This window comes from Maribacter sp. 4U21 (genome assembly GCF_002742365.1).
GTDB lineage: Bacteria > Bacteroidota > Bacteroidia > Flavobacteriales > Flavobacteriaceae > Maribacter.
Window position 1 is genome coordinate 1 of sequence record NZ_MDGN01000046.1, and the last position, 57,671, is coordinate 57,671.

The 57,671-nt window shown below is 39.7% G+C and carries 50 protein-coding genes, 1 tRNA gene and 2 pseudogenes (1 of these 53 running past the window's edge); 26 read left to right on the forward strand and 27 right to left on the reverse strand.

Annotated features, from left to right (window positions below):
• The 4 genes and pseudogenes from BFP77_RS09440 to BFP77_RS17465 form a co-directional block, all read left to right on the forward strand.
• Nucleotides 1-165 (forward strand): integrase core domain-containing protein (locus tag BFP77_RS09440; RefSeq protein WP_143751890.1); only part of this gene is annotated, 165 nt, incomplete at its 5' end.
• An 88-nt stretch (nt 166-253) separates the two neighbouring features.
• Nucleotides 254-871: a hypothetical protein gene (locus BFP77_RS09445; protein WP_099573790.1), complete on the forward strand. Its 618-nt coding sequence runs from the start codon at nt 254-256 to the stop codon at nt 869-871.
• Nucleotides 861-1,331: a GreA/GreB family elongation factor gene (locus tag BFP77_RS09450; RefSeq protein WP_257212925.1), complete on the forward strand. Its 471-nt coding sequence runs from the start codon at nt 861-863 to the stop codon at nt 1,329-1,331. Before BFP77_RS09445 ends, BFP77_RS09450 begins: the two co-directional genes overlap by 11 nt.
• Before the next feature lie 87 nt (nt 1,332-1,418).
• A pseudogene (locus tag BFP77_RS17465) lies at nt 1,419-1,790 on the forward strand (SnoaL-like domain-containing protein).
• Between the two features lie 12 nt (nt 1,791-1,802).
• Here the strand turns inward: BFP77_RS17465 and arfB are convergent.
• From arfB to BFP77_RS09490, 7 genes are all read right to left on the reverse strand, one after another.
• Nucleotides 1,803-2,207, reverse strand: a complete 405-nt coding sequence (gene arfB / locus BFP77_RS09460) for an alternative ribosome rescue aminoacyl-tRNA hydrolase ArfB (RefSeq protein WP_099573791.1) — start codon at nt 2,205-2,207, stop codon at nt 1,803-1,805.
• Between the two features lie 273 nt (nt 2,208-2,480).
• A complete protein-coding gene (locus BFP77_RS09465) occupies nt 2,481-3,470 on the reverse strand; it encodes an ABC transporter ATP-binding protein (protein WP_099573792.1) in 990 nt (329 codons plus the stop codon).
• Nucleotides 3,471-3,555: 85 nt separating this feature from the next.
• Entirely contained in the window at nt 3,556-5,712 is a 2,157-nt protein-coding gene (locus BFP77_RS09470) for a prolyl oligopeptidase family serine peptidase (protein ID WP_099573793.1), read from the reverse strand.
• Nucleotides 5,713-5,805: 93 nt separating this feature from the next.
• Complete coding sequence (locus BFP77_RS09475; RefSeq protein ID WP_099573794.1) at nt 5,806-6,795, reverse strand: aspartate-semialdehyde dehydrogenase; 990 nt, start codon at nt 6,793-6,795, stop codon at nt 5,806-5,808.
• A gap of 277 nt (nt 6,796-7,072) precedes the next feature.
• On the reverse strand, nt 7,073-7,480 hold the full coding sequence (gene mscL, locus BFP77_RS09480; protein WP_099573795.1) for a large conductance mechanosensitive channel protein MscL: 408 nt from the start codon (nt 7,478-7,480) through the stop codon (nt 7,073-7,075).
• Between the two features lie 87 nt (nt 7,481-7,567).
• Nucleotides 7,568-8,674: an alanine racemase gene (gene alr / locus BFP77_RS09485; RefSeq protein WP_099573796.1), complete on the reverse strand. Its 1,107-nt coding sequence runs from the start codon at nt 8,672-8,674 to the stop codon at nt 7,568-7,570.
• Complete coding sequence (locus BFP77_RS09490; RefSeq protein ID WP_099573797.1) at nt 8,667-9,311, reverse strand: thymidine kinase; 645 nt, start codon at nt 9,309-9,311, stop codon at nt 8,667-8,669. The genes alr and BFP77_RS09490 overlap by 8 nt, the downstream gene beginning before the upstream one ends.
• Nucleotides 9,312-9,668: 357 nt before the next feature.
• On the opposite strand from BFP77_RS09490, the gene BFP77_RS09495 reads away from it, so the two are divergent.
• From BFP77_RS09495 to BFP77_RS09515, 5 genes are all read left to right on the forward strand, one after another.
• The gene (locus BFP77_RS09495) at nt 9,669-10,358 is read left to right on the forward strand and encodes a hypothetical protein (RefSeq protein ID WP_099573798.1); all 690 of its coding nucleotides are present in this window, start codon (nt 9,669-9,671) and stop codon (nt 10,356-10,358) included.
• Nucleotides 10,359-10,447: 89 nt separating this feature from the next.
• Complete coding sequence (locus BFP77_RS09500) at nt 10,448-10,804, forward strand: DoxX family protein (protein WP_099573837.1); 357 nt, start codon at nt 10,448-10,450, stop codon at nt 10,802-10,804.
• A 9-nt stretch (nt 10,805-10,813) separates the two neighbouring features.
• Complete coding sequence (rsmI, locus tag BFP77_RS09505) at nt 10,814-11,485, forward strand: 16S rRNA (cytidine(1402)-2'-O)-methyltransferase (RefSeq protein ID WP_099573799.1); 672 nt, start codon at nt 10,814-10,816, stop codon at nt 11,483-11,485.
• 17 nt (nt 11,486-11,502) lie between these two features.
• Nucleotides 11,503-12,633 (forward strand): DUF819 family protein, encoded by a 1,131-nt coding sequence (locus tag BFP77_RS09510; RefSeq protein ID WP_099573800.1) that lies wholly within the window; start codon nt 11,503-11,505, stop codon nt 12,631-12,633.
• Between the two features lie 9 nt (nt 12,634-12,642).
• Nucleotides 12,643-13,224: a uracil-DNA glycosylase family protein gene (locus tag BFP77_RS09515; protein WP_099573801.1), complete on the forward strand. Its 582-nt coding sequence runs from the start codon at nt 12,643-12,645 to the stop codon at nt 13,222-13,224.
• A 676-nt stretch (nt 13,225-13,900) separates the two neighbouring features.
• Here BFP77_RS09515 and BFP77_RS09520 read toward each other — a convergent pair.
• Nucleotides 13,901-14,503 (reverse strand): carboxymuconolactone decarboxylase family protein, encoded by a 603-nt coding sequence (locus BFP77_RS09520; RefSeq protein ID WP_099573802.1) that lies wholly within the window; start codon nt 14,501-14,503, stop codon nt 13,901-13,903.
• A 103-nt stretch (nt 14,504-14,606) separates the two neighbouring features.
• On the opposite strand from BFP77_RS09520, the gene BFP77_RS09525 reads away from it, so the two are divergent.
• From BFP77_RS09525 to BFP77_RS09545, 5 genes are all read left to right on the forward strand, one after another.
• Complete coding sequence (locus tag BFP77_RS09525) at nt 14,607-15,035, forward strand: OsmC family protein (protein WP_099573803.1); 429 nt, start codon at nt 14,607-14,609, stop codon at nt 15,033-15,035.
• A gap of 38 nt (nt 15,036-15,073) precedes the next feature.
• Nucleotides 15,074-15,424, forward strand: coding sequence for a four helix bundle protein (locus BFP77_RS09530; RefSeq protein WP_099573804.1), 351 nt, complete (start codon nt 15,074-15,076; stop codon nt 15,422-15,424).
• 62 nt (nt 15,425-15,486) lie between these two features.
• Entirely contained in the window at nt 15,487-17,175 is a 1,689-nt protein-coding gene (recJ, locus tag BFP77_RS09535) for a single-stranded-DNA-specific exonuclease RecJ (protein ID WP_099573805.1), read from the forward strand.
• A complete protein-coding gene (locus BFP77_RS09540; RefSeq protein ID WP_099573806.1) occupies nt 17,172-17,558 on the forward strand; it encodes a VOC family protein in 387 nt (128 codons plus the stop codon). The genes recJ and BFP77_RS09540 overlap by 4 nt, the downstream gene beginning before the upstream one ends.
• Nucleotides 17,559-17,561: 3 nt before the next feature.
• On the forward strand, nt 17,562-18,833 hold the full coding sequence (locus tag BFP77_RS09545; RefSeq protein ID WP_099573807.1) for an MFS transporter: 1,272 nt from the start codon (nt 17,562-17,564) through the stop codon (nt 18,831-18,833).
• A gap of 231 nt (nt 18,834-19,064) precedes the next feature.
• Here BFP77_RS09545 and BFP77_RS09550 read toward each other — a convergent pair whose 3' ends face one another.
• Entirely contained in the window at nt 19,065-19,841 is a 777-nt protein-coding gene (locus BFP77_RS09550) for a UDP-2,3-diacylglucosamine diphosphatase (protein WP_099573808.1), read from the reverse strand.
• A gap of 146 nt (nt 19,842-19,987) precedes the next feature.
• On the opposite strand from BFP77_RS09550, the gene BFP77_RS09555 reads away from it, so the two are divergent.
• Nucleotides 19,988-20,437: a ferritin-like domain-containing protein gene (locus BFP77_RS09555; protein ID WP_099573809.1), complete on the forward strand. Its 450-nt coding sequence runs from the start codon at nt 19,988-19,990 to the stop codon at nt 20,435-20,437.
• A gap of 179 nt (nt 20,438-20,616) precedes the next feature.
• Here the strand turns inward: BFP77_RS09555 and BFP77_RS09560 are convergent, their stop codons facing one another.
• The 5 genes from BFP77_RS09560 to BFP77_RS09580 all read right to left on the reverse strand — a co-directional run bounded on the left by BFP77_RS09560 (nt 20,617) and on the right by BFP77_RS09580 (nt 24,408).
• Nucleotides 20,617-21,069 carry a 6-pyruvoyl trahydropterin synthase family protein gene (locus tag BFP77_RS09560; protein WP_099573810.1) on the reverse strand — a complete coding sequence of 151 codons (453 nt, stop codon included), beginning with the start codon at nt 21,067-21,069 and terminating at the stop codon, nt 20,617-20,619.
• Nucleotides 21,070-21,224: 155 nt separating this feature from the next.
• On the reverse strand, nt 21,225-21,563 hold the full coding sequence (locus BFP77_RS09565; RefSeq protein WP_099573811.1) for a DUF3592 domain-containing protein: 339 nt from the start codon (nt 21,561-21,563) through the stop codon (nt 21,225-21,227).
• A 166-nt stretch (nt 21,564-21,729) separates the two neighbouring features.
• Nucleotides 21,730-22,497, reverse strand: coding sequence for an enoyl-CoA hydratase/isomerase family protein (locus tag BFP77_RS09570; RefSeq protein WP_099573812.1), 768 nt, complete (start codon nt 22,495-22,497; stop codon nt 21,730-21,732).
• A 69-nt stretch (nt 22,498-22,566) separates the two neighbouring features.
• Nucleotides 22,567-23,901 (reverse strand): MATE family efflux transporter, encoded by a 1,335-nt coding sequence (locus BFP77_RS09575; RefSeq protein ID WP_099573813.1) that lies wholly within the window; start codon nt 23,899-23,901, stop codon nt 22,567-22,569.
• A 9-nt stretch (nt 23,902-23,910) separates the two neighbouring features.
• The gene (locus BFP77_RS09580) at nt 23,911-24,408 is read right to left on the reverse strand and encodes a GNAT family N-acetyltransferase (RefSeq protein ID WP_099573814.1); all 498 of its coding nucleotides are present in this window, start codon (nt 24,406-24,408) and stop codon (nt 23,911-23,913) included.
• Between the two features lie 52 nt (nt 24,409-24,460).
• On the opposite strand from BFP77_RS09580, the gene BFP77_RS09585 reads away from it, so the two are divergent.
• From BFP77_RS09585 to BFP77_RS09595, 3 genes are all read left to right on the forward strand, one after another.
• Entirely contained in the window at nt 24,461-25,258 is a 798-nt protein-coding gene (locus tag BFP77_RS09585; protein WP_099573815.1) for a universal stress protein, read from the forward strand.
• A 51-nt stretch (nt 25,259-25,309) separates the two neighbouring features.
• Nucleotides 25,310-25,386, forward strand: a tRNA-Ala gene (locus tag BFP77_RS09590).
• Between the two features lie 366 nt (nt 25,387-25,752).
• Entirely contained in the window at nt 25,753-26,127 is a 375-nt protein-coding gene (locus BFP77_RS09595) for a hypothetical protein (protein ID WP_099573816.1), read from the forward strand.
• 67 nt (nt 26,128-26,194) lie between these two features.
• On the opposite strand, the gene BFP77_RS09600 is transcribed toward BFP77_RS09595, so the two are convergent.
• From BFP77_RS09600 to BFP77_RS09610, 3 genes are read right to left on the reverse strand one after another with little or no spacing between them, the layout of a single operon-like run.
• Nucleotides 26,195-26,638 carry a GNAT family N-acetyltransferase gene (locus tag BFP77_RS09600; protein ID WP_099573817.1) on the reverse strand — a complete coding sequence of 148 codons (444 nt, stop codon included), beginning with the start codon at nt 26,636-26,638 and terminating at the stop codon, nt 26,195-26,197.
• Nucleotides 26,638-27,564, reverse strand: a complete 927-nt coding sequence (locus BFP77_RS09605) for a cation diffusion facilitator family transporter (RefSeq protein WP_373604823.1) — start codon at nt 27,562-27,564, stop codon at nt 26,638-26,640. The genes BFP77_RS09600 and BFP77_RS09605 overlap by 1 nt, the downstream gene beginning before the upstream one ends.
• Before the next feature lie 45 nt (nt 27,565-27,609).
• Nucleotides 27,610-28,041, reverse strand: coding sequence for an RpiB/LacA/LacB family sugar-phosphate isomerase (locus BFP77_RS09610; RefSeq protein ID WP_099573819.1), 432 nt, complete (start codon nt 28,039-28,041; stop codon nt 27,610-27,612).
• A 633-nt stretch (nt 28,042-28,674) separates the two neighbouring features.
• Here BFP77_RS09610 and rnr point away from each other — a divergent pair.
• The 3 genes from rnr (at nt 28,675) to BFP77_RS09630 (ending at nt 32,306) form a co-directional block, all read left to right on the forward strand.
• A complete protein-coding gene (rnr, locus tag BFP77_RS09620; protein WP_099573821.1) occupies nt 28,675-30,864 on the forward strand; it encodes a ribonuclease R in 2,190 nt (729 codons plus the stop codon).
• Between the two features lie 74 nt (nt 30,865-30,938).
• The gene (locus BFP77_RS09625; RefSeq protein ID WP_099573822.1) at nt 30,939-31,616 is read left to right on the forward strand and encodes a head GIN domain-containing protein; all 678 of its coding nucleotides are present in this window, start codon (nt 30,939-30,941) and stop codon (nt 31,614-31,616) included.
• A gap of 6 nt (nt 31,617-31,622) precedes the next feature.
• Nucleotides 31,623-32,306: a LysE family translocator gene (locus tag BFP77_RS09630; protein WP_099573823.1), complete on the forward strand. Its 684-nt coding sequence runs from the start codon at nt 31,623-31,625 to the stop codon at nt 32,304-32,306.
• Between the two features lie 47 nt (nt 32,307-32,353).
• On the opposite strand, the gene BFP77_RS09635 is transcribed toward BFP77_RS09630, so the two are convergent.
• The 5 genes from BFP77_RS09635 to BFP77_RS09655 all read right to left on the reverse strand — a co-directional run bounded on the left by BFP77_RS09635 (nt 32,354) and on the right by BFP77_RS09655 (nt 39,793).
• Nucleotides 32,354-32,863: an OmpH family outer membrane protein gene (locus BFP77_RS09635; RefSeq protein WP_099573824.1), complete on the reverse strand. Its 510-nt coding sequence runs from the start codon at nt 32,861-32,863 to the stop codon at nt 32,354-32,356.
• 241 nt (nt 32,864-33,104) lie between these two features.
• Nucleotides 33,105-33,929: a class I SAM-dependent methyltransferase gene (locus tag BFP77_RS09640; RefSeq protein WP_099573825.1), complete on the reverse strand. Its 825-nt coding sequence runs from the start codon at nt 33,927-33,929 to the stop codon at nt 33,105-33,107.
• A 106-nt stretch (nt 33,930-34,035) separates the two neighbouring features.
• Nucleotides 34,036-35,904: a tRNA uridine-5-carboxymethylaminomethyl(34) synthesis enzyme MnmG gene (gene mnmG / locus BFP77_RS09645; protein ID WP_099573826.1), complete on the reverse strand. Its 1,869-nt coding sequence runs from the start codon at nt 35,902-35,904 to the stop codon at nt 34,036-34,038.
• Between the two features lie 3 nt (nt 35,905-35,907).
• A complete protein-coding gene (gene ybeY, locus BFP77_RS09650) occupies nt 35,908-36,330 on the reverse strand; it encodes an rRNA maturation RNase YbeY (protein WP_099573827.1) in 423 nt (140 codons plus the stop codon).
• Nucleotides 36,323-39,793, reverse strand: a complete 3,471-nt coding sequence (locus BFP77_RS09655) for a hypothetical protein (protein ID WP_099573828.1) — start codon at nt 39,791-39,793, stop codon at nt 36,323-36,325. Before BFP77_RS09655 ends, ybeY begins: the two co-directional genes overlap by 8 nt.
• A gap of 202 nt (nt 39,794-39,995) precedes the next feature.
• Between BFP77_RS09655 and gltX the strand changes: the two genes are divergently transcribed.
• Nucleotides 39,996-41,507: a glutamate--tRNA ligase gene (gltX, locus tag BFP77_RS09660; protein WP_099573829.1), complete on the forward strand. Its 1,512-nt coding sequence runs from the start codon at nt 39,996-39,998 to the stop codon at nt 41,505-41,507.
• A gap of 25 nt (nt 41,508-41,532) precedes the next feature.
• Here the strand turns inward: gltX and BFP77_RS09665 are convergent, their stop codons facing one another.
• Complete coding sequence (locus tag BFP77_RS09665; protein ID WP_099573830.1) at nt 41,533-41,940, reverse strand: ACT domain-containing protein; 408 nt, start codon at nt 41,938-41,940, stop codon at nt 41,533-41,535.
• 155 nt (nt 41,941-42,095) lie between these two features.
• Between BFP77_RS09665 and BFP77_RS09670 the strand changes: the two genes are divergently transcribed.
• Nucleotides 42,096-43,028 (forward strand): SPFH domain-containing protein, encoded by a 933-nt coding sequence (locus tag BFP77_RS09670; RefSeq protein WP_099573831.1) that lies wholly within the window; start codon nt 42,096-42,098, stop codon nt 43,026-43,028.
• Between the two features lie 79 nt (nt 43,029-43,107).
• Here the strand turns inward: BFP77_RS09670 and BFP77_RS09675 are convergent, their stop codons facing one another.
• From BFP77_RS09675 to BFP77_RS09685, 4 genes are all read right to left on the reverse strand, one after another.
• Nucleotides 43,108-43,302, reverse strand: coding sequence for a hypothetical protein (locus BFP77_RS09675; RefSeq protein ID WP_099573832.1), 195 nt, complete (start codon nt 43,300-43,302; stop codon nt 43,108-43,110).
• A 178-nt stretch (nt 43,303-43,480) separates the two neighbouring features.
• Nucleotides 43,481-43,618 (reverse strand): hypothetical protein, encoded by a 138-nt coding sequence (locus BFP77_RS16975; protein WP_180272334.1) that lies wholly within the window; start codon nt 43,616-43,618, stop codon nt 43,481-43,483.
• A 30-nt stretch (nt 43,619-43,648) separates the two neighbouring features.
• Nucleotides 43,649-44,383, reverse strand: coding sequence for a POTRA domain-containing protein (locus tag BFP77_RS09680; RefSeq protein ID WP_099573833.1), 735 nt, complete (start codon nt 44,381-44,383; stop codon nt 43,649-43,651).
• A gap of 192 nt (nt 44,384-44,575) precedes the next feature.
• Nucleotides 44,576-46,261 carry a glutamine--tRNA ligase/YqeY domain fusion protein gene (locus tag BFP77_RS09685; RefSeq protein ID WP_099573834.1) on the reverse strand — a complete coding sequence of 562 codons (1,686 nt, stop codon included), beginning with the start codon at nt 46,259-46,261 and terminating at the stop codon, nt 44,576-44,578.
• Between the two features lie 224 nt (nt 46,262-46,485).
• Here BFP77_RS09685 and BFP77_RS09690 point away from each other — a divergent pair, with 224 nt between their 5' ends.
• From BFP77_RS09690 to BFP77_RS09700, 3 genes and pseudogenes are all read left to right on the forward strand, one after another.
• Nucleotides 46,486-48,732: a gliding motility-associated C-terminal domain-containing protein gene (locus tag BFP77_RS09690; RefSeq protein WP_257212926.1), complete on the forward strand. Its 2,247-nt coding sequence runs from the start codon at nt 46,486-46,488 to the stop codon at nt 48,730-48,732.
• 7 nt (nt 48,733-48,739) lie between these two features.
• Nucleotides 48,740-51,025 carry a PorP/SprF family type IX secretion system membrane protein gene (locus BFP77_RS09695; RefSeq protein ID WP_099573835.1) on the forward strand — a complete coding sequence of 762 codons (2,286 nt, stop codon included), beginning with the start codon at nt 48,740-48,742 and terminating at the stop codon, nt 51,023-51,025.
• A 605-nt stretch (nt 51,026-51,630) separates the two neighbouring features.
• A pseudogene (locus tag BFP77_RS09700) lies at nt 51,631-57,671 on the forward strand (hypothetical protein) (its annotated part continues 1,040 nt past the right edge of the window); the annotation flags it as partial.

Consider the following 57,671-nt stretch of genomic DNA (forward strand, 5'->3'; position numbering starts at 1 on the left):
GCCAATTGGTTCTTTTCTTTGGAAGATGCACAGGAAAAGTTCGATATTTGGAGGGAGGACTATAATGGCTTTAGACCGCACAGCTCGTTGGGGGACATGTCCCCCAACGAGTTCATCGGAATTAATGAAAACAGCCCGGATTCTCTAGTTATGACCGGCACCTAAATATGGGAGGAGGTCACTTTAATGAAGTTTTAGAAAACTAAGCAGTTCTAATTGGGGGAAGCTTACAGAGAACATAGTTGAATAGTGTATGAAGAAAGATTATATCATGTGGACACGGGTCGTTACCGTTAGTCTTCTTTTTTTAAGCTGCGGAGTAACGCAGAGCAAATACCAAAAGGAGTATAATAGGGTCTGGAAAGAGATGATTCAGTCCCAGGCATGGAAAGATTCTTTCAAAGATTCTTCAGGGAATGAAAATGCCGTGCTTTACGCGAGTACCGAGGATAATATTATAGCCCCCGAAGAAACAGAGGTCGCTAATAATGAAGCCTTGTTTGAAAAGCGTTACCAGTCCCTTGTCTCTAGAGCATATTTTAAGATTATTACCGAAGCAGAAAAAGCGGATGCACGCATCGCCGCCCAATATAAGTTGGTCACAGAAAACGTTGCCGAAAAAGAATCATTGAGTAAGTCATTCAAAATTAAAAAGGAGGCTATTTCAAAAAGGTTTAAAGCCCACAGGGCCATGCTAGAAGGTCTAAAGTCATGGAACATTTTCAGTGAGAACAGAACAGGAGACCTTTCTTATTTTAAGGCAGAGAACAGGTCGGATATTAAAAGATTGATGACCAATGGTGAGGACAGCGAAAAAATGGTTAATTTCTTGGTCTATAAACTGGCAGACCTCTATCACGTTGAAGAATAAAATACCACTTCTAGAACTAAAACAACAAGCTTTTAATCATTGTCATAGTTTTGTTAAGGGTCGCTTAGAGAGGTTGCAGCATCAGATGAAGGAAATTGAGACAGCGCTTACTTCCGAGACAAAGAGTAGTGCCGGGGACAAGCACGAGACTGGCCGGGCCATGTTGCAGTTAGAGCGTGAGAAGTTGGGAACACAGCTGGTCGAGGCAGAACAAATGCACGGAACATTACAAAAAGTGGCTACCACTACAGAACATAATCGTGCGGGTTTGGGCGCTGTTGTTGTCACGGATAAACAGTCGTACTACATTGCTATTTCTGCCGGAGCGCTCACGTACAAAGAGGTATCACTATTTTGTATTTCTCCAGGCACTCCCATTGGTAAGCTACTGTTGGGCAAACAAACGGGAGACACGATTCAGTTCAATCAAAGTACATCCACGATACTCAATATCAGGTAACTACTATTTTATTTTAATATTTTTTTGGTCTAAAAAGCGATGGACATTTCCTATATTGAATGGTATTAATCAATATAACAGATAATCATGACAACACAAGATGTAGCCAACAAATTAGTTCGTCTGTGCCGTGAAGGCAAATATGACGAGGCGTATGATATGTATGCAGATGATGCCGTAAGCATTGAAATGCATAATTGGTCCATGGGTGAGCAAGTGACAAAAGGCAAGGCTAATATTTCTGAAGGATTTAAACAATGGTCCGATAATATTTAGGAAATGCATGGAGGCGATGTTGGCGAACCAACAGTTGCTGCGAATCATTTTGTAGTGCCCATGAGTAGTGATGTTACCTTTAAGCAGGGCGGTCGCGTAAAAATGGATGAACTATGTGTTTACGAGGTGGCCAATGGTAAAATACAACGCGCTCAGTTTTTCTACGATACGGAGAACATGTAAAAAGGTGCGTAATTAATCTAATTTTGGTTTGGAGCGGTTAACTTTTTTAAGTGCCGCTCTCTTTTTTGCCTGTAGTCGCTTTTCAATAGCACCTTTGGAGGGTTTGGTACGCTTTCTCTCTTTAGGCACTAGCAATGCTCTTTTTAAAAGTTCAAAAAAGCGTTTAATAACTAAATCCTTGTTTTTGTGTTGGCTACGAGATTCGTCGCACTGTAGCGTAAGTACGTTCTCTTTAGAAAGTTTTGATTTGAGTTTAAAAAAAAGACGATTCTTCTCCGCTTCCGATAGCCCTTTAGAATGGGCAATATCAAAAACCAATTCAACTTTAGAAGAGATTTTATTGGCATGCTGGCCGCCAGGGCCACTACTGCGAATAGCCTTAAATTGAAGTTCTTGTAAGATGCTACTATTGTCCAATACGGTTTGTCTTGTAGCAAAAGTAGGAAATCACTAGGCGACCTTACCTGTGATGATGTCTATTATCCTATCTATTTTATAAAAACAGGAAGAAGTAACAATACAAATACGATAAGGGTAAGTGCCAAATGTAAACGTTTCATAACTAATGATTTTAAAATTTCAAATGGTATAACGTACTAGACCTAAAAATAGTTTGTGGGAAATCACTTATTTCGACGAAAGCTCGATTATTTTTGCTCAATGTCATATAAAATATTAATAATCATAAAATTACAGAACAGAAGGTTGTTGTATACGTTGATTGATTGTTTCAATGGAAACATTAAGAAATACCTTTTTTTCGGCAGGTAAATCGCTTTCAGCATTAAAAAAAACGTTCTCACCATTATCCATTAGGCCTTGTACCAGATAATAGTTGCCCATTGGATAGGATGTAATTACCGTTGTCGGAATACCTGAGACTTCTGAAACGCGGAACTCGTGCGCATAGACAATTATTTTTCTCTTGGTATTTCCATAGGATTTAAGCACGTCTATAGCAATGCTCGTAGCTTCTCCAAAAAGGGACGCGATATAAAGGTCTTTAGGATTTTTATACAGCTCCATTGGTTTTCCTTTGGCAATTATGGTCTTGTCGCGCAAAACGAAAACACGATCGGTAAAAGGAAGAACATCATTAAAATCGTGGGTGGCAACGATACAGGTAATTCCGTTTTCTTTTAAATACCTAAAAATATTCCTTCTTAAACTGTTTTTCAAAAAATTGTCTATATGTCCAAAGGGCTCGTCTAGCAGCAGTATATCAGGCTTCTGTGCCAGTACCCTCGCCAAGGCCACCCTTTGTTGTTGTCCGCCACTTAATGTATTTACCTTTTTATGTGCAAATTCAGTGAGTTCTATCATTTCCAGAAGTTCCACCGTGCGCGCTTTTAGTTCTTTGGGGTAGAATACAGAGAGGTATTGGCTAATATTTTCAGCAACCGTGGTAAAGGGCATCAAATCAAAGTCCTGTGATAGGTATTTCATGAAGGACGCTCCGGGAACCAAATGAAAGGCCGGACCAAGGACTGGTTTGTCTTCCCAAAAGACAGCTCCCTGCTCTAAATCCATTAGACCATAAATAATTTTCAATAAGGTGCTTTTCCCGCAGCCGCTTTCACCGATAATGGCAACATGTTCCCTACGTTGTATTCTAAGATGGATATCCTCCAGAACGGGCAATTCATCATAGGTGTAAGAGACGTTTTCTATTCGCAGCATGGGGATATACTCTGTATTGGTTTTAAACGGAAAAATCCATTACTATTACGAACGGATTTTCTTGTAATTTATTGATGTATTCCTATTAATCCTTAAATTCCTTTAATACCGCCTGATTGGGGAGTTCGCTATAGCCCATATTATAAAGTGTAAATCCAAATATATCGGCGTACTGTTCTATGGTTTTACTCACAGGTGTTCCCGCACCATGACCGGCATTGGTCTCTATACGGATAAGGGTTGGGGCCTCCCCGGCCTGTTTTTCTTGTAGTTCCGCAGCAAATTTGAAACTATGGGCAGGGACCACACGATCGTCATGATCTCCTGTGGTGACCAAGGTCGCAGGGTAAGACACACCTTCCTTTACATTGTGTACCGGCGAATATCCTTTGAGGTAGTTGAACATTTCCTCGGTCTCCTCTGCAGTACCATAATCATAGGCCCATCCAGCGCCTGCTGTGAAGGTATGATAGCGAAGCATATCCATAACCCCAACGGCCGGTAAGGCAACTTGCATCAAGTCTGGTCTTTGCGTCATTGTGGCACCTACTAAAAGTCCACCGTTGGAACCTCCTCTAATAGCTAAATATTCGCTAGAAGTATAGTTCTTTTCGATAAGGTATTCCGCAGCAGCTATAAAATCATCGAACACGTTCTGCTTTTTGGTTTTAATGCCCGCGTCATGCCATTTTTTACCGTATTCTCCACCACCTCTAAGATTGGGGACGGCATAGACACCACCTTGCTCCATCCAAACCGCATTTACAATACTGAACGAAGGTGTTAGACTTATATTAAAACCACCATAACCATATAGGATGGTAGGATTTTTACCATTCAACACCAATCCTTTTTTATGCGTAATGATCATGGGTACTTTAGTCCCATCCTTTGAGTTATAAAAGACCTGTGTAGATTCATAATCGGCGGGATTAAAATCTATTTCGGGCTTCCAATATTGTTCGTATTCACCAGTTTCTACATTGTATTTATAGGACGAACCTGGTGTATTGTAATTAGTGAAGGAGAAATAAAATTCATTGTCTTCTTTTTTGCCTCCAAAACCACTGGCGCTACCGACCCCTGGAAGCTGTACTTCTCTAATTAATTTTCCATCATAGTCGTACTGGAGCACTTTTGAAATGGCATCGACCATATATTCTGCGAAGAAATAACCGCCGCCCGTATTAGGGCTTAGTACGTTTTCTGTTTCGGGAATAAAATCTACCCAATTCTCGTGACTTGGATTTGCGGCGTCCACGGTCACAATTTTTTGATTAGGAGCATTTCTGTTGGTGACTACATACAGTTTAGGACCTACATTATCTATGATGTAATTGTCGGAATCGGTGTCCTCTACCATTGGAATTAAAAGTCCATTAGGATCTTCCAAATCCTGTATAAAAAGTTTGTTTCCCGATGTTGAAACGGAAGCGGATATAATGAGAAATCTATCATCCTCGGTAACACTGGCACCAACATAGCGGTGCTTTTCCAAAGGCTTGCCTCCGTAAACAAGTTCATCATCTTTCTGTGAAGTTCCCAGTTTATGATAATATACTTTGTGCTGGTCCGTTTTGGCAGATAATTCGCTTCCTTTTGGCTTATCATAACTGGAATAATAAAAACCATCCTTGCCACGCCAAGAAATTCCGCTGAACTTAATATCAACCAACGTGTCTTCGACAATTTCCCTAGTTTCCGTGTCTATTACGATAGCCTTACGCCAATCACTACCACCTTCGGAAATAAGATAGGTGGCGAGAGAGCCGTCTTTTGTAAAACGTAACCCTGCCAAAGAGGTAGTACCATCTTCGGAAAATGTATTAGGATTCAGGAATATTTCTGGTTCCTCGTCACCTTTTTGTCTGTAGACTACGTATTGGTTTTGTAGACCGTCGTTCTTGTAGAAATACGTATAATCTCCTTCTTTGAAGGGAGAACCCAATTTTTCATAATTCCATAATTTAGACAATCGGTCTTTTAAATCATCTCTGAACGGAATATTATCTAGGTAACCAAAGGTTGTGCTGTTCTGTTCCTTTACCCAAGCCTCGGTCTCCGCACTGCGGTCATCTTCAAGCCAGCGATAGGGGTCCTGAACATCGGTTCCGAAATACGTATCTATGGTATCAACTTTTTTAGTAGTGGGGTAGTTCACAGCGATGGGTTCTCTTTTAGCTTCGTTAGAACAGGCGGCAAGCAATGCGGCTGTCAAAAAACAGGTGATTAAATTTTTCATCTCTTTTAGAAATTAGTCGCATTAAAAATAGCATAAAAAAACCTTCAGGACAGGGATGTTCTGAAGGTTTTAACACTGTTTTACAAATTGTAATCATACCAATTCATGCGCTACCAAATACTCTGCTATTTGCACAGCGTTCGTAGCAGCTCCCTTTCTAAGATTGTCCGCAACGATCCACATATTTAGCGTGTTGCGTTGTGTCTCGTCCCTACGGATACGACCCACAAAAACCTCGTCCTTATCGTGGGCATATATGGGCATGGGGTAGGTATTGGTATCCGGATTATCCTGAACCGTAACGCCAGGGGTTTCGTTCAACAATTGACGAACGTCGTTGAGTTGAAAATCATTCAAGAATTCTATATTAACGGATTCAGAGTGACCGCCAGAAGTAGGAATACGTACTGCGGTGGCAGAGATGGAAAAGCTTCTATCATCCAATATTTTTTGAGGTTCCCGTGCCAGTTTCATTTCCTCTTTGGTATACCCGTTTTTCATAAACACATCGCAATGGGGTAGCGCGTTGCGACCAATGGGATAAGGATAGGCCATTTCTCCCTGAACACCAGCTATCTCGTTCTCTAATTGTTGTACCGCTTTTACGCCGGTTCCCGAAACGGACTGGTAGGTAGAAATTACCACGCGCTTCATTTTATACTTCTCGTGAAGCGGTGCCAATGCCATGACCAATTGTATGGTAGAACAGTTGGGGTTGGCAATAATCTTGTCCGTTTTGGTGAGTTCAGCAGCATTTATTTCAGGTACTACCAGTTTTTTAGTGGGGTCCATACGCCATGCAGAGGAGTTATCGATGACCGTGGTACCAGCTTCTGCAAATTTTGGAGCCCATACTAGAGAAGTATCGCCACCGGCAGAAAAAATTGCGATATTGGGTCTAGCGGCTACCGCATCCGACAAACCGATAATGATATATTCTTTATCCTTATAAGTTAATTTTTTGCCCACAGAACGTTCCGAAGCAACCAATAATAACTCCGTTATCGGAAAATTTCGTTCCGCCAATACTTTCAACATTACCTCGCCCACCATTCCTGTGGCGCCTACTACTGCTACTTTCATCTGAACTTATTAAATTAAAGGGCAAAAATAGGTATTCATGGGAGTTGTACAAGTGAAATAAAATAGAATAATTAAAATATAACAAGAAGTTATATTTAAAACAAATTCAATGGAACGAAGGCTCGACCAGATAGATCAAATAACATTTATGGCACGTACTTTCCATGGGTTAGGGGTCAAAAAAGAACCGTCATCATCGTTTGCGAAACGATAATGACGGTTTAAAGTTAGCTACAGTGCAGCGGCTTGCCCCGAAAACATTTCAGGATATACCTATTTACTTTTTAAGAGCGTCTCTGATCTCCATGAGCAGTTCTTCTTGAGTTGGTCCCGCTGGTTCAGCTGGTGCCTCCTCAACCGGAGTTTTTGTTTTGTTGTAAGCTTTTACAATCATGAACAATACAAAACCTACAATGATTAGATTAATAATCGCATTGACCCATTTGCCATACATAATTGCATTTTCTGGTTTTGAAACGGTACCATCAGCAGCAACGATTGCCTCGTCTAATACAACTTTCATATCAGCAAAATCAACGCCTCCTGCAAAGTGACCGATAATGGGCATCATGATATTGGATACGAAACCGCTAACGACCAAGCCTACCGCCCCTGCAAGTATAACGGCAACGGCCAAATCAATGACATTTCCTGTCATTATGAAATTTTTGAATTCTTTTAACATGATTTAGTGTTTTAAAAATGGTTATTCTTAAGTGGGTGCAATGTATGAAAAAAAACGGATTCTTAAAAAAACGTTAATTCTTTGTAGTTAGTCCAATACTACTCGCTTCACACGCGGAGATATAGCTGTTAACAGCTCGTAAGAGATAGTATTTGCTTTTTCCGCAAAGTTTTGCGCGGATAATTGAGGTCCAAAGACTATGACTTCATCACCTTCCTTACAATCGATATCCGTAATATCTATCATAATCATATCCATACAAACATTACCTACGATAAAGGCTTTTTTACCTTTTACTAGAACATATGTTTTTCCGTTCCCGTATTGGCGGCCAATACCATCTGCATGTCCCAAGGGTAGTGTGGCTATGGTCCTGTATTCTTTTGATGTATAGGCTCTATTGTATCCAACACTTTCATTTGGCTCTATTCTATGAATTTGTGAAATGACCGTCTTAAGTGTTGCTACCGGTTTTAATTCCGAGTCTATTTTTAATTCGTTTCCATAACCGTAAAGGCCAATACCGCTCCGAACCATTTCAAATTGTGCCTCGGTATAATTAATAATGCCAGAGGTATTCAATAGATGCCGAAAAGGCTCATACCCTAGTTTATTATTGAGTTCTAGAGCAATACTCTTAAAATTTTCAATCTGTTTAATTGTAAATGACTTCTCGTTCAGATCTTCTGATGCTGCTAGATGCGAAAAAACGGATACCACGCTTACTTCTGCACGCCTATGGAGTTGTTGTACAATAAAATCCACATCATTTTCCCAAAAACCCAACCGGTTTAACCCCGTATTGAATTTTAGATGTACCGGGTAATCTTTCTGGTTTTCCTCTTTGGCGATTTCTAAGAATTCTTTTAAGACTTTTGGCGAATAAATACTTGGTTCCAAGCAACGCGCTATAACTGTTTTAAAGTTAATAGGTTGAGGATGCAGCACCAATATGGGTTTGGTTATACCAGCATCGCGCAAGGTTACGCCTTCATTTACATAAGCTACGGCAAAATAATCAACCTCTAAATCTTGTAGTTTCAGCGCAATTCTTTCAACGGCACTACCATAACCAAAAGCCTTTACTACGGCCAAGAATTTAGTTTCCCGCATTAATCTGGAACGTAAATAGACGTAGTTATGAGCTAAAGCATTTAGGTCTATTTCTAGAACGGTCTCTCCGTAATTAGACATTGGAATCTTTTTTAGAAGCTTTCACCTCTTCTGAGGCTACGTTCATATCCTTTACCTTTTCCTTAAGCATAGCTTTATAGAACGCCCCCCTACTCAAGGGCTCGTACTCTTCTGTTTCGCCGAGCATTACTAATTTGTTGTTATTGGACTTTCTAAAGCTGTAGTTAGCTAAATTTCCTGTTCTGGTACAAATAGCATGTACTTTGGTCACATATTCTGCAGTTGCCATCAGCGCGGGCATGGGGCCAAAAGGGTTTCCTTTAAAATCCATATCCAGCCCGGCGACAATCACGCGGATGCCTTTATTCGCCAAATCGTTACAGACTGTGACAATCTCATCGTCAAAGAATTGGGCTTCGTCTATTCCAATGACATCACAGGTATCGGCCAGTATTCGAATATTGGCTGCGGCAGGAACCGGTGTAGAACGTATTTCGTTAGCATCGTGGGACACCACCATCTCATCATCATATCGGGTGTCTACCATGGGTTTAAAAATCTCTACGTTGAGTTTGGCGAACTTTGCCCGTTTTAAACGCCTAATCAATTCCTCGGTCTTACCAGAAAACATGGATCCGGCGATAACTTCTATCCAACCGAACTGTTCCTTATGGTTAACCGTATTTTCGAGAAACATTTTGTAATTTTAGAGACTAAATTAGAAAATTACCGTTGAATTTTCCACCGTTTATTTTGATGCGGAACAAGGCAGAAATTCAAAGGACCGTATAGTTGTCGTTCTAAATTTAAACGAAGTTATGTGCAAAAAGAGACATAAAAAAACAAACAGTGAATTTTTAAAAAGTCTCTTGAACTAAAATAAGCTGTTTTTTCGTTCTAGATTATGGAATGCTAAAGTTATTTGAAAAAGGGGGTATAATTATTCGGGAATAGACTAATTTGTATGCTGCAAAGTTCCCCTGAATACGATATCATAAAAAAAGATAAAAGTGGTTACTGATACTAACCGCCAGTAGCAGATAAAAAGTGTTAGATGAAAAGAAAGTTAAAACAGGAATTGGTAAAAATGTCAACGGACATTATCACCTCTCGGGATATAAACGAAATCACGGAACTCTATGAGGCGGCCAAAAAATTATACGAAAAAATAGCCGTACTCAAATTTATTGAGGAAGAGCTTAACGATATACAGGTTGATGTTTCCAAAAGTGTTATTGCGGAAAAATTTGAACAAATAGCCGGCGCCGTTCTCAATGCCAACGCCTCAGTACCGGAAAATAATCCACATGAAGAAGATATCATGACTCCCGGGATGGATACGATTAAGGATATGGTTTCAGAAATGCCAAGTTCGGATAACTTGGAGGAAGTGCTTAGTGAGTTCATGGGAAAGCCAGATTTAATCAAGAACGATAAAGAGTTGTTTATGCCTTCTAAGGAAACTCTTGAAGCTACCCAAGAAACGCCTAAGTCCTTGAACGACCGACTTGGAAATAAAGATTTAAAAGTTGACCTTAACAACAGATTAGCTTTCGTGAAACATCTTTTTAATGATAGGACGGAAGATTACAATAGGGTGTTATCTCAGTTAAATACAATTGATACAGAAGAGCGTTCTGTTGCGTTCATAAAGAATATGGTAAAACCGGACTATAATAATTGGGAAGGAAAAGAAGAGTACGAATTACGTTTTATGGAATTGATAGAACGAAGATTCGCTTAATACGTAGTCAAGATTTAGAATAGAGCCCGACAAAATTGTTGGGTTTTTTTGTTTCACCAATGCAAAAGACAACAATCAATACAAAGTATATGAAAACAACAAAAATCCTGTACTATTCGGCTACTGCGGTCCTAACGGCTATTATGTGCTTCTCGGTGTTCAATTATTTCTTCAATCATGAAATGATCGTGGGATTTTTTGAGAACATGGGGTACCCTACCTATCTGATTTATCCATTGGCTATCGCTAAAATATTGGGTTTAATCGCTATCTGGGGTAATTTTTCCAAATGGCTTAAAGAATGGGCCTATGCAGGATTTTTTTATAATGTGGTCTTAGCTTTTTTTGCCCATTATATGGTGAGTGATGGTCAGCACATGTTTGCGGTCATCGCTTTTTGCGCAGTTATAATTTCATATTTTACAGGAAAGCAAGTAAGGCCTTAACTTTGTGCTATGGGAAAATTATACTTAGTTCCAACGCCTATTGGTAATCTTGAGGATATGACCCTTAGGGCCATTCGTATTTTAAAAGAAGTAGACCTCATACTTGCTGAAGATACCCGGACCAGCGGAAAGCTATTACAACATTTTGAGATTGGCACCCCAATGCATAGTCATCATATGCACAATGAACATAGAAGTATAGCTAATCTTATTACTAAATTAAAAGGAGGAGCCAACTTGGCGCTTATTTCCGACGCGGGAACACCTGCGATTTCCGACCCAGGTTTTTTATTGACCCGAGCTTGTTTGGAAAATGACATTGCCGTAGAATGTTTGCCAGGAGCAACCGCTTTTGTACCCGCCCTGGTCAATAGTGGGCTGCCAAACGACAAATTTGTTTTTGAAGGATTCTTGCCCGTAAAAAAGGGAAGGCAAACCCGGTTGAAGCTGTTGGCGGAAGAAACGAGAACCGTTATTTTTTACGAATCACCTCATAAGTTGGTGAAAACCTTGACCAATTTTGTGGAGTATTTTGGAGCGGACAGACCTATTTCCGTCTCTAGAGAGCTCACTAAATTATACGAAGAGACGGTTCGGGGAACGGCTGAAGAAGTATTAAAGCACTACACTGAAAAACCACCGAAAGGAGAAATCGTTATTGTTGTCGGGGGCAAGAAATAGTTTCTTACATTGAACCCATGTTAGCACCTTGGATTATCTCTACATTTACGGTCATAGCCGTTTATTATCTAGACCGATGGGAGAACAAGCATGTTAAATCCTTGTTTGATTGGGTGCCTGCAATTCTTTTGGCCTATATTATTCCTGCTATCGTCTCGTATATTTTGAATGCCGACTATTCTCTGGAAAGTATCCATAATTTTAGTAAAGACTATTTCATTCCCTTGGCCATTATTGCGGTCATGAGTAGTTTGTCCCTAGGTCAGCTAAAGGCAATTGGTCTAAAACCTATAGTAGTATTTGCCTCCGGTTCATTATTTATTGCCGTGTTTCCCGTGCTGTTAATGTGGGCGTTTTCCGATACGGAACTTATTTCAAAAACCATGGTGTTGGAAGACTATTGGATGGGAATACCCCCTATTGTTGGTAGTTGGATTGGTGGTAGCACCAGTCAATTGGTTTTAAAGGAACTTGTAGAATGCCCTGAGAATATTTTCCTTACGGTTTTGGTAATGGATAATATTCTGGTGAACGTTTGGACCATTCTCATGTTTCAAAGTATCAAGAAAAGTGACCAACTCAATTCATGGTTCAAGATATCCGACATCGCCATTCCTGAAAATATTCGTGCAGAAAAAGGCGCAAAATTGAATCCGTGGTTAAGCACCTGCATACTTCTTGGATTTGTAATATTGTCCAATTTTTTGCTGGAAAGTTTTGTAGTCAAAGTAGTATTGCTTTCGTTCGTAGGTTTGGCACTAAGTAATTTTATATCGCGATGGAATTTTAAATTCGCTTTAAGAGCAGGAGGTATTTTAATTATTATAGTGATGGCCGTTTTGGGATTAAAACTGCAGTTGGCCACTTTGGGCTTTAATGTTCCGTTTCTTGGTTTCTTAACCGTTTGGCTTGTTGGTCATTTTATATTTATGTTACTAATTGCCAAATTACTGAACGTGAATATGGCCTGGGTACCCATTGCCAGTATGGCCAATGTGGGAGGTATTGCAACGGCCCCGGCAGTAACGGCCGCCTATAATATTAAATGGATGCCACATGCTATTGTACTGGCTATCTTAAGTATGGCTACTGGCACATTTTGGGGTATGTTAACGATTTGGTTATTAAGGAATTTTGTGACTTCTTAGAAAAGGTAAATGAAAGAATTACTCTCAGAAATTAGAGCTTGCGAAGTCTGCAAGGAACACTTACCCTTAGGACCCCGACCAATTATTTCTGGAAGCAAAACATCAAAAATCATATTGGTGAGCCAAGCCCCAGGAAGAAAGGCACATGACCATAATAAGGCTTGGGACGATCCTAGCGGAAGAAAATTACGGGAATGGTTGGGCGTTACAGCAGAACAATTTTATAATCCAGATAACTTTGCGGTGCTACCAATGGGTTTTTGTTTTCCAGGTAAGGCCAAAACAGGAGATTTACCTCCGAGAAAGGAATGTGCTCCGCTTTGGCACAATTTGGTTTGGGAGCAATTCAAAAATGTACAGTTAATACTTTTGATCGGGAAGTATGCTCAGGGCGAATATTTAAAGGAAACCGCTAAAAGAAATTTGACCGAAAACGTACGGTCCTTTCAAGAGTTTCTACCTAAATATTTTCTGCTGCCCCACCCTTCCCCTGTGAACCGTTTTTGGATACGTAAAAACCCCTGGTTTGAAGATGAGGTTGTGGAAGAATTAAGGAAATTGATAGGTGAAATTCTAAGTGAAGTGAAGTAAACGGTTTGACAACCCTAGCAGTACTGTGATAATCTTCTTTTTAGAAGTGTAGGGCTAAAGAGCTAAATTAATTTAAGAATCCCCATTAGCCTTTCAGGAAAGAAAAGTAGCAATATAATAAAGGGTATTACGATAGGGAAGATTACCCAAAAAACCCATAAACATATTGATTTGTAAAGACACTTACCTGTCTAATTTGGTAGTATGTTAATATCAAAGTTCATTTTAAGAGGTATCCTATGCAGGTTCCAATAAATCCGTATAAATACTGCCTTAGACTATTTGAAATTGTCTTATCCATTAATAACAGTGCTAAAACGCAAATGATGATTAAAGCGAATGCTATTAACTCTTTATAATTTTGTGTTACAAGTTCTTTCATTTTTTAAAATTTTCCATTGTTTGAATTTTTCAAATCATAGATAAAATCTATGACAAAGATAATAATAATTGTCAAATGCTATTTTTAATAGGTTTGCTATAGATTTTAATTATAAAACACTAGAGACACTTTTCTGTTTGTTTTATATTCTTGTTCTCAGGTCTATATCATATACATTCAAAATTAGTGAGTCAATTCTAATCCATTAGGGGAATAATTTCCAGTATGGCATTTTAAAAGAAAAACCCCGCCAATCGGCAGGGTTTTATTTTTTTATCTAAAAAATCCAGTTATCTAATAACGAGAACCATCATGTTTCCCTTTCTCCCAACCGTGTTTGCCTAAATATTGGTTGGCACTATCCACGGCACCTTCTTCAATATCCGTTCCTTGAGAATCGTTCCAACGGTTAAGGTAACCAAAGAGCGATATTACCCCGAGCATTTCTACAATTTCACCTTCGTCCCAATGTGTATAGAGTCGGGCTTTAATCTCCGCATCAACGGCGTTGGGTACTTGCGATGCCTGTAAAGAAAAATCCAGAGCGGCACGTTCCGCTTCGGAAAAAGCGGGGTGAGTACGGTACTCCCAAATATTATCCAGTTGCTCCTGTTCTGCACCATAACGCTCAGCAGCACGTATGGCATGCGCCTGACAATAGCGGCAACCCGTAGCATTACTGCTTACCCAGGCGATCATCCGTTTTAAGGCCGAAGTTACACGACCTTCATTGGCCATTACTGCCATATTAAGGTTTATAAATGCCTTGGAGATGGCCGGTCTATGTTGCATTGTAAGGATAGAATTTGGGCAGAAACCAAGCGTTTCGTTAAAAAATTTGGCCAATTCTGCAGTTTCGGGGCTGTGACTAGGGTCAAGCGGTTTTACTAAGGGCATATAAAGATTTTATTATACGAAAACCTCTTGTTCCGTTGCGCAGCATCGAGAAGTTTTCTAGTTAGATAATTGTATTATTGTAATCTACAAGAAACAAAAAATTATGGGTACAACAAATCATATCAGCACCAAATGGTTAGGAAATATGGCTTTTGAGAGCAATAATCCTTCCGGACATCATGTAAAGATAGATATCGCCACAGAAGATGGTGGGGATAGTAGTGGGCTGCGACCAAAAGCACTTATGCTTTCTTCTTTAGCGGGTTGTTCAGGATTGGATATTGCAGGACTCATCAAGAAAATGAAGCTAGAGGTCGATGAATTTCATATCGAAACCATTGCGAACCTTACCGATGAGCATCCGAAGTATTATGATAAAGTAGAAATCGAGTACCATTTTCATGGAAGTAACCTAAAAGAGGACAAATTACAACGTGCAGTAGATTTATCCGTAGAGAAATATTGTGGGGTCATGGAAATGTTCAGACGGTTCGCCGAGTTGGAGATTAAAACGGTGTTTCATAACAAGTAAAAAAGTTCAAGCGCAAGTATCAAGTTCAAATTCAAAATATGACGGATAAAAAATTTGATTTAGAAGATAGACTTGTTGATTTTGCGGGAGCTATTGTTATATTTTGTAAAGATTTGCCTTCTGATATGACGGGGCAGTATTATGGAAATCAATTATTAAGGTCTGGTGGTAGTTCTGCCTTAAATTTTGGTGAGGCTCAAGGAACGAATACTAAAAGAGATTACATTAATAAAGCAAGCATTTGTCTTAAAGAACTAAAAGAATCAAGAGTAAACCTGAAAATCTTACATAAAGTTGAATACGGTATTACTAGTAAAAGGGATAACTTACTTGATGAAGTAGAACAACTTATTCGAATTATTGCAACAATAATTAAAAATAAAAAATAAAGTGTTGAGTCGGCTTTTGCATAAATGGACTTGCACTTGATACTTGAACTTGCACTTACAGAATGCGCTGGACCATTAAACCAAAACCAGATTCCGAAGCTATTGACCAATTGGCCAAAGAGCTGCGTGTGGATACCTTGGTAGCGCAGCTACTGTTACAAAGAGGAATTAGCACCTACGAGAAAGCCAAAAACTTTTTTAGACCTCAATTAGAAGATTTACATGACCCGTTCTTGATGAAGGACATGGATGTCGCAGTGGAAAGAATAGCCATCGCCATTGCCAATAACGAGAACATTTTGGTTTTTGGGGATTATGATGTAGATGGAACAACGGCTGTTGCTTTGGTGTCTTCCTATTTGTTAAGTTACTATCCCAATGTGGCAACGTATATTCCCGACCGTTATGATGAGGGCTATGGTGTTTCCTATAAGGGTATCGATTTTGCCGAGGATAATGGTTTCTCACTTATTATAGCCTTGGATTGTGGTGTAAAGGCCATTGAAAAGGTGGCTTATGCAAAAGAAAAGGAAATTGATTTTATTATTTGTGATCACCACAGGCCTGGTAAAAATTTACCGGATGCGGTGGCCATTTTGGACCCGAAAAGAGAAGATTGCAGCTATCCGTATGACGAATTATGCGGTTGTGGCGTGGGTTTTAAATTAATTGAGGCTTTGGGTTCGCGTAGGGGAGAAACCATTTACGACATTACCCAATATCTTGATCTAGTGGCAACTGCAATAGGGGCGGATATCGTACCAATAACTGGGGAAAATAGAATTTTGGCCTATTACGGTCTAAAGGTCATCAACGAACAACCTCGTATAGGTTTTAAGGCCATTATAGACCAAATAAACAAGGCCACGCTAACCATTACAGATGTGGTCTTCATCATTGCTCCAAGAATTAATGCGGCCGGAAGAATGAAACATGGCCAACATGCCGTTAATCTGCTCGTAGAAACCGATTTGAACAAAGCTTCGAAGTTTGCTGCCGAGATTGAAAAATTTAATACGGATAGGAGAGGGTTGGACCAAGAAATTACCCAAGAAGCATTGGTCCAAATTCAAAGAAACGAGGAGCAAGAGGGATTCACTTCCGTAGTGTATAAAGATACTTGGCATAAGGGTGTAATCGGAATAGTGGCATCGCGCTTAACGGAAACGTATTACAGGCCTACCTTGGTATTTACCAAAAGTGGTGATAAATTGGCCGCATCTGCACGTTCCGTTAAAGGCTTTGATGTTTATAATGCTTTGGAAGGCTGTTCGGATTATATAGAACAGTTTGGAGGGCATAAATATGCAGCAGGCCTAACTTTGGCAGCGAACCAATATCAAAATTTTAAACATCAATTTGAGAAAGTGGTGAAAGAGACTATTGACCCGCAGTTACTGACTCCGGAAATCTCGGTAGACGCCGTAATAACATTAAAGGACATTACCCCAAAATTATTACGTATTCTTAACCAGTTCGCCCCTTTTGGACCGGGGAATATGAGTCCGGTTTTTATGGCGGAAAATTTGGTGGATACAGGTTACGCAAAGGGCGTAGGACAAGATGAAGCGCATTTAAAACTTTCGGTTACCCAGCACGGTAGTCATAAAATTGGGGGTATAGGCTTTAATCTTGGCGATAAGCTAAACCTGGTAACTAGCAGAAAACCTTTCAGCGCGGTATTCTCAATTGATGAGAATGAATGGCAGGGAAATGTGAGCCTTCAATTAAAGCTAAGGGATATTAAATGAAGATAGAACACTTGGCCATTTGGGTAACGGATTTGGAGAAGACACGTAGTTTCTACGAACGATATTTCGGGGCCACTGCGGGAGATAGATACCACAACCCTACAAAGAACTTCTCTTCGTATTTCATAAGTTTTAAAGAGGGTGCTAGATTAGAATTGATGCAGAAACCGGAAATACCTGGGCTTGCTAATCCTGCCCAGGAACATCTAGGAATAAGTCACTTTGCAATTGCTGTAGGTTCTAAGGAAAAAGTAGATTCTTTGACTGAAAAATTGAGAACGGATGGTTATAAAGTAGCCGGAGAACCTAGAACAACGGGAGATGGTTATTATGAAAGCGTTGTCCTGGACCCAGAGCAAAATAGAATTGAAATTACGATCTAGCAGATGAGCAAAGAAATAGACCCGTATGCCGCTTTACGTTTCAAGGAATTCAATATATTTTTAGGAGTTCGTTTTGCAATGGTTTTTGCTTGGTCTATGCAGTTTATTGTTATAGAATGGCAAGTGTATTCCATGACCAAAGACCCCTTGTCATTGGGTATCATAGGGTTAATGGAGGTTATCCCTGCGGTGAGTATGGCCTTGTTTGCAGGTCATATCGTAGACCAAAAGGAAAAACGAAATCTTTTGATCAAATGCATTCTTGGTTTTTCTGTAGTTAGTTTTGGTCTTTTTATGCTGAGTTTACCAAGCATGGAATCTGAAATGGAGGCAAAGAACATTTTGTACGGCATCTATTTTTTGGTATTAATAGGTGGTTTGGTCAGGGCTTTTTTAGGTCCCACGATTTTTTCCTTGATCGCTTTAATAGTTCCCAAAAGAATTTACCCAAATGCCGCAACGTGGAGTAGTTCTACATGGCAATTTGCCTCTGTACTGGGTCCGGCATTAGCCGGGTTTTCTATAAGCCTCATAGGGGTACATTGGTCCATGTGTGTCATCTTTGGATTTTCTATTCTGGCCTTATTACTTCTATTAAAGATTCCTAAAAAACCCATATTGAATCCAAAAATAGGAGAACCGGTTTTCCAAAGTTTAAAGGAGGGCTTACAGTTTGTCTTTAGAACAAAAGCAGTCTTTGGAGCCCTTACCTTGGATATGATTGCCGTTCTTTTTGGTGGTGCGGTGGCATTATTACCCGTTTTTGCCCAAGATATCCTTCAAGTGGGTTCAGAAGGATTCGGTATTTTAAGGGCGGCACCGGCAGTTGGGGCATCTATTACCATGTTAGGTTCCACTAGATTTCCACTACATCGAAATGCGGGTAAAAAACTACTCTGGGCAGTAGCTGGTTTTGGAGTATGTATTATTGTTTTTGGCTTATCCCCGTATTTTTGGGTATCTGTTATTGCACTGTTCCTAAGCGGAGCGGTAGATGGGGTGTCCATGATTATACGCCAGACCATACTTCAACTAAAAACACCGGACAATATGCGTGGTAGGGTAGCTTCAGTAAATTCTATGTTCGTTGGTTCTTCCAATGAATTGGGAGCTTTTGAAAGTGGAGTAACCGCAAAACTTATGGGAACGGTAACGGCCGTAGTATTCGGAGGCGCCATGACACTTTTAACCGTAGGGGTCACCGCTTTCGTATCTCCATCCTTTAGAAGATTGGATTTGCAGAAAGATATTGACGAGCACGAGAAGGAAATTTAATCATACGAATCAAAAAAGCCCCTCTTGGGAGAAGGGCTATTTTGTAATGTAGGTAAATTAAGATTTGGGTCATTAAGATCGGTTTCTGTAGGTACTGTGAAGATTTGGGGTCAACACTAAAACTTAATAACACTGTAAAGATATATGCATCCTAGCTACTTTCTAAATTATTGTTGTGAAACCTTCAAAATATGTTGTAAGAAAAAGATTACAAATGGTTTAGACGATGAACTACTCGGTTTCACGCTCATATGCTCTAAGCGATAAGCTATCACCATCAAATACAGCATAGGTATAGTAATTGATCCAATCTCCTAAGTTGGTGTACTTGGACTTTTCGTTTAAATCGATTTCTAAAGGAAGATGTCGGTGTCCAAAAATGAAGTGGTCGTAATGTTGTGTTTCCAATTTTCTTTTGGCGTATTGTACTAACCATTCTTTATCTGCTCCAAGGAACTTGGCGTCATCGTCTCCAGAAATAAGTTTGTTCTTAACAGAGAAGTATTGGGCAAGTTTAACACCTAAATCCGGATGTAACCATCTAAAGAACCATTTTGCAACCGGATTGGTAAATACTTTTTTCATCCGTTTATATCCTTTGTCATGCGGTCCAAGGCCATCTCCATGGCCTATAAAGAAGGAAGTCCCGTTAATGGTGTACTGCTGTGGCCTATGAAAAACGGGAATATTCAATTCTTCTTCAAAATAACCGTTCATCCAAAGATCGTGATTACCCACAAAATAAAAGATAGGAATACCTGCATCTGAGATTTCGGCCAATTTCCCTAGTGTCCGGGTAAAACCTTTAGGGACTACGGTTTTATATTCCATCCAGAAATCAAACAGATCACCAAGTAAAAAGATGGCACCCGCATCTGCCTTTATCTCATCTAACCAAGCGACAAATTTTTTTTCTCTGGGATAGCTTTGCTCCATCGTCGGTGCTCCCAAGTGGTTATCACTGGCAAAATACACTTTCTTTCCTCCGGTTAGCTCTAAAGTTGTCATACGAGTTTACAAATATAACGGAATAGTCTTTTGTGCTATTAAAAGCGTCAACTTTCATTTCTAAAGAGCAAAACAAATGATGAGTTGAGCAATATATTAAGAATGCCAAACGGTAGGCATATAGTTACCGCATTAAAATTAGATATATGAACAACGATATTAAGATAATTGAGAACAAGATTAAAGCGATAATCGAGAAAAACGAAGATTCCGTAAAGGGCTTTGAAAAGGCTTCTGAAAATGCGAAGGAAATAGGAATCAAAGCTTATTTTGAAAAGCGAGCGGACCAACGAAGGCTGTTCGTAAAAACACTGCACAATGCCGTCCCAGAACTTAAAACCCAAAATGCCGACGATGGTACTACAAAAGGAAGTATTCATAGGGCCTGGATGGACGTAAAAGCTTTTTTCTCCGGAGACAACGATGAAGCCATGTTGGAGGAAGCCGTAAGAGGAGACAAATCTGCCATTTCAGAATACAATGAAATATTGGCAGAAACTATGATACCTCATAGGGTGAAGGAAATTATTAGAGAACAAAGGGATGCCATACAAAACGATTTGGAAACCTCTAAAATCCTAGAGGAGATAGCATAGGCCTCATATGTTCATTATATGATGAAATTAAAAAATCGGAGCTTTTGTGGCTCCGATTTTTTTGTTCTAACACGTAAAGTGATTATCTACGAAAAGCTACATTTATCATGTTCCGGCGACTGTGTCCAAATATAATATGAGCTTTCCTTTTAATACATCGTAGGTTTGCCCCGAGTCATTTACTGGTTATCGCTGGCAAACCACTCCGCAAAAGAGGTTTCGGTCTCCTGTAATTTTAAAGAAAATAACTTTATGTTTTCTGGTAGGCGAGCCGTTATTTTGGCTGCAAAATCTATGACCATATTTTCACTGGTGGGCTGGTAATCCGCTAAAATAACATTATGTCCCCTATCAGTCAGTTCCTTGGCCAATTCAACGTGAGGCGTGTTTTTATTAAAGACCGTAGCGTGATCAAACTTATTTACAATTTCCTCTTTGACTATTTTCTTTAAATCACCAAAATCTATGACCATCCCTAATTTCACATGGGCGGTATCCGTAATAGGAGTGCCTATTACCGTTACAGAAAGCTTATAACTATGGCCATGTACATTTCTACATTTACCGTCGTAGCCATATAGGGCATGACCCGTTTCAAAATTGAATTGTTTGGTGATTCTAATAGTTGACATTACGATACAATTAGCTGGCAAAGGTAGGAATTCTTAGGTAAGGGTCCGTGTTTAAATAATAATGCTTAGCTACTGCTGTATAATAAATAAGAGCCGCCAATAATTAAAAAAGGAGTCGCGACCATTAATAGGATAACAGACCATCGATACAATCCTCAGAAAGAGACGGTCCTTGCTTTCTTTGGATTGGTTCTATCATATATAAGTTGTACTTTTTTTCCTATCTCATAAGCAGGAGGGCTAGAACTTATACCACTTTTAAACGTTTGTTTGTTCTGTGACCTATCAGTGAACTCAAAAACAGGTGTATACATGGTGCTACCATCGCTCTGATGCGTAGAGAACTCTGTAACCAGAGCTGTAGTTTTTGTTCCCTTTTCCAGTAGATTTCGAGTTTTCTGAAATTGGTTAAATGCACCATAAGCTAGGAATGCTCCTATAAGAAAGAGAAAAGTATAAAAGATGACCCACAGCATAGTTTTGTTCTTGGACATCTTTTTTAGCGCTTGAACTTGCGGCGGGTCCTTGCTCTATTTACAAAATAGATAACCACAACGAACAAAGCCAAAATTGGAAAGACAAGGTCGCCGTTTAAAAAATTGAAAAACTCCATTATGAATAAATTTAACACTAGAACGAAAATTGCTAACCGTTATTGCGCTATTTCTTGAACTTTGAAATAGCTTTTATGGTAAAGTCGGAAAGCGCTAATTTGCCTGTTAAAGCTGCGCGTTCCAGAAGTAGTTTATCCCAATGGGATGTATCTCTCCATAGCACTTTTTTTAACTCCGTTAACGCCTCTGGGTTATATTCCGATAATTTCTGTGTAAAGAAATCTAACTCCTTATCCATTTCGTTGATATCGTCGAATACCTTTGAAAACAGCCCTTTTTCTTTGGCCCAGTAAGCATTTTTCCACTCCGTAGGGGCAAGGCTCAGCTCAGAAATTGCTGCAACACCTATTTTTCTTTCTACTGCCGGTGCAATGACTAATGGGGCTATACCGATGGAGAGTTCGGAAAGGCGTATGGCAGAAGCTTCCGTAGCAAAAACATAATCACAGGCAGCGGCTAGACCTACTCCGCCGCCAACGGTTTTGCCTTGAACCCGCCCCACGATGACCTTAGAACAATTACGCATCGCATTGATGACATTTGCGAAGCCGCTGAAAAAGGTTTTCCCGTCCTCCAAAGTAGCGACCGCCATAAGTTCGTCGAATGATGCCCCGGCGCAAAAGGCCCTATCCCCCTCCGATTTCAAAAGAATCACTGAAACGATACTATGCTGTGAAAGCTTATCTAGTTCCGCCTTTAGACGACCTAGTAGTTCAGAAGTAAACGAATTACTAGCCGGATGCCCAAACTCCACGATAGCGACCTTACCATCTATTTTGGTATAAAGACTTCCATTCTTCCTATCGGTTCCCATATGTTCAAATTAAGATGTTATTCCGTATGCTCGGCAACCTATTTGAAATAGGCCTTACGCTTTTCAAAATTAGGTGTTTTGCAATAAGGGCCGAAACTTTTTTCTGAACTTCCAAACCAGTGCACCCCCTCTTATCAGCATCCATATTGTAAAAGAAATCCATATTCCCGTTAAGTTCCATCCCAGATATTTTCCTATAAAAAGTGCAGGGACAAAGCCTAAGAACGTTGCGGACAGTAGTGTATTTCTCAAGTATTTCATTTCCCCCAACCCTTTGAATAATCCATCTAAAACAAAAGCCAAGGTATTCATGGGAAGCCCAAGGATAACGATAAAAAATATGGTGTAGAAGGTATCTAGGACAAGTGTTTCTTTGGAAAAGAGACTACCGATGGGATAATAAAATACAAATCCAAGCGCCATTAAAACTAGACTTACCCATAATCCGTACTGGGTTATTTTCTTTGCCAAGTACCACAATCCGTTATAGTCCTTGGCCCCCAAAAGTCTTCCTCCCATAATATTGCCCGCAGCACCATAACCATCAATAAAGAAAGCGGAAAATAGCCAAATGTTTATGGCTATGGTATGGGCGCCAATATAGGCATCACCCAGAGCAGTTGCTTCCCTCACGGCCAGGATGAGCGCAGTATTCAAGGCAATGGCCCTAACGAAGAGATTTAAGCTCATGACCACCAAGCGCCCCAGTTCTGGATGGATGGGAAATTTAAGTTTAAGACTGATATCGGTTTTAGTAAGCAACAGCACAAAAGCCATGATGGCCATAACCGCTTGGGCAATTAAACTAGCGTAGGCCGTACCGTCTAAATATAGCGGTTCTACTATACCGTCTATTCCGTAGACTAGAATTACATCTAAGATTACATTTAAAACGGCCCCCGTAATAGCAATGACCATGGGCCAAAACGTATTTTGAAGCCCTCTGAAAATACCCATGACGGCAAATACAAAAAGTGTCAACGGAAAACCCCAAACCCTAATGGAATAATAGCTGATACAGTATTGTAAAATTTTCCCGGAGGCATTTAGAAGCTGAAAAATTTCTTCAACAATAAAGATGGTAGAAAGTAGGATCAGAATGCTAAGCCCTATATTTAGAAAAATTGCCTGGGCGGGCAGTGTTTTTACTTCCGCTAATTTTCCGGCTCCCAGATACTGGGAAATAATAGCGGAGATGGCACTACTGGTCTGTCCTAGAATCCATATCAACATGGAAAGAAATGAACCAACTATTCCGGCTGCGGCCAAAGATTCAATACCGTCAACGGGAATGTTACCCACAATGGCAGTATCCGTTATTGATAGCAAAGGTTCCGCAATCCCTGCTATGGTTGCGGGAATAGCGAGTTTGTTTATCGTTTTAAAATTGATGGCGGTCTTCAAAAAATAAAATTAAAGAACTAGTTCGTAACAGTAAAAGGGATACTTGCTCTGATTTGGATAATAAATAGCCTCCAATTTTTGATAGCCCCTTGTTTCATAAAATTTTTGATTTCGTTTATTCTGGCTAAAGGTATCTAAACGAACGGATACATAATTGTTGGTACGGGCATATTCTTCGGCAAAATTTATTAATCTTTGCGCAAAGCCTTTTCCTTGCTGATACGGGTGCACCGCAAGTCTATGAATATAGATGTTGTTATTTTTGGTGAGCCATTTTACATTTTCGTACGCATTGTCCATCACCGAAGAAATGACGATGCAACCAATAAGGTTACCATCTTCCTTTACAACATAAAGTTCATTGCGTTCGCAATCGATAAGGAATTGGGAGCTATTAGGATAGTTGGTCGTCCATTGAAATATGGCTTTGGACTCCATATGCAATCTACAGGCGGTTGTTAATTCAAGAATATCCGGAATTTCGGATATCTTTGCATGTTGAATCATAAAACGGATTTGTTTTAATTGTAAATTTAGGGGAATAATCAACAATTGTATTATGACTAATATTCTAGTTCCTATAGGTAATTCTACCGATGCGCACCACACTTTACAGTACGCTGTAGATTTTGCTTCAGATTTTGGAGCGAAGGTCTTTGTGATGGAGGTTTTCAACGCCAAATCAAAAACGGGCACGCTTGCTAACGTTTCGGAGAAAATTGCGGAAAGTAGTAAAGAGCGTTTAAAAGAGGTAATCGCTCAAATTAATGCGAAGCAAATTGATGTTAAAATTGCTTCCTATAATGGGGAGCTCGTAGACGGCTTAAATGAAATAGACAAGGAGCTAGGTATAGATTTAATAATTTTGGCTCCTAGAAGTCATGACATACAGGAAGAATTGTTTTTAGGATATACTTCAGGTAGAATAATAAAACAAACGGATATACCTACATTGGTAGTGCCGAGGGGAACAACGTACGTTCCTTTTAAAAATGTATTGGTGGCCTTTAAATCGGGTATTTTGAAAAGGAAGAGAACCATAGACCCATTGGTTACCATAACCAATAAGCACAGGGCCAAGGTAAATCTATTGCTGGTAAAGACCCCAGGCTATTCCGATGAAGATTTAATGGTAAATACGGCCCTCATGGATATTAGCTCCCAGCTCACGATTACGGAGAACGCCACTACATATCAAGGTGTCTTAGAACATTTTCAGTCGAAACATCCCGACTTACTGTGCGTATTTAGACGTAAGCGAGGCTTTTTCAAGAAGCTATGGGAAAAGAGCACAATTTTAAAAGCGGAATTTTCGGCTCCAGTGCCGGTACTTATCTTGAGTTCTAAGAAAGACTAATCAGGATTTTGATAGCATGTTAAAAAGTATTTCCTTTGCCGCGTTGAAAAAGGGGGATTAGCTCAGTTGGCTAGAGCGCTTGCCTGGCAGGCAAGAGGTCACCGGTTCGACTCCGGTATTCTCCACCAGTAAATACAGGCCTTCACAAATGTGGGGGCTTTTTTGGTTTTAAAAATTCCACACTTTTTGCACACTTTCTTGTTTTTTTTCAAACTTTAACATTTGCAAAGTCATTTAGTATCATTCTTAATCATTTTCTATTGGAAACTGGTATCCAATCTCAAGACAACCATACAATATTTTATACAAACTCCAGAAGCCTTACTCGTTGATCAAGAATGAAAACGCTCCCAAGCTTGGCTCCAAACCATATGCTATTTTCTTGTCCAAAAGCTTATGGCCCAGTCCCACGATAATCTACATTTGAAAGTTAAATCATTGTTAATCAGCGCTTAAAATTTGTGATTGAATGAAATTCCATTATATTATAGGCTATGATAAAATTAGACAAGACAGCTAACGCAGATTTTTTAGAGAAATCCATCAACCATTTAGAAGCCACTGGTTTTGAAAATATCAAGGCAGATTTAGACGGCTATGAAACCCCAAAATCATACACCAGAAAAGGAGCGGACAATAAAATTACCCCAGATATCGTAGCCTTAAAGAATGGTAGAAAATACTTTTTTGATATTAGCCTTAAATCTCAAAAACCAAGGTTGTTAAAAACGAAGTGGCTGTTTTTAGATACTTTAAGTAGAATGAAATCTAACAGGTTTAGAATAATTACCACTAGGGGGCACTATAAGTTTACCGATAACATGTTAGAGGATATTAACTTAAGTAATAAACAACTCATTAAGATATAAATCATAGCGCTTTAAAAGCGCTATGATTTTTAGACTTTATTATAAAATGGTGCTCTAAGCGCCATTTTTAGTTTCTAAGCATAACTATGTGTGGTATGCCATCTTCCAAATATCCCTCTCCATATGCTTTAAAGCCTAGCGAATTATAGAATTTCTTTAAATATGTCTGTGCGGATAGTTTAATGGTATTTTCCTTAAAGACCTCTTCCACGGCCTTAATGGACGCCTCCATGATTACTTTGCCGTAACCATGGGAACGTTCCTGGTCGCTTACCACTACCCTGCCTATACTTGCCTGTTCAAAGTAATCTCCTGCGGTAAACGCTCTCGTATACGCTACAATTCTGTTATCCTTTTTACCTATAATATGAATCGCCTTTTGGTCCTTACCGTCTAAATCTTGGTAAATACAAGCTTGCTCTACTACAAATACCCGACTTCTTAATTGAAGTAACTGATATAACTCGTCTGTATCTATTTCACTAAAACGCTTTACGGTAATATCTAACATTAGTCCTGTACTATTATTTGTTTACTGTCGCATTTCCCAAACTCTGGTTGAATATTCACATGGTTGATTCCATACGTATGAAACATTTGTTCCTCTATTAGCTCCAAAATTACATCAAACTCCGACAGTTTAATATCCGCTACAAAATCTATATGCGCTTCTAAATGCACCTCGTCCTCATTAAGTTGCCAAATATGAACATGATGAACGTTTTTAACGGATTCTATTTCTTTAATGGTAGTAATGATTTCATCTACTTGTAAACTATTTGGGGTAAAAAGCATGAGAACCCTAGTAGACTGCTTTAATAAATCGTAGCCCATATAAATTAAATAAAAGGCAATAACCAAAGTTAGCAATGGGTCCACCCAATAGAACTGATTAAATTTCATTAACAAACCTCCTATGAGTACCGCAACGGAGGCCATCATATCGGTGAGTAAATGTAGGTAGGCAGATTTCATATTCATATTAGTATCCGCATCTCTCTTTAGTAATAAAACACTAATTCCGTTAGCGGCTATTCCCAGTGTTGAAAGCCAAATGACCAAATCCGATGTTACTTCTTGCGGGGCAATAAAACGCTCCACCGCTTCTTTAATTAGCACAAGCGCCACTACGATAAGTGTGGCAGAGTTTACAAAAGCGGCTATTATTTCTGCCCTCTTATAACCAAAAGTCTTATTGGTAGAGGCCTTTCTTCTAGAAAGTACGGTAGCTATATAGCTTACGACCAAAGAAAGAACATCACTAAAATTATGTAAGGCATCGGAAAGCAAAGAAAGACTCCCGGAAATTAGGCCCCCTATAACCTGAGATACGGTAATTACCGTATTCAAAACTATGGAAATAATGAGGTTCTTAGATTTTACCTTAGGATGGGAATGATTATGAGCATGTTTGTGCACCGGATTTAATTTTATCAAAAATAGGAGATTTCTCTGACCGGTCTACATACGTATTCTTTCAAATTAGACACAAGGTATTTTAAGTACCCTACGCTCATGCCTACCGCCCTCAAAATCAGTTTCTAAAAACGTTTTTACCATCTCCAAGGCTTGTGGTAACGAAATATACCTTGCTGGTAAGCTTAAGATATTGGCATCATTGTGTTCTCTCGCCAATTCCACTATTTCTTTTGTCCAACAAAGTGCGCACCTAACTTTTTGATGTTTGTTCGCGGTCATGGAAGCTCCGTTACCGCTACCACAAATAATAATTCCAAAATCCGATTTTTCCGATTCTATATCTTGGGCCACGGGATGAACAAAATCCGGATAATCAACGCTATCCGTTCCATCAGTTCCATAATTAAACACTTCTATATTCTTGGATTTTAAGAGTCCAATAATTGCGAGCTTATACTCTGTGCCGGCATGATCGTTACCAATAGATATTTTCATAGTAGGCGTATTACTTGATTTTAAAATTAGGTCGGGGAAACCGCTTTACTTACTACAAATGTACAACATACATGGAGTTCACCACAAAAAACATAGCTTACACAACATATTTTGGTTATTCATTTTTATTGGTTGTTCATTAGTGAGTTAAATAGTGGAACAACCGCTTTAAAAAATGTTTACAAAAAATAAGTAAAAAATTTGGTTGTGAAACTCCTTTTTCAATTAGCATCTATTTCATTAATAGCCTAAAAATAATGTTAGAAACAGTCATTAGGTTGTGAAGAAATTTATACTCCTAGTTAACACTAATTTTTTATAAACTTATGAATAATTAGTTGTTCAAATTGGTTATCAACTTATAATGATAACTCATTCAAATTTCTGATAATCAATATACATTTGTGTTTTTAATATGTGAACAACTTATGGTATCTCAAAAAGTCAAGGAATACCTAAATAAGTTATCACGTCTATTAACAAACCATTATAATCACCATTTATTTTTAAAAATTTATAAAAGAAATAGTTATTATATAATATATGTTGATAACCTTAGAAAATATGCAAGAGGTTTAAGAATAGAAGAGGTAGTGGATTATAATTCGTAATTTTCAAAAAATTAAAATTTTAATGTCGAAGAGAAATAAGAAGGCGAGAAACCATAGAAGAAATGAAATCACAAAAGGCATTTTCACGGTACTGGAAAAAGAACCAAAGAAAAGCTTTAATTATAAGCAGATTGCAGCAAAGATAGGAGTTACAGAGGCGAACGATAGAAATAATCTTATTAAAAGATTAGTTCAGTTAAAGGAAAAGAAGCGCATCTTAGAAGTAAGTAGAGGTAATTATCAAGTTCTTGAGGATACAAAAACCTATCATGAAGGAATAGTTGATATTACGGGAAAAGGGAATGCCTATATCGTAATCGAGGGTATGGAAGATGATGTCTTTGTGCCTCAAAATAAACTGAACAAGGCTTTTCATAAAGACCGTGTCGAGGTATATATTTATCCTAGAAGGGACAAGAAGAAACTAGAAGGGGACATTCACAAGGTATTAGAACGTAACAAAACTACATTTGTAGGGATTTTGGATATGCAGAAAACGTTTGCTTTTGTGCGTCCAACGGATTTTAGAATGTATACGGATATTTTTGTTTCCTTGGATAAGATAAAGGATGCTAACGATGGTGATAAAGTTGTGGTTGAAATTACCGACTGGCCAGAAGATGTAGATTCTCCTTATGGACAGGTTACCGAAGTTTTAGGAAAACCAGGAGAACATAATACGGAAATACATTCCATATTAGCGGAATATGGTTTGCCCTACGAATTTCCTACAGAGGTTCAACATTTTGCGGATAGCCTGGATACGGCTATCAAACCATCGGAAATAAAGAAAAGAAGGGATATGCGAAATGCATTGACCTTTACTATTGATCCAAAGGATGCAAAGGATTTTGACGATGCGTTATCGTTTACTGTTTTAGAAAACGGTAATTATGAAATAGGTGTTCATATTGCGGACGTTTCCCATTACTTAAAGGAAGGCACCGTTTTGGATGATGAAGCCTATGAAAGGGCCACTTCGGTATATTTAGTAGATAGAGTGGTACCAATGTTACCGGAAGTATTATCCAATAATGCCTGTTCCTTAAGACCTAACGAGGAAAAATACACGTTCTCAGCAATTTTTGAATTGGATAAAAAAGCGAAGATTGTAGACCAGTGGTATGGAAGAACGGTAATTAATTCTAATGAGCGTTTCGCTTATGAAGAAGCACAGCATATCATAGAAACTGGTAATGGAAAGATTCCACAGGATATTTCTATACGCGATGGCGCCTATGAGGTAGACAAGGAAGTCGTAACGGCTACTTTAACTATGGATAGATTAGCCAAGATTATGCGTAGTAAACGTATGGACCAAGGTGCAATTTCCTTTGATAAGGTCGAAGTGCGTTTTAATCTGAATAAGGAAAACGAACCAGTGGGCGTATATTTTAAGGAATCTAAGGACGCTAATAAGCTTATAGAGGAGTTTATGTTGCTTGCCAATAGAAAAGTAGCGGAGTTCATTGGTAAACAGAAGCCAAAAAAGACTTTTGTTTATCGTGTACATGACGATCCAAATGAAGATAAACTCATGGCTCTAAATGGTTTAATTAAGAGATTTGGTCATAAACTAGATTTTACGGATAAAAAATCCATAAGTTCCTCCTTAAATCAATTATTAGAGGATGTAAAAGGGCAGAAAGAACAAAATTTGGTAGATACTTTAGCTATACGTACCATGAGTAAGGCCATATATACAGTAGATAATATAGGGCATTATGGTTTAGCCTTTGATTATTATTCGCATTTTACTTCGCCTATTAGAAGATACCCTGATGTTATGGTACACAGGCTGTTACAACATTATTTAGATAATGGAAAATCACCAAAGGTGGAAATTTATGAGCAAAAATGTCAGCATTCTTCCGACATGGAAGGACTGGCTGCCAGCGCAGAAAGAGACTCTATTAAGTACATGCAGATCAAGTTTATGCAAGACCATGATGACAAGGAGTTCGTTGGCGTTATTAGTGGGGTTACGGAATGGGGAATCTATGTTGAAATAATCGAGAATAAATGTGAGGGAATGGTTCGTATCAGGGACATAAAAGGAGATTATTATATCTTTGATGAAAAGGAGTATGCCGTTGTAGGAGAGCGAACTAAGAAGAGTTACCAGCTTGGTGATGAGGTTGTCGTAATGGTGAAGAATACCGATTTAGAAAAACGGCACTTGGATTTTTCGCTTATAGGTAAACATAATTAGGTTTCATAATGGTATGCTATTTGCTAATAGGGAGCTGTAAAATTATCCTTTTCTAGGATACAAATTAATTGATTATGAAGCATGTTGTTTTGTTATTGTGCTGCTTAAACTTCCTTTTAGGAAATGGACAGGATAATAAGATTACCAAAAGCTTAAGTAAATTTTCTGAGGTTAAAGGTTTTGACGGATTGTCCATCAATCTTATACGGTCTTCTGAAAACAAGGCGATTATTACTGGTGAAAGTACAGATAAGGTAGCTATTGTAATTAATGATGGAGTACTTAAAATCCGAATGCAAATAGGTAAAATATTCAGTGGATATAAAACCTTTGTAGATTTATATTATACCGATGATATTATGGTCATAGATGTTAACGAAGACGCTAGGATTAATTCAGAGGGCACCATTAAACAAGATGTTATAGAATTGAAAGCCCAAGAAGGTGGTGAATTAACGGTATCAGCGGAGGTAGAACAGATGCTTATTAAGTCTGTTTCGGGTGGCGTTATTGAGACTAACGGATTTTCCGAGTTACAAGATGTTCAAATAAATACAGGAGGCGTATACGAAGGGAAGAATTTTAAAACGAAGTTTTCAACCGTAAATGTCAATGCCGGGTCTAAGGCGGAAATATATGCCAGTGAATATGTGAAAGCAGCCGTAAAGGCGGGTGGTGAGGTTTTGGTTCACGGTAATCCTGCTAAATTGGAAGAAAAAACGGTATTCGGAGGAGTGATAAAAAGAATGTAGTAAAGAATGTTAGAAGATATACAGGCTGCGATTCCTTTAGGCTTTTTATTAAGTTTCATGATCGGGCCTGTGTTTTTTGTTCTTTTAGAAACTAGTGCAATCAAAGGTTTTAGAGCCGCATTGAGTTTCGATATTGGCGTTATCATAGCTGATATTATATTTATCCTAGCGGCATACTTTAGTAGTTACCAACTGCTAGAGAATTTAAGTAATCAACCTGGTCTATACGTTTTTGGAGGCGTTATTCTTTTAGTATACGGTATCACTATCTTTTTTAAGCAAGGAACTAAGAGACCAATTGATAAACCTTTAAAGGTGAAGAGCAATGATTACTTCAGTTTGTTCCTCAAAGGATTTTTCTTGAACTTTATAAACATAGGGGTTCTTGTATTTTGGTTGGGTATTATCATTATTGTTGGACCAAGTTTAGATAATGAGCCGGTGCGCATACGAGTGTTTTTCACGACAATGTTGCTTTCATATTTTATTACAGATATTTTTAAAATACTGTTAGCCAAGCAGTTAAAACGGAAACTTACGAATAATCGGATACATCTTATAAAGAAGGGAATAGGATTAATTTTGGTAGTATGTGGTATTGTTTTAATTGTTAAGGGATTTCTTCCTAGGGATCGCTTCACAATAGAAAGTGGTCTAGAGAAAATAGAAGGTATCAGGAAGGCGGATTAAAAAAAGCCGGTCTAAGACCGGCTTGTAATTGATAAATGTAGTATAGTTTACTTTTTGTATTTATCGTTGAGTGCTTTTACTATTTCTGAAGTAAGGTCATTGGCTTCGGTACCATAAAGGACACTACCACCATCACCACCGCCAAGTATATAGCTGTAACCATTGGCTTTACCGTAGGCTTCGATTTCTCTTTTTACATTTTTTACAACGCTGTCCATTTCAACTTGACCTTCTGCTTGAAGTTGTTGATCTTCTTGCTGTAGTTGTTGACCCATGAATTGACCCTTCTGTTGAAAAACGGCATATTCTTCTTGCGCCTTTTGTTGAGACATCTTTTGTGCTTTAGCTTGAAAGGCTTGTGCTTCTATCTGAAAAGCTTGAGAAATACTATCCCTTTTTTTAGTAAGAGCGTCAGCTTTTACTTTAAATTTTGCTTCCACATCAATTTTCTCTTGGTAATCGTTCATCAACTTTACGTTGTCGACATATCCAATTTTTTCTTGTTTGCATGAGGCTAGAACGGTAAGGCAAGAAATTGTAAACAATAGTTTTTTCATCAGTGCTAAAATTTTAGTTGGGCAAAAATAGCAAAGCTTTTCTTATGGTGGGTATAACTTTGTCTTAAAGTAAGAGCAATAGAATAGATGAAATAAGTATAATCTATGAAGTTAAAATATAGTATAAATATTAATGATATTAATGAACTTAAAAGAAGATAAGAGAGGGCTTATCTGAAATTGTTCAAGTATTCTTATATAGGTATTTAATAAAGGGCCGTAGATGGTCTTAAAATAAGTTTTAGTCTTTTTTAAGGATATAAATGAGAGAAGAGTATTGACCGTTGAATGTGGCTTTGATATTTGAATACAATCCTGTAAAAAAAGCATTCATATACTTCGCTTTACCATGTCTGTATTTTTCAGATAGTAAAGACACATAAAATGAATCGAAATACATGGGTAATGTTTTTTTCAAGGTATATCCTTTAGGTTCAAAAAGTAGAGAAATAGAGGTGCGAGAAAAATGCCAAAGGTGTCTGGGGGTATCATATGCCGCCCAATGTTTTTTATATTTTTTCGCGTCATGCGATTTGTAATTGGGAACGGCGATGATGAGATATCCTCCACTCTCCAGGAGATTAGTAATATCAAGTATTTGTTGTTCTAGTTTCGGTAGATGTTCTAGTACATGCCATAGCGTAATGACATGTTGCTTGTTTTGAATCTGGTTCAGGGAGGTTTCTAGAGGTATTTTTTTGGAATGTGCTTTAGTCCTTGCCTGTTCATTGGGTTCTACTCCATTCGTTAGCCAGTTTTGTTTGGACGCCTCTAGAAGAAAGTCACCGGTGCCTGCACCAATATCTAAAATGGTTTTTGTAGGGACATCTAGCTTATTTATTAACTGTACTTTTTTCCGAAGACTGTATTTTTTAATATAGTGGTATATCTTATCGATTAACGTATCGTTGTCGTCAGTATGAGATATGTAATTGGTGCTTTGGTAATATTTAGATAAATTGTTGGGTTGTGGATGTGTAATGAGCATCTCAAATTCTGAATCGTATTTAAGTTCGTATTCTTCTTGAGTTAGAAAGTAATCTTTAGTCTTTAGGTAGGTATACATATTGATGTCTAGAAGGACCGAAGATAGTAATATCGTATGTTTTATAAAGACAAAAGCCGTCTTCGAAGAAGACGGCTTTTTAATGTTCCACGTGGAACGATCGTTATTATCTGCCTAGGAAAACTAGAAGCACACTAATATCGCTTGGCGTAACGCCGCTAATTCTTGAAGCTTGAGATATGGTTACCGGCTGAATATGCGATAGTTTTTCTCTTGCCTCAAAGGATAAAGACTTTAGTTTGGAGTAATCGAAGTTAGCTGGAATTTTGACAGATTCCAAACGGTGAAGTTTGTCTGCATTTAGTTTCTCCTTAGCGATGTATCCAGCGTATTTGACTTGTACTTCCGTTTGCTCAAGGATTTCCCGGTCCAATTCATTTGTTTCAACAAAATTAGAGACGACATCGAGTTGCAGCATATGCTCCATAGTAACCTTAGGTCTTGAGAAGGCTTTGAACATTTTATCAGATTGTTTTACGGTGTTGGAGTCTACACTTTCTAGGATAGGATTTATATCCTTTGGTAGTACGCTGGTGTCTTTGAAGAATTTTACAAACTGATTGGACTTATTCAATTTTTCTTCCATTCGGATAAGTCGTTCTTTGGATGCTAATCCTAAATCATACCCTTTGGGAGTAAGTCGTAAATCAGCATTGTCTTGTCTTAATAGGGTTCTGTATTCTGCCCTAGAGGTAAACATGCGGTAAGGTTCTTCTGTTCCTTTTGTGATAAGGTCGTCTATAAGTACACCGATATAAGCCTCGTCTCTTTGGAGAATAAAAGGTTCCTTTTCATTAATTTTAAGATGTGCATTGATACCTGCCATTAGTCCTTGAGATGCAGCCTCTTCATACCCGGTAGTCCCGTTTATCTGTCCGGCGAAGTATAAATTGTCAATCAACTTAGTTTCTAAGGTATGCTTTAATTGTGTTGGGGGAAAGTAGTCATATTCTATGGCGTAACCTGGTCTAAAGAATTTCACCTTTTCGAAACCTACCACAGAACGTAAAGCCTTGAACTGAACATCCTCTGGCAGGGATGTTGAAAAACCGTTGACATAGACCTCTACTGTGTTCCATCCTTCTGGCTCAATAAACATTTGATGACTGTCCTTATCTGCAAACCTATTTATTTTATCTTCAATGGATGGGCAGTATCTTGGGCCAATGCTTTGAATTCTACCATTGAACATTGGGGAACGGTCAAAGCCTTCGCGGAGGAGGTCATGAACTAGTTTGCTGGTATGGGTCATATGACAGTCCCGTTGAACTTTTAAAGTTTCAGTAGAAGTGTAGGAGAACTTTTCTGGAGTGTCATCACCTGGTTGTAGTATCATTTTAGAATAATCTAAGGAGCGTCCGTCTACACGAGGAGGAGTGCCTGTTTTCATGCGTCCACTATCAAAACCAAGCGAAGTGAGTTGTTCGGTAATGCCTGTCGCGGCCTTTTCACCTGATCGTCCTCCGCCAAACTGTTTTTCGCCAATATGTATCAATCCGTTTAAGAAAGTGCCATTAGTAAGAACCACGGCTTTTCCTTTAATAGGAATTCCTAGAGACGTCTGTACCCCGATAATCTTACCTTTTTCAACTAAAAGACCAGAAACCATTTCCTGATAGAAATCTACGTTGGGGGTATTCTCAAGCGCTAGACGCCACTCCTCCGCGAAGCGCATGCGGTCGTTTTGTGCTCTTGGGCTCCACATCGCAGGGCCTTTTGACTTGTTCAACATTTTAAATTGAATCGCGGATTTATCTGTGACAATACCACTGTACCCGCCAATCGCATCTATCTCTCGTACTATCTGGCCTTTTGCAATGCCGCCCATGGCGGGATTGCAAGACATCTGACCAATAGTTTGTAGGTTCATGGTTACCAATAGGGTTTTTGAACTCATATTCGCAGCTGCGGCGGCTGCCTCTGCGCCAGCATGCCCACCTCCTACTACAATAACGTCGTAATTTTCTCCAAACATAATTTACCGCTGTTCCACGTGGAACAGATTTATTTTTTCTTCTTCCTTTTTTCGCATTATTGCGATATCACTCGCTCCTTTGTCCTTAAAACCCAAGAGATGTAGTATACCGTGTGCCATAACACGAAGTAACTCGTTTTCAAGTGAAACGGCATAGGTTAAACTATTCTCCGCAACACGTTCAATAGAAATGTAGATGTCCCCGGAAACAAATTCATTTTCTGTATAATCGAACGTGATGATGTCCGTATACGAATCATGCTTCAGGTATTTCTGATTAATACCCAGAAGGTAGTCGTCGTCACAAAAAATATAGTTCAGTTCCTTTATTACAGCATCCTCAGAATCACAGATGCGATTTATCCAGGCAATATATTTATCCGGGTCTTTTAATGTGAAGTCTAGCTCGTAGTTAAAATTAATCATCGCCTTTAAAGTACGCTTTTACCTTGTTCTGAAAATTTTGGCGCAAAGGTAAGGCTTGATTATTTAAAATTTCTACTTCGTTACGATAATTATCTAATAATGAGGGCTTAGTAGTTATAGGGTTAGCGAAGTCTTTTAAATTAGTATTGCTTTCGCGTTGGGATTTTTGTCCTTGTTTTAGCGCAGCGTTCTCTAATTTCAATAATTCATACTGAATGGTATTTGCTTTGTTGATAGTGCGCTGGGTTATTCCGTTTTCAAGGAGATCGTTCTCGAAATCTTCCATCTGACGCACTAACTTTTCGCCTAATTTGCGGTCTCCAGAATTGATCATGTTTTCCAACTGTTGTTCCAGTTCTTGGCGGATACGTTGTTGTTCTTGATAAATTTCATAGATTTCCTGCAACTCTCCTTCAGAAAGACCTTGGTTTCCAGAGCCAGTATTCCCTTGGCCGTTTCCTTGTTCGGGACTTCCCTCACCTTGTCCACCGGCACCATCACCATCCTTGCCGTCTTGGCCTTTGCCTTGCTGACCGTCTTTACCTTGCTGTCCTTCACCTTTTTCCCCGTTAGCTCCCTCTTGCCCTTGCTTACCTTGTTGTCCTTCACCTTTTTGGCCACTCTTGCCTTGTTGTCCCGATTTCCCCATTTTTTCTCCAAGCGACTCTTGACCCTTGATGATATCGGGCAACTGGAAACCTCCCTGACTATCTCCCTGTCCTTTTCCCATTTGCATACTCTGATTCATGTTATCCATGACCTTCGCTAGGAAGTCAGCAAGGCTGTTGGAAGCTGTAAGTACGTATTTCTGGTAAGATACCCCTTGGTATATTTGGCCGTCCGCCATACTTTCCAACGACTTGTCAATGTTGTAGTAGACTTCCGTAATCTGCTCATTAACAAACTCTGACAGCTCTGCTTGACGAAGTGATAGTGCAAATAAACTGTCATCCACATGCTCGAATAACCCCCTCAGTTCGTTTTGATTACGTACGGTTTTAGCGTATTGAGACGGATCTTCTTCTTGCTGCTGACTCAATTGGTCAAATAGCGCTTCTTGCTTAAAGGAGAATATAATTAAGTTATCCAGAATTTGACGCAGCATTTCCGCATCCTCCGCAACGGAAGAACCCCCTCCTCCGCCACTTGAGGAAGAGTCGCTAAGCTCTTCGCTCATTTCTTTCATTTTATCCGACGCTGCCTTTTGGTTTTTTTTAGCCTCGGCCGCTGATTTCTTCTTTTCCTCTGTATTAGCTGAAGGATTTTCATCGTTTTTTTGAATTTCTTCGAATGCTTTTTCTTGATTTTCCTGGACCCCCTGTTTTTTGTTTTGGTCTATCTGTAGATCAAGCGGTTTTTTTAGATTGGCGTTGTCTTTTTGTAATTCTTCGAGTTCCTGTGCGATTTTGTCAAATTCCTTGTTCAACTCCTCTTGTTCTCGTGGCGTAGAAGCTTCTGTGATGGCCTCTTCTGCTAATTCTTTTTGTTTTTCCGAAAGCTTTTGAAGATCCGTGGCCAATTGAGCAGCTTTTTCAGTTACATAATATCTTTTGGTAAGTTCCAGAAGTTGTTCTAGACTACGTTCGGAATTTTGTTGCTTTTTACCTAACTCTTCTAAACGTTTAACCAATTCTTCCTTGTTGATTTTTTCGGCGACTTTATTGAGTTCCTCAAGGAGCTTCTGATTCTTTTTAGCCTCTATTTCTTGGCGTTCTAGTCGCTCTTGGAGCAGTTGATTCAACTTGTCGTCCTTGTTTCCTTTATTCAAGTTCTCTTTTAATTCCTTGCTGAATTTCTGCATGAGCTCTTCTTGTCGCTCCTGCTTCTGCAAGAAATCCTTTACTTGATTTTGATCATTGAAGTTGAGACTGCTCTTCTCCTTTTGTTCCTTATTGAGTTCCAGAAGGGCGTCCTTTTGTTCTTTAGCTTTTTCCAAAGACTTGTCCAAGTTGTTTATCAGTGCTTGTTGAAATTCTAAGTCTTTGTTTTTCAACTGGTTATCATCTAATAGCGTCTTACTAAAGACTTGGCTTTTGGTGGACTTACCGTTATGAATGGCATCATTATCCGTTGTTAAAAAGTAATAGTCGTAATTTTTGCCTGCCTCGATTTGTAATCCGGAAGGATAGGTATAGTAGAACTGGTCAAACCCATTGTTGGGTCTGGAAATGGCGATGCTTTTTTGTTCTTTTTCCTTTCCGCGTTCGTAATAAACCAAGTCAACTCTCCTTAATCCGTAATCATCCGTGGCTTCCCCAGAATAATAGGCAATGTTCGGATTTAAGGAATCCAAAACCTGCGTCACTTTAATATTTGGATAGCCGTCCTTGATTATTTTAAAACTGTAATCTAATTTTTCATAATCTGTCCTATTCTCGTTCGATGTGGTTAGTTGATATGGAAAATCACCATATATTCTTTTAGAGAACGTAAAATCATCGATTTTTCTGTTGAAACACAAGACAGTGTCCGATGTCATTAAATTGATTTTTTGGGTATGCTGACCCACTATGTTCCAAGTAACCTTAGTGCCCTCTGGTAAAATGGCGTTCCCCGTGCTTTTTAAAGTCTCGCTATTTTTTTTAAGATAGGAGGGGTAGTCTAGCACCAACTCAAAATCCATTATTGCTGGGGCTTTCAATGCTTCTATAAAATATTCCTTAGAATTCACTTCATTTCCTTTAAAATGGAACGAGCCGGATACTATTGGAGGAGATAGGGTATATTGATGAATTCCTTTTTCTTCCTGCAGCAGTATTTCTTTTCCGTTGAGGACAAGATAAATGTTCTCCGGCTTAATGTCACCCCTGGTGGTTACTTGGAAAGTAAAGGGCTCATTTTCAATCACCCTTAAGTTTGCAGATAAGAGTTCAAAAGAAAAAGGAGCGGGTGGCTCGTACGCCAAGTCGTAATTAACTACACGTTCATAGGACCCAAAAAATGAGCTCCAATTCCCGGAAAGATAGACCGATCCTGCAATTAGTAAGGGAATTACCGCGTATTTTACATACTTCAGGGCATCTTTATGGTGAATAGCGCTGGAAAAGGGAATGCTGCTCAATTGCTGGGAACGTTGGTCTATACTGGCAAGCAATAACTCAGATTTTTCTTTGTTCTCCGCCAAATCCAACAAATTATATAGCTTGTCCCCTACCGTAGTAAAATGTTTACCAATCATTTCTGCAGCATCTTTTACGGAGATACCGCGTTTTATTTTGAACAGGTAAAAAAGAGGCTTAAGGATATAATTAAAAAGCAGAAAAGATTCTACGACTATAAAAAGAAGCAGTAATATAAAGCGCCCGGTGGAGCTAAGCCACAATAGGTATTCCACCCCCATTACCGCCATAAAGAATAGTAAGCCAAAAGCGCAGAAAAGCAGCACTCCTTTTATTAGTTTTTGGGTATAGTGCTTGCGAATAAATTCGTTCAGCTTAGTTAATATCTTGTTGTACGTCTGCAATTGTATGGATATTTAATACCAAGATAGGCGTTATCTAATTTTTTCAATTAGAAAAATTTGTTAAAAACGATAAGATGAATGGTTTAGCAACCCTCACCCCCGCTATGCGTTACTTTAAAAGAGTACAGCCTGGCGGTGTCGATTATATAATTTCTCTTGAGAAATGATTCTAGGGATACGCCGCTTTTTATACCTTTGCCAAATGACAAATAAAGTACGAGTGCGTTTTGCGCCAAGCCCTACAGGACCCTTGCATATTGGTGGTGTTCGCACTGCATTGTTCAATTATCTTTTTGCTAAAAAACATAAAGGCGATTTTATCCTTAGAATCGAGGATACGGATCAGAATAGATATGTAGAAGGCGCGGAAGAATATATTATAGATGCTTTGAACTGGTGCGGAATCCCTTTTGACGAGGGCGTTGGTAAAGAGGGTAATTTCGGACCCTACAGACAAAGCGAAAGAAAGCATTTATATAAGGCTTATGCAGAGGAACTCATTGCAAAAGGCAAAGCGTATTATGCCTTTGATACCGCCGAGAACCTTAATTTTCATCGTAAAGACCATGAATCAAAGGGCAAAACCTTTATTTATAATTGGCATAACAGATTAAAATTGGATAATTCTTTATCAATGATGCCCGAGGCTGTTGAAAAAAGACTCAACTCTGGAGACGAATATGTCATACGATTTTTAACCCCTCCCGACGAAAAACTTCACCTTAAGGACACCATACGTGGAGCTATGGAAATTGACACCAATGTCTTGGATGATAAAGTATTATTTAAAAGTGACGGCATGCCCACGTATCATTTGGCCAATATTGTTGATGACCATTTAATGGAAATCACCCATGTTATAAGGGGCGAAGAATGGTTACCGTCTTTGGCCCTACACCAACAGTTATATGATGCTTTTAAATGGCAGGCCCCAGAATTTGCTCATTTACCCTTAATAATGAAACCTGTAGGAAAGGGAAAACTAAGCAAACGAGATGGTGAGAAAGGGGGCTTTCCGGTATTTCCACTTTCTTGGAAGGATGCAGCGGGGTATAAAGAAGCGGGATATTTTCCTGAAGCCGTTATTAATTTTTTGGCCTTATTGGGATGGAATCCAGGAACGGAACAGGAACTGTTCAGCCTGGACGAGTTGGTCAAATCCTTCTCTTTAGACCGTGTAAACAAATCTGGAGCGCGGTTTGATCCAGATAAAACCAAATGGTATAATCAACAGTACATGCAGGTTATGGAAAATGCAGATCTTGCAATAGCATACAAAGTGGAACTTGATACAAAATTAGCATCGGAGCAAGAGGAATATGGCTTGGATTACATAGAAGAAGTAATTTCCTTGATTAAGGAACGTGCCGTTTTCGTTACGGATTTCTGGGATTTGAGCGACTATTTCTTCCTAGCACCAAATGACTACAACGAGAAAGCGGTGAAGAAGCAATGGAAGGAAGGAACAGGGGCTATAATGGAAGAGCTTGCATTGGTCTTGGAATCCATAGATGATTTCACCACTCAAAATACCGAGGCCATGATAAAGGCATGGATAACTAAAAAAGAACTTCCATTCGGGAAAGTAATGCCGCCGTTGCGCTTAGTACTGGTCGGAGATATGAAAGGGCCACATATTTTTGATATTACAGCAATGATTGGTAAGACTGAAACTATTTCTAGAATACGTAAAGCTATAAAATTGCTCGGTTAGGAAGCTGGTTTTCGGACTCAAGCCATTACTGTTTATTTTTATTCTCTGCTAGATTTGATAAAACAGTCATAGCCCTATCGGCATCCTTTTTTGCTACAAAAATGTGATCATGGTAGTAACCCGCGATAACATTACAACTTATCTCGTGTTTCGCCAATTCCGTAGAAAATAATGCCGTTAAACCAACAGCCTCCAAAGAAGAATGCACGGACAGCGTTATCCATGAGGCAATGTAGTCGTAGGATAAACCTAATTCTCGTGCTTTGCCTCTCTCTAGAATTAGCGTAAAACCTTCTTTTTCTTTAAATTTACCAATAGCCGCGCCATTATTGACAATTGAACTGTCTTTTGTCGTTACAAAAACAAACTCACCTGGGTTAAGGACAGGGCTAAGTTCTTTTTGTAATAATGAGATATTTTTTTTGCCAGCCACTTATAAAGTTTTTGTCTAGATTCTTCTGCTAATTACCTTAGGCAATATTTGGAAGTAGTATTGCTGAAGGAACAATGTAACAAATCCCGAGTAAATACGACACATATACGATAGCGATTTCGTAAATTACCAATATAAACTAAAATCAAGATATTATGGGAAACTTCTTTATTATACCAATTGTTATTTTTGTAGTCTTAGTGATTATTTCGGGTATTTTTATCGTAAAACAGCAAACAGCTGCTATTGTGGAAACCTTCGGTAAATTCAGTAGTATAAGACATTCCGGACTTCAATTTAAAATTCCCTTTGTACAGCGCATCGCGGGAAGGTTGAGTTTAAAAATTCAACAATTGGATGTTATCATCGAGACTAAAACGTTAGATGATGTTTTTGTACGACTGAAAGTTTCTGTGCAGTACAAGGTAATCAAGGACAAAGTTTACGATGCTTTCTACAAGTTAGACTATCCTCATGACCAAATTACTTCATATGTTTTTGACGTGGTACGGGCAGAGGTCCCAAAAATGAAACTAGATGATGTTTTCGTTAAGAAAGATGATATTGCTTTGGCCGTAAAGGCAGAATTGAACGACGCCATGTCAGATTACGGGTTTGATATTATTAAAACCCTGGTAACGGATATTGACCCGGACGCTCAGGTAAAACAGGCCATGAACCGAATTAACGCATCCGAACGCGAGAAGATTGCCGCACAGTTCGAAGGGGATGCCGCAAGAATTCTAATCGTAGAAAAAGCAAAGGCCGAAGCAGAGAGTAAGCGCCTGCAGGGGCAGGGTATTGCAGACCAACGTAGAGAAATTGCCCGTGGCCTAGAGGAATCTGTAGAAGTGTTGAACAAAGTGGGCATCAATAGCCAAGAGGCTTCTGCGCTTATTGTAGTAACACAGCATTACGACACCCTACAAAGCATCGGCGAGGAAACGAACACTAATTTAATTCTACTGCCAAATTCTCCACAAGCTGGGAGCGACATGCTAAATAACATGGTGGCTTCCTTCACCGCCAGTAATATGATCGGTGAGTCTATGAAAAAGACCAATGTCCCAAAGAAGAACAAAGAATAGGTAAGCGCATATCAAAAAAGAAAAGCCCAATCCATACGGACTGGGCCTTTTTCTATTGTTAAAGACCGTATTGCGAACCTCAAAAATATCGGCCTATTTCAAAAACGAGTTCGTTAGTTGCGTTGTTTCCAATACCAAAGCCATAATCCAAGCGAAAGAAGGCATTGAAAATACGCTTGTGAATGAAACGCAGACCTAGGCCAGGATATAATCTTGTAGAAGTACCGTCAAAAAGCTGAGAGAAGTCTTCACCGGCATTTCGCCAGGAGCCCACATCAACAAAGGCGTTACTCTGTATGACGAACCAACCTTTTTCGTAAAGGGTGTGCCTATATTCCGTATTCAGAACTATTGCGGCCGTTCCACGGTCTACTGTATTCCCTACCGTATATTCAGCTGATTATCCAGAGTGAAAGGGGCAAACGGAGAATCCTCATTACCAATCGCTGCAGCTAAGCGTAATCTATTGGCCCAATTGCCGCATTTACCAATTTTTTATAGTAGGTCAGATCATTTCTTAGAGAAAGGAAGCTTTGTAAAAATTCTTCTTCCGGGGCATCACCCTGAAGCAATTGTATGTACTGTCCCATAAATTCACTTTACAATCCATCCAAATATTGTTATTCGATGTCCAGATCAACGTGGCGATAGGCGGCCCTATAAATAAGTTTATCTGCGTTTAGGTTTAAAGGCCTATTGGGAGGAGGAGGGTCGTTACCTTCAAAACTATAACTTTCCTTTACCAGAATGGCACCCATTTCGGCTTCATTGTTGAAATCGAACGAAAAGAGAAGATCGGACTCTAAGTTTCTAGAATTAAAGCGATAATTCTTATCTCCCTCTTCGAAAAAAACGGGTTCTTGGGTCGTTACGTCCTGATAGTTTAAGTCAATCACAAGTTTATCGCTAAAAAGAAAGGCATGTTCCCAAAAAGCTCCATTAGAGTTAAAGACGTTCTTTTCATAAAAAGCACCTAGTAACTGGTTGTTCCCAAAAAGATTGAACTCAAAGGCCGAAATACGATAAGCGGAGCTGCCATCGTTCGCCGTAGCTATACGCAAGCCCGAGATTAAGGTAAAATTTTCTTCTATAGTATAGGTAAGGTCAGTGCCACTAGGCGTTTCTGCAAAGGCATAATTTGCAATGGCAATACCCGGAAGCCGCTTCAGCCGCTCTACATCCCCTATAATTTTCAAGGTGTCCAAAACCGCCCCTTCTTTGGTCCTGATCAGCCGTTTAAGAAAAGTTTCCTTTGTTCGTTTTAAACCTTCGAAGGTTATTTTGTTAATACTGTTTTCTTGGGCATTGATGATTAATCCAATAAACAAAAGCACAAGGGTCAGGGTCTTTTTCATCGCTTAATTTTGATGATAAGACGAAGGCTTTGCAATTTCCCTAAGAAAAAGGAGACTTTTTTTCAATTATTTATGGCGAGCAGCGCTGTGAAGTGAGTTTGGTCGATTGATAAACACAATGTAGTTTTTCTCATCTGAAAAGAGATCAAGCTAAAACCGAAAGCAATAAAACAATCGGTCTTTTTTGAAGCGCTATCCTTTTTGCTGAATCTTGGCCCAAGAATCACGGAGACCTACTGTTCTGTTGAACACCAATTTTTCCGCAGTGCTGTCAGGGTCCAAACAAAAATACCCAATACGCTGAAATTGAAAACGGTCCTCTACCTTGGCGTCTTTTAAACTAGGCTCTAAGAAACCGGTTATTACTTTCAAAGAATCTGGATTAACGAACTTCATAAAATCCTTGTCCTTGTGGGTATCGGGGCTTTCATTGGTAAATAAGCGGTCGTAAAGGCGAATTTCCGCCTCTATGGCGTGCCTTATGGATACCCAGTGCAACGTACCCTTAACGCGTCTTAAACTCTCTTCAGTGCCACTACCACTCTTGCTTTTAGGGTCATAGGTACATTGAACTTCGGTAATATTTCCATCGGTATCTTTGGTGCAACTTTCCGCCTTTATAATGTATCCGTTTTTTAAACGCACTTCTCCTCCTAACTTTAACCGAAAGAATTTCTTGTTGGCCTGTTCTCTAAAATCCGCCTTTTCAATGTAAAGTTCTCCAGAAAAAGGAACCTGTCTTGTTCCTAAGGTTTCATCCTCGGGACTGTTCTCTGCTTCCAGCCATTCTTCCCCACCTTGAGGATAGTTGGTAATAACCAATTTCAATGGGTCTAGAACACCCATTACCCTTGGCGTAATTTTATTTAGATGTTCCCGAATATGAAACTCCAGCAAAGAAACATCGATTAAATTGTCCCGCTTGGCAATACCTATAGTGTCGGCAAAATTTCTAATGGATTCAGGGGTATAGCCTCTTCTGCGTAAACCGGAGATTGTTGGCATTCTTGGGTCGTCCCAGCCATGTACCACATTTTGCTCTACCAATTGAGCAAGCTTACGCTTACTCACTACCGTATGACTTAGATTTCTACGGGCAAATTCGCGTTGTTTCGGGCGAACTTTATTTTCATCATAGACCTGATCTAAAAACCAATCGTACAACTCGCGATGCATGGCAAACTCAAGCGTACAAAAGGAATGTGATACCTGCTCTATATAATCGCTCTCCCCGTGGGTCCAGTCGTACATCGGATAAATACACCAATCGGTATTTGTCCTATGATGGCTTTTGTGCAGAATACGGTACATGATAGGGTCACGCATTAACATATTTGAGGAAGCCATATCAATTTTTGCCCGAAGCACGTGGGTACCTTCATCGAATTTTCCATCTTTCATCGCTTCGAAAAGCGCTAAATTTTCTTCAATGGGTCTATTTCTGTTCGGGCTATCTGTTCCCGGTTCCGTTGGCGTGCCTTTTTGCGCGGCCATCTCTTCTGAAGATTGGTCATCAACATAGGCCTTACCATCCTTAATGAGCTGTACGGCCCAATCATAGAGTTGTTGAAAGTAATCAGAAGCATACCGTTCGGTATCCCATTGATACCCCAGCCATGCTACGTCCCGTTTAATGGCGTCAACAAATTCTTGTTCCTCTTTTGCCGGGTTGGTATCGTCAAATCGAAGATTAACAGGGGCATCATAGCGAAGACCCAGACCAAAATTTAAACAAATTGAACTTGCATGGCCTATGTGCAAATAACCATTGGGCTCTGGTGGAAACCTAAAACGGAGCTCATTTTTTGAATGGGTTTTACCTAGATCCTCCTCAACGATTTGCTCTATAAAATTCAAAGACTTTGTTGTCTCGCTCATGTCATTATTTTTCAGGCTACAAAAGTAGCAAAAATGCCACAATAGCTAAGTTTAAAATGGATAGACCTTGCATACTTCGCATTTCACAACAGAAAAGCTCACCCCTACAACAATAAGTTCAAAATATCCGTTATAAAGACCATATTTGACGTTGAATGCTAGGGTACACAAGAAAATGACCTTGGAAATTCATAACAAGTAGGGGCCCAAAACTACAGATCATTATGAAAACTAATTTCAAAAAGAACGTTTTAAGCGCAATGGTTGTGCTCTTTAGTTGCCTACAACTAACAGCACAGGCCATTGTAATCAATGCACCTGAACCTGCGGACAATCCTAATCTTGCGGGTAACTCCCCATGGACGGCTATTTGTGCCGGTAACGGGGGATTCAACGAATACTTTGTCAACATTACTTGGGCAGGAACCGCCAACGCCGGTAATGAATTTATTCTGGAGCTCTCGGATGCCAATGGTAGTTTTGATGCCCCAACCACCTTGAAAACCATAACCGATCAAAATTCCAATTCGGATTTCAATACAGATTTCGCAATTCCTGTTACTACTCGTGGTCAAAGCTACAAGATGAGAGTGCGGAGTACCGATCCCGTAAAACTTGGGGCCGAATCTAACGCCTACAACATGTACTACATGGACGTCACTTCAAATCTCAATATAAGTGAAGCAGGAGACGGAACACCTCCGGGAAGTATTTGTAGTACAAATGCGATTACCCTGCAAGTTGATAATATAGCCAACCCTGAAACATATCAATACATATGGTTTAGAAGCGGAACTCAAATTTCTGGTGAAACGGGCCATACGATAAACATTTCCCAAAGCGGAATGTATAACGCGTTTATAGACTACGGTCCCATTTGTACCGGTTCCGGTAATACAGATTCTAACATAGTTGATGTTACGATAGGTTCTGGAGGGGCAGGTATCGTGGTTGCACCTCCCTCTAAAACAGCTTTATGCTCAGGAGACACGGAAACTTTGGCTATCAACACTACAGACCCTTCATGGAGCTATCAATGGTATAAAGACGATGTTGCCATAGCCGGGGCCATAGGAACCACGTACACCGTTAATGCGGCAAACGCAGGTTTTGAAGGAGATTATGCTGTTGAGATTTCAGGTTCGGGAACTTGTACCGAACGTTCAGCCGCAATCACGATGACCAATGCGGACAATTTTACGGTAACAAGGGATAATCTGGCGAATGTGGTGGTATTACCGTCTCAAACACAAACGTTAAGCGTTAGCACCGATGCTAGCGGACCAACCTATAAGTGGTTTAGGAACGGTGTAGAACTTACAGGGGAAACAAATAACTCCCTCACTATTACCCAAGAGGGTACTTATTACGCAGAGGTTTCTCAATCAGGAGGCGCCTGTTCCACATCGGCTAGGAACTCAGAGAATACGGTAGCCGTTGCTCCGGATGCTTTTGAAGTAATTGTGGATTATGCGGATGCATACACGTCTTGTGTAAATACCAGTATAATTCTTGATGTAACGACTATTAACGCTGTCGCAGCCGACGGAGCCACCACGAATGTGACGGCAGATTTAGAAGATGCCTTTACCTACCAGTGGCAAAGAAATGGGTCAGACCTTACGGGACAAAATGGAAAATCGATAAGCATAGCTTCCAATTCTGAAAATGGGGATTATAGTTTAAATGCCACCATAGATTCCTATAATGAAAACTCTAATGTATTGTCCGTTCAGTTATTGACTAGTGAAACCATAGCCATTAGCGCTACAAGCAGTATTTATTGCTCGGCCAGTGATGTTGTGACAATCAGCACATCAATCGACCTTTCTTCGGAAAGCTTTGAATGGCAGTTAGAAGGAGCCACCGTAAATACTACAGACGTGCAATACGATATTAATGCACCCGGAACATACCGACTAGTATTGGATAGGGACGGTTGTCCTCTCATTTCAAATGAAGTAACTGTTTCTCCTTTGGATGAGAACTTAATAACCCTAAATCCCTCTGGAGATATTGTTATACCGGAAGGTACTTCACGAACGGTTACTGCTAGTGGCGGTACAGCTTACCGATGGATGAATGCTGCAAACGCGGAAATGAGTAACTCCGACAGTGTAACTTTTACAGAGCCAGGAACTTATACCTTGGTGGCGTCCATAGATAATTGTGACATCATTAGACAAGTAGAGGTTAGTATTTTAGATACCTTTAAAGTACCTAATGTCATTACAGTAAACGGCGATGGTATCAACGATCAATGGGTTATACCAAACTCCTATTCAAACAAGCCAGATGTGAACGTAATTATTTACAACGAACAGGGAGAGGAAGTTGTAAACGAGTTCGACTATAAGAACAATTGGCCGCAAACGTCCACCGCATTTACCAAACAGAACATGGTATTCTATTATAAGATAAGGAATGCCAATGAAGTCCTTAAACAGGGAACTATCACAGTAATACGTTAATTTCACCATGCTAAAGAAAAGTGTTTTATATCTACTAGTATTATTTCTCGGCACCGTAAAAGTCGGAGCTCAGGAGGACAACCCTTTTGTGGCTTACGATGTGCCTGCACAAAACCTTTTAAAGTATAACAGGTTCTTAATAAATCCAACGTTCTCAACTGTTCGAGAAGATAAATCCTATGTAAACCTTCTACATAGAAACCAATCGGTACAATTTAATGATAATAACCAGAACTATTTTCTAAGTTACAGTGGTCGTATAAGCGACCGTACTGGTCTTGGACTTAGCTTGTATACGCAACGCTTAGGAGCCTTGAGCAACTATGGTGTTTTGGCCAACTACGCATATGGTATAAAGTTGAGCGATAAAAGTAATTTTACCTTTGGAGCAAACCTTTCTTACTACAATAGCGGGTTTGATGAAGGAAGAGCTACTACAGTTGAGGAAGACCCTTTTCTTGCAGGATTACAGGATCAGAATTTATTATCCTTTCAGCCAGGTTTCAATTTATCTTATGGCAAGTTTGATGTGGGTGTATTCGCTGAGAACCTGTTTGATTACAATATAAAGACTAGCGAATCCTTAACGGAATTCAAGGATAAAACATTTTCGGGACACTTACAATATACCCATCAGTTTGAAAACCAGTCCGGGGTATTGCAACAAGGTAGACTAATGCCTTTAGCGAGAGTAAGGAAAGTAGGGGAGGAGGAACTCACCTTAGGAGGTAGTCTAATTTTGGACTTGCCCAAATTGGGTTGGGTACAAGGTGGGTACGATAGTTTTTACGGTGCTTCAGCTGGGGTCGGTTTTAACCTCAACCAAAGAATCTCTTTAGGATATACCATGGAGAAGGGACTATCCAACAATTTTGACAATTTTGGACTTACACATGAGATATCATTTGCGTATTCTTTTACGCCTAATCTTACGGAAGACCGGGTAATGTTGGAGGATGATACGGACGACCTTGTCGAAAATTCGATAGAACCCGAAAATTTGGCCTCGTCGGAAGAGATTGCTGAACTGAAAAGAAAATTAGCTGAGAACGATGCCATAATCGAAGAGCTGATGTTTAGACAGGATTCTTTAGAATCAACAAGGCAGCAAGATCTGGAAAGACGATTCAATATGGTCATGCGCATGGTTAGAAACGAAACTAGTGGCGAACGCCCCGATTTAGAAAGAAAGGCCGAGGCGCTATTTAAAGGGAACGATGAAAGTAGTATTGCAGCTACAGCAAGAAATAATAGTAATGATGGAGGAGTGTCCAAGAATATCCGCAGGCAAACCGAGAACGATGCCATCGTAAACAATAGCGCAGCCAGAAAAGAGCCCGCTACCGCAGCACCGAAAATTACCCCGAGCGTATCTGAGGAAAGTGTAGCTGTTATAGACAAAGTAAGTACATCGGAATCTGAAGAAAAAAATGGGGTGGCCCGGCCCAACAGTAGAACAACCGTTACGCCAACAGAAATTGTTGCCACCAAAAAAACCGGTCAGGATAAATACAGGGAACCAGCTAGCACATACACCAAAGAAAAAGATGCGATCGCCGTTACTAGACCAAAAGGAAATACCAGTCAACGGTCTGGTACATCAACGATTGTACAAGACAAAGTAAAAAGCAGAAAGTTCAGGGACCTACCTAATGTTAAAGACGGCTATTATGTGGTAGCTAACGTTTATAAGGGAGGGAAATATATGGATAACTTTTTGAACACGCTTAACGATAAAGGTATTGATGCCAATTACATAGACAACCCAAACAACGGCTTAAAGTATGTTTACTTAGAGCGTTATGACACATGGGGCGAAGCTGTATCGGCCCATGAAAGCCAGTTTAATGGCGCTTACAATGACGCTACGTGGATTATGAACGTAGCCAATAGATATACCAATAGGGAATATGCCGCCAACGTTGACAAACTCAAGGAGAAGTCTTCCAAATATGATACAAGCGTATTACAGAAGAATGTAGTAGCACAAGATAAAGTAGCCGCTAAGGAAATTGACCCTCAAACGTATAAAATAAATGGAATAGGTTCAGGGTATTATATCATTGCTAACGTATTTGCAAACCCGAAAAACGCTAATCGTTTTGTAAAACTTTTAAACTCTTACGGTTTAAATGCAAGTTATTTTATCAACCCGGAGAACAAGTACCGGTACGTTTACTTAAAGCGCCACGATTCTTGGAGCAATGCGCTGATTTCCTATTACTCTAGATTGAACGATGCCTATGATGATAAAATGTGGATTATGCGGGTAAATTCAAATCAAATCGCTTAAAAATTAAGCTGAAATTCCACAGTAAATCCCGATGTTTTTCATTGGGGTTTTTTAATTTTTATCATCAACATTCGGTCAAATCGTATTTCAAAAATACCCTATTCCAAGTAAAAATAGACCGTTATTTTTAGTTTAAGAAATAGCCTTTTTACCATTTTTTTATCGTTATTGAAGCATTCATTCTCAGCAAAAATCGTTCATCTGCTTAAGATGTTGCATATCGATGAATAGCAATAAATAGAGTTCTTGTAGACCGGTCACCTAAGGTAATGCCGCTTTCACAACAATATAGTCGCATACCACAACATTAAATTCTGCACATCGTCACTATAATTCATATTTGTTATTGGAGTACTCTTTTTTTGGCCAATGCACAAGATTGAGCTTTAAGGAGAATAAGTCCATTTGAATAATACCGGATGATTATTATGTCTATTTACTTTCTCAATATTAAAACTGTGGTTACGGTTAGTTCCCGACGAGCTTCCCGTATCTTTTTTTTGACGGTTTTGTTTTGCCTTCTCGCATTCACTGGTTTTGCTCAGGAATATCAATCCTTTACAAGAACCTATCCTTCAGGCGATACTTTTAGATATCAAGCCAATATGAAGGGCGATTTGACTTTTGTGGGCAATAGTATCATGAACAGAGACGGCGGAACCGGTGATACCGAGCCTATTGATCCTTATAACAACCTCAACAACAATACTAGTTTTAACCCTAGAAGTAATCGGGATACTGAAACAGGAGGTTATTATAACTATAACGACTACAAGAACATGCGTTACATTGATGTGGACAATGATGTAACTACATTTAGTTCTAGTACTGCCAACCTCACTTTTGCAGATGCTTCCTGCAGCCGAATTAGATATGCGGCACTCTATTGGTCCGCAACCTACCCCAGAGATCATACTACTGATGCCTCCGGCACTGTCAGAACACATCCAATTGACCAAGTAAAGCTAATGGTTCCCGGCGGGACCTATGTAGACATTACAGCGGATGAAATCCTTTATGATGGACTTACCAATACGGCCTTATCCAGTAATGCACCCTACGCTTGTTACGCAGATATTACCGCATTGATAACCGCACAGGCAAATCCAGAAGGCGATTATACCGTAGCAAATATACCGGCCGCCCAAGGTGTGGGATATGATTTAAGTACCCGAACTAGCCATATGCCCGGTGGTAGCGCAGGTGGCTGGACCTTGGTGGTTGCCTACGAAAACCCTAACTTAAGTGGAAAGCTCATAACAACATTTGATGGTTTTGCTCGCGTTACCGGTTCAAACTCTATTACTATCGATTATAACGGCTTTACGACCATTCCAACGGGTCCCGTGAACGCTAATATAGGAGCAGCGGCGTTGGAAGGTGATTTCGCTATTACGGGCGACAGAATGGAAATTAGGGCAGCATTGAATTCAGGTTCCGGTTTCTACAGAATGCGAAACACTGTTAACCCCCAAAATAATTTCTTTAATAGTAATATTACACTGAACGGGGTTGACCTTGCAGGCAGGGTACCCTCCAGTTTAAATACACTTGGTTTTGATGCTGATTTTTTAAACCTGCCTACCAATACTATTCCTAATAATGAAACTGCGGCAACATTTCGTTTTCGTACGAATGGTGATCAATTTTATCCCTTTTTCAACTCCTTTAACATTGAGATTATTGAACCCAACATTGTTCTAGAAAAAAGAGTTGAAGATATTGCGGGTAACGACATTACGGGATTAGGCGTTAACCTTGGTCAAACACTGGATTATGTCCTGTCTTTTGATAACATTGGAAACGATGACGCGGATAATTATACGATAAGAGATATTTTACCCATCAACGTAACCTTGGACGAAGCATATTTCACGACTCCAGGGTCACTGCCAACAGGAGTTACATACACGTATGACCCAGCAACAAGAATAGTTCTTTTTACGATTCCAAATAACTTGGTTACCGATACTAGTCCTGTTTCGTCCATTAGAATGAGGGTGCGAGTGGCAGAAAATTGTTTTGATTTTGTTGATGCTTGTACAGACTTAATACAGAATTTAGCATATTCTACCTATCAAGGTATTGAAAATGACAACCAGATTACAGATGACCCTAGTGTTACGGATTTTGATAATTGTGGCTTTACTACTCCCGGAGCGACCAACTTTCTTTTGGACGATTTATCGGCCTGTAATTTTAGAAGAACCACTCAATTATGTGGAGATAATGTAATACTTGACGCAGGGGATAATTTTGACAATTATGTATGGGTAAGAGATGATAACAACAATGGTGTAATAGATGCCACGGATACCCCTATAAACGATGGTGACCCGGATAATGACCCCAGCACAGTGGTTGTAAACCAAGTTGGAACATATCTGGTAGACAAACAAATAGCAGACCCTTGTAAAGGATTTATGGAAATAATTGATGTTGAGCTTTTTGGTTCAACTCAGACTAATCCTATTCTAGACTATTTCAACGATTTAAATAGCGATGCTAATGCCTCTAACGATATACAGGGGGAAATTGTCGTGGACTGTAATGATGGTACAACACAATTTCCCAAGATATTCTTGTGTGGAACAAACGACAGCCAGCTTTTACAGGTAAATATTAGCGATGCGGAAGACCTTTTTTGGGAACGTCTAGACGAATCTAGCTGTACCGTGGAACCGGAGAACTGTTTGAACAGAAACCTAAGTTGTACTTGGAACCGGGTAGAGACGGGAAGTGATTTTACGGTCGGGACTGAAGGCAAATACAGATTATCCATTACGTACCTAAACGGATGCGTAAGCCGCTTTTATTTTGATGTTTTTCAGAATAACCTGGATATAGATTATACTAGTAGAGATGTAGTTTGTAATACCGATGGAAATATTACCATAACAAATCTGGGAAGTGGTTATGGCTATCAATTGGTCGATGTTGCCGCTAACACCATAGCGATTCCTTTTAGCGCTAACAACGGACCTAGTTTTGATTTTACCACTAATGGGGCTTTTAGAGTAGAAGTAACACCATTAGACCCATTTACAGGAGATCCAATTGTTGGCGCATGTGTGTTCAGTACTCCGGATATTGGTATTTTGAACAGGGACATGCAAGTAAACCTCACCACGACGGAAGCTAATTGTAACGCCCAAGGATCAATTCAAATAGACGCTTTAAATGTGTTCCCTAACTATTCTTACGAGCTAAGACTGGATGATGGTACCGCTGCGCCGGTTGCCCCTGCAAACGACCCTTATCAAGGATTACACCCAGGAGGCACTTTTATTGACGATGAAACCGCACAACCTAATAATTCACATACCTTCAATGTAAACGAGGGCGATTATTTTATCATTACAAGATCTGATGATGGTTGTATAGATGTGCAATCCATAACCGTTAATCGCATTCCAGACCCAACAGTTTCAGCACTGACCACTGCCAACATAGGCTGTTCGGCAGGTACAATTGAACTTAGTAGAACCGGAGGTCAGGGTAATCCAGATTTCCAGTACGCCATTTGGAGCAAGGACGGAACAGTATTGCACAGCCCAGGAGGTTCGCCAACCGAACAACAAATCGTAGATAATATTGATCCTAATGCCTATCAAACAGAGACAACGTTTACTTTTGGCTGGAGAGATACCGACAACGATTTAATCGACGAATACTTCCCAGGAGAAGACGGAACGTATCAATTTATAGTTTTAGATGCGAATGGATGTTATGGAATTTCGGCTCCGGTCACGATAGCTGATAATGGCGGACTTACCATTGATTCTATCAGCGAAGTGCAGCCATCTTGTTCAGGTGATGCTGATGGAGAATTGACCATTAACATTACAGGCGGAGCAGCCCCTTTTCAATACAGTATCGATAACGGAGCTAATTACCAACCTACCCATAATTTTGTTGGGTTATCCGCTGGAAATTATGATATCCGAGTACTTGACAGTAGCGGGTGTGATATTACACAACAGTACGTACTGAATCAGCCATTTCCATTAAGTGCATCGGCAGGAGTATCTAGAGATGCCACTTGTGACCCTAATGGAGGGGAAGTACGTATTACGAACGTGGTTGGAGGTAATGCGCCCTATGAGTATAGTTTTGACGGTGGTAGCACATGGGGGACGTCTTCAATCGCTGTACTGCCTTCTGGAGACTATACTGTTTTAGTTCGAGACAACGCATGTTCGTTCCCTATGAACGTTACTGTCGAGGATTTACCCGCACCTCCCAATGTGGCCTTGATCCCTGAGGTAAACTACAACTGTGATGGAACGGGTACGATTGCTGCTTCGCCGAGCATAAGTGGGTACGATTACAGATATGAGTTAGACGGTGTCCCAAATGCCCCAGACCCTACTAGCAATGTTTTTAATAACGTAGCTCCTGGCACCTATACCGTTACCACTTATTATACCTCCCAGACTCCACCAACTCCTAGTTTGCTTTTATCAGAAGATTTTGGTGTTGGAAATGGTACCATACCAAGTCCGGACACAAGAGGATATGCATATGAGGACCAAACGACAAGTACAGCTGGTGGTGGAGATACCAATAGAAATATTAACGATTTTCAGTACAGTGTTACCAATCGAATAGTAGAGCCTTTCGGACCTTGGATAAGCCCTAATGACCACACAAATCCTTCAGATCCAGACGGAAGATTTTTAGTAATCAACGTAGGAACACCAAGTCCAGGACAAATTATTTACACCAAACCTATAAATGATATTATTCCCAATAGACCTTTAAGGATATCACTTCACATTTTTAACCTCGTTGTTTCTACGAGGACTATACTAGATCCGGATTTAACCATTGAAATAGTGGATACCGGAGGAACGGTAATCCAATCCATAAGAACTGGTGATATTGCTAAGAACACAGGCCCTGACGATTGGGTTCTGTTTACTGCGGATTTAGATCCAGGAGCAAACACGAATCTGGATTTCGTTATCAGAACCGAAAAAATAGGGAATAATGGAAACGATTTAGCTTTAGATGACATAGAAATTTTTCAAATACCGGAGGTTTGTGAACTATCTGTTGAAACGCCGGTAACCGTGGCTGCCGGTCAAGTTTTCGGAAGTACTTTGCAAAGTTCTACGAATGCATCCTGTAACGGGTTGAGTGATGGAACAATCAGCTTTCAAGTAGCGAATTTTGATTCGGTTGCCGGGTTTGAATATTCTGAGGACGGAGGTACGAATTGGATTTTATCTACAAGTTCACCAGTAACTACAAATGCGGTTTTTGGAGCGGGTAACCAAACGGTTTTAATCAGAAAAGCGAACGAAATTACATGTACTACATCCGTATCCGCATTAATCACGGAGCCAACTGCCGTTGAGGTTAATGCAAATGTTACGACAGCACTAACATGTACGAATGGGGCAACGATTACGGCGAACGCCTCGGGCGGTACAGCTGTTTATAACTATCAACTTGAGGATGCTGGTGGTACACCTGTAGCTTCTTATGATTTTGCTACGAATGGTACTAACCGGGTATTTTCAGGTTTAGCCGATGGCACTTATGTTGTACGAGTTAGGGATGCAAATAATTGTGAGGATGTTATCGATACATCAATAATCATTAATCCATTGAACCCATTAGTGTTCAATGCCGTTCCGATGACTTGTTACGACGGAGGAAACAACGCCACTATTCAAGTAAACGTTACGGATGGTAATGGAGGATATCAATTTAGAATTGATGGAGGACCATGGTTAACGCCTACTCCGGCATCATCAACGACCTACACTTTCCAAAACTTATCAGATGGTTCTTTTGATATAGATGTACGAGACCAAAATGGATGCCCGTTGGCTTTGGCCACACAAACAGTTACAATAGAACCTGATTTAACAGTATCTGCTGTGGCTCCGAACATAGCTGCCTGTGATACATCAGCTGAGGTAACGATTACCGCCAATGGTGGTGACGGGAACTATACCTATGCCATTGTTGCTAGTGGTGCCACCCCTGTCAATGGAGATTTTAGCACAACAAACCCAGTGGCTGGTTTTGCGGCAGGGAATTACGATGTTTATGTAAGAGACAATAGTGGAAACACAGGTTATTGTTCAGAAAGTTTTGCTTTGACAATTACACAGGATGCGCCAATTAACTTTACCCCAACACCAACTGACGTTACATGCTTTGGGGACAGTAATGGGTCAATAGCCATCTTGGTCAATTCTGGAGGACAAGCTCCGTTTACCTATAGTATTGATAATGGGGTAACGTATGGTACAGATATCAATTTTCCGAATTTAAGCGCAGGTACGTATCAAGTAAGAGTAAGGGATGCAAACTTATGCGAATCAACGACCATACCTGTTACTGTTAATCAACCAGACCAATTAGTTGCAGAGGCAGTACAAACACAAGACTATACCTGTGCTCAACTTGGCCAAATCACTGTTGGAAGTATTACGCCAACGGCGGGTGGCTCTGGGGACTATCAATATCGTTTAAATAGTGGTTCGTGGACAACCACTACTACAGGCGGCCATACGTTCACGGATTTATCCAATGGCACGTATACCATAAGCGTTAGAGACGCCAATGCGATAGGATGTGAAATTACGTTAAGCGATGTTACCATTGCTCCTTTACCAGTAGCGCCTAC

Bases quoted from the DNA above. Each gene is read 5' to 3' on its own strand.
- BFP77_RS09500 (WP_099573837.1), top strand. From the start codon at position 10,448: ATGAAAACAACAAAAATCCTGTACTATTCGGCTACTGCGGTCCTAACG.
- rsmI (WP_099573799.1), top strand. From the start codon at position 10,814: ATGGGAAAATTATACTTAGTTCCAACGCCTATTGGTAATCTTGAGGAT.
- BFP77_RS09670 (WP_099573831.1), top strand. From the start codon at position 42,096: ATGGGAAACTTCTTTATTATACCAATTGTTATTTTTGTAGTCTTAGTG.
- BFP77_RS09585 (WP_099573815.1), top strand. From the start codon at position 24,461: ATGACTAATATTCTAGTTCCTATAGGTAATTCTACCGATGCGCACCAC.
- BFP77_RS09600 (WP_099573817.1), bottom strand. From the start codon at position 26,638: ATGTTAGATATTACCGTAAAGCGTTTTAGTGAAATAGATACAGACGAG.
- BFP77_RS09520 (WP_099573802.1), bottom strand. From the start codon at position 14,503: ATGCCCTTAGTAAAACCGCTTGACCCTAGTCACAGCCCCGAAACTGCA.
- BFP77_RS09475 (WP_099573794.1), bottom strand. From the start codon at position 6,795: ATGAAAGTAGCAGTAGTAGGCGCCACAGGAATGGTGGGCGAGGTAATG.
- mscL (WP_099573795.1), bottom strand. From the start codon at position 7,480: ATGTTAAAAGAATTCAAAAATTTCATAATGACAGGAAATGTCATTGAT.
- BFP77_RS09515 (WP_099573801.1), top strand. From the start codon at position 12,643: ATGAAAGAATTACTCTCAGAAATTAGAGCTTGCGAAGTCTGCAAGGAA.
- recJ (WP_099573805.1), top strand. From the start codon at position 15,487: ATGCGCTGGACCATTAAACCAAAACCAGATTCCGAAGCTATTGACCAA.
- mnmG (WP_099573826.1), bottom strand. From the start codon at position 35,904: ATGTTTGGAGAAAATTACGACGTTATTGTAGTAGGAGGTGGGCATGCT.
- BFP77_RS09640 (WP_099573825.1), bottom strand. From the start codon at position 33,929: ATGTATACCTACCTAAAGACTAAAGATTACTTTCTAACTCAAGAAGAA.
- BFP77_RS09540 (WP_099573806.1), top strand. From the start codon at position 17,172: ATGAAGATAGAACACTTGGCCATTTGGGTAACGGATTTGGAGAAGACA.
- BFP77_RS09560 (WP_099573810.1), bottom strand. From the start codon at position 21,069: ATGTCAACTATTAGAATCACCAAACAATTCAATTTTGAAACGGGTCAT.
- BFP77_RS09445 (WP_099573790.1), top strand. From the start codon at position 254: ATGAAGAAAGATTATATCATGTGGACACGGGTCGTTACCGTTAGTCTT.
- BFP77_RS16975 (WP_180272334.1), bottom strand. From the start codon at position 43,618: ATGGGACAGTACATACAATTGCTTCAGGGTGATGCCCCGGAAGAAGAA.
- alr (WP_099573796.1), bottom strand. From the start codon at position 8,674: ATGTCTAATTACGGAGAGACCGTTCTAGAAATAGACCTAAATGCTTTA.
- BFP77_RS09570 (WP_099573812.1), bottom strand. From the start codon at position 22,497: ATGGGAACCGATAGGAAGAATGGAAGTCTTTATACCAAAATAGATGGT.
- BFP77_RS09625 (WP_099573822.1), top strand. From the start codon at position 30,939: ATGAAGCATGTTGTTTTGTTATTGTGCTGCTTAAACTTCCTTTTAGGA.
- rnr (WP_099573821.1), top strand. From the start codon at position 28,675: ATGTCGAAGAGAAATAAGAAGGCGAGAAACCATAGAAGAAATGAAATC.
- BFP77_RS09565 (WP_099573811.1), bottom strand. From the start codon at position 21,563: ATGTCCAAGAACAAAACTATGCTGTGGGTCATCTTTTATACTTTTCTC.
- BFP77_RS09680 (WP_099573833.1), bottom strand. From the start codon at position 44,383: ATGAAAAAGACCCTGACCCTTGTGCTTTTGTTTATTGGATTAATCATC.
- BFP77_RS09550 (WP_099573808.1), bottom strand. From the start codon at position 19,841: ATGACAACTTTAGAGCTAACCGGAGGAAAGAAAGTGTATTTTGCCAGT.
- BFP77_RS09470 (WP_099573793.1), bottom strand. From the start codon at position 5,712: ATGAAAAATTTAATCACCTGTTTTTTGACAGCCGCATTGCTTGCCGCC.
- BFP77_RS09545 (WP_099573807.1), top strand. From the start codon at position 17,562: ATGAGCAAAGAAATAGACCCGTATGCCGCTTTACGTTTCAAGGAATTC.
- BFP77_RS09595 (WP_099573816.1), top strand. From the start codon at position 25,753: ATGATAAAATTAGACAAGACAGCTAACGCAGATTTTTTAGAGAAATCC.
- BFP77_RS09555 (WP_099573809.1), top strand. From the start codon at position 19,988: ATGAACAACGATATTAAGATAATTGAGAACAAGATTAAAGCGATAATC.
- BFP77_RS09525 (WP_099573803.1), top strand. From the start codon at position 14,607: ATGGGTACAACAAATCATATCAGCACCAAATGGTTAGGAAATATGGCT.
- BFP77_RS09580 (WP_099573814.1), bottom strand. From the start codon at position 24,408: ATGATTCAACATGCAAAGATATCCGAAATTCCGGATATTCTTGAATTA.
- BFP77_RS09495 (WP_099573798.1), top strand. From the start codon at position 9,669: ATGAAAAGAAAGTTAAAACAGGAATTGGTAAAAATGTCAACGGACATT.
- gltX (WP_099573829.1), top strand. From the start codon at position 39,996: ATGACAAATAAAGTACGAGTGCGTTTTGCGCCAAGCCCTACAGGACCC.
- BFP77_RS09610 (WP_099573819.1), bottom strand. From the start codon at position 28,041: ATGAAAATATCTATTGGTAACGATCATGCCGGCACAGAGTATAAGCTC.
- BFP77_RS09695 (WP_099573835.1), top strand. From the start codon at position 48,740: ATGCTAAAGAAAAGTGTTTTATATCTACTAGTATTATTTCTCGGCACC.
- BFP77_RS09530 (WP_099573804.1), top strand. From the start codon at position 15,074: ATGACGGATAAAAAATTTGATTTAGAAGATAGACTTGTTGATTTTGCG.
- BFP77_RS09510 (WP_099573800.1), top strand. From the start codon at position 11,503: ATGTTAGCACCTTGGATTATCTCTACATTTACGGTCATAGCCGTTTAT.
- BFP77_RS09635 (WP_099573824.1), bottom strand. From the start codon at position 32,863: ATGAAAAAACTATTGTTTACAATTTCTTGCCTTACCGTTCTAGCCTCA.
- BFP77_RS09465 (WP_099573792.1), bottom strand. From the start codon at position 3,470: ATGCTGCGAATAGAAAACGTCTCTTACACCTATGATGAATTGCCCGTT.
- BFP77_RS09690 (WP_257212926.1), top strand. From the start codon at position 46,486: ATGAAAACTAATTTCAAAAAGAACGTTTTAAGCGCAATGGTTGTGCTC.
- ybeY (WP_099573827.1), bottom strand. From the start codon at position 36,330: ATGATTAATTTTAACTACGAGCTAGACTTCACATTAAAAGACCCGGAT.
- BFP77_RS09490 (WP_099573797.1), bottom strand. From the start codon at position 9,311: ATGTTTCTCGAAAATACGGTTAACCATAAGGAACAGTTCGGTTGGATA.
- BFP77_RS09685 (WP_099573834.1), bottom strand. From the start codon at position 46,261: ATGAGCGAGACAACAAAGTCTTTGAATTTTATAGAGCAAATCGTTGAG.
- BFP77_RS09630 (WP_099573823.1), top strand. From the start codon at position 31,623: ATGTTAGAAGATATACAGGCTGCGATTCCTTTAGGCTTTTTATTAAGT.